The sequence below is a fragment of the Pseudaminobacter soli (ex Li et al. 2025) genome, from assembly GCF_003012705.1.
GTDB lineage: Bacteria > Pseudomonadota > Alphaproteobacteria > Rhizobiales > Rhizobiaceae > Pseudaminobacter > Pseudaminobacter soli.
The window spans coordinates 1-54,931 of sequence record NZ_PXYL01000020.1; the positions used below are offsets into that span (position 1 = coordinate 1).

Consider the following 54,931-nt stretch of genomic DNA (forward strand, 5'->3'; position numbering starts at 1 on the left):
TCGCCTCGATGAGGCTGCGGATCTGCTTCTCCACCTGCACCAGGTCCACCGTCCAGGTCGCGGCATTGGCGCGGCGCTCGCGGTTGAGCCGGTTGCTCTCCTCGGCATAGGCGCGCATCGCCGCCGCCGCTGCCTCCGGCGCCTGTTCCAGTTCGCTACGCGCAATCGTACGCCGGTTTGCACAGGCGCCATTGCTAATGTGGCTGGAGCAGGCGAAGCGGTCGACGCTGCGCAAGGAGTAGGGGTCGCCGCAGCAGCCGCAGCCCCGACAACAGCGACTTCGGCCGCCGCGCGCCGGCCAGACGGTTGCGCTTGTGGTGGGCGCGGACCGCCTCGGTCAGCTTGACGTGCTTTAGGTCAGACACTTTTCCCATTGGGAATGAATGGGTCACCGGTCCGCTGCGGTCTGTGCGAGAATCCACTTCTTGAACGCGAGCAGCGGCGGATGGGAGGTACGGTCGGACGGCCAGACCAGATAATACTCCTCGGCACTCTTCATCTGGACGTCGAGCGCGCACACGAGCTTGCCGAGGGCAAGTTCTTCCTCGATCAGGAACTTCGGCAGCAACGCCACGCCGACGCCGGCTATGGCCGCCTGCGCGGCGGTTGCGAACTGGTCGAAGAGCATGCCGTGGACCGCGTCCGGCATGACGCCGTTCGTCACCATCCATCTTTCCCAGGCGTCAGGCCGGCTTGCCAGATGCAACAGCGGCGCCTGGCGCAGGTCCGACGGATCCACGAAATCGAACTGCTTGCGGAGCGCCGGACTGCAGGCCGGCACGACGATTTCGTGGCGAAGCAATGTCAGTTCGCCGCCCGGCCATTCCGGCCGACCGAAGTGGATAGCTGCGTCAACGGGTTCGAGACGGAAATCGAACGCGGTGATCTTCGTGACCAGGTTGACTGTTATGCCTGGGTTCTGGGCAAGGAAATCCGACAGCCGCGGCGCAAGCCAGCGCGTCCCGAAGGTCGGCAGGATCGCAAGGTTCAGCGTTCCTCCAAACGGATTCGCGCGCAGGTTAAGGGACGCGCTGCTGATCTTGCGAAGTGCATCGCGGATCTCGCGGGCGTAACCCTCGCCGCCGACCGTCAGCTTTATCGTCTGTTTCTCCCGGTGGAACAGCTCAACGTCAAGTTGCTCCTCGAGCGCGCGGATCTGACGGCTCACCGCGCTCTGGGTGAGATTGAGCTCCTTGGCCGCGGCCGTGACACTGCCGGTTCGTGCCGCCGACTCAAACGCCGCAAGCAATGGAAGCGAGGGCAAAAAGCGACGCGGTACCTGCAATCAACCCTCCTAAAACCTGGCCCCGGCCATATGCGCAACCTGGGCGCCGACCTCGTAATAGGCCTCTTTCACCGTTCGTAGCGACTGCGCTTTCGCTTCCGTGACGGGGAGTGGTAGGTCTTCCTCGTCGATTTGGCCAGCAACATACGAGGCAAGCAGTTTCCCGAAGGCGGTCCCTGGTGCAATACCCCGACCATTGTAGCCGCTGAAACCCACCACGTGTTCGTCTAATCTGTGGAAGCGCGGCGCAGCATCAGTGGTCATTCCGATCTTTCCATACCACTCGGCCTCGAATTCGACATCACCAAGCTGAGGAAACAGTTGTTTCAGCGATCTCTTTGCCCATGCCCTGTGAACCGAGCGGCCCGTGTTACGGAGGGCACCAACACTCCCGAAAACCAAGCGACCCTGTTGGTCCATCCGGAAGGAGGAAAGAATGTCCTTGGTATCCCAGCAGCCTTCGCGTCCGGGAAGGATCGTCCTCTGTAGATTGTCGGAAAGTGGTGCCGTCGCAAAGTTGAAATATGGGAGATGAACCTGCTCGTCGCGAACGATTTCCCAGGGGCCAACCGAGTACGCGTCTGTTGCCACGACGACCCATTTTGCTGCAACCGATCCCGCACGAGTTCTGACCAGCCAGCCTGCGCCGGACCGCTCTGCTGCAATGACGGGGCTCTGTGTATAGGCCTTGATGCCCTTCTTGATCGCCGCTTTTGCAAGGCCTCGCACATAGGCGAGCGGCTGAATTGTCCCGGCGCGCGGGTCGAACAGAGCCCCACAGTACGCGGAAGACCCGGTCCGACGTTCTGCTTCTCCACCATCAAGCAATTCGACCGATACACCCCGGGCACTCCACTGGGCATACCGATCTTTGAGTTCGGAGAGGCCGTTGCTGTTAGCCGCGAGATGGAGTGTTCCGTTCCTCACAAGCTCACAAGGAATTTCCTCCTCGTCCACAACATCACGAACGAGCTTCGGAGCATCCGACAAGGCCTTCAGGCACCTCTCGCCGTGCTTCTGTCCGAGGATTCCTAACACGTCGTCGGGCATGATCCACAGACCGGCGTTGACAAGACCGACGTTTCGGCCCGAGCCTCCAAAGCCAATCTCAACGGCTTCCAGCACGATCGACGTGACATTCAATTTCGCGAGATGAAGAGCCGTCGAGAAACCCGTAAAGCCGCCGCCGACGATGACGACGTCTGCAGAAACACTTTCGTTCAAAATCGAAGTCAAAGGTGCCTTAGGTGCGGTCTTTTCCCAAAGACCGTGGGATCTAGGGTCGATCTGCATTCGCTCAACTCTGTTTCGGAGATTTAAATACAAAGCAGGATATCGGTTAGCCACAGATTGCATATGAAGACATTTGAAAGAGGTCATTCCGGCACGGAATAGGCCTGTTACCTGATCGAGAGCCGACCCAATTGCATGAGGTCACGCTCCGTACGGAAGCCATCAATTACATGACGATCTTCGCTATCAGTCTGGTCTGATCGTTCAGCGCCGGCGCAGTAATCCAGAGGTTTGGCTGGGAGACAATGAACGCCGCCTTGATGCCTCAACAGGCTGGGCGGCTATGCAGCCGCTGACAATGAGATTGATCGTTGCGTGCCCGAAATCCGCCTCTCAGATTGACGACTTCGATAGTTCATTCTGAAGAAATTCGATGAAATGATCGATAATGCCGGATTTCACTGCCATTCTCGGCCGTATGAGCCAGATATTGAACGTGATTACCGGTTCGAACTGCCGGACAACCAAACTGTCGCCGCCACATCCCGCCGCGCTGATCGGATCCACCACCGAAACACCGGCACCCAGGGATACAAAGGTACAGGCGGTCTCTGACTGTCCGGTTTCGATTTGCATTTTGCGCGGAAGCTGCAGGTCGTCGAATATCTTGTCGATCAGCATGCGTGACTGGTCCTGAGGCCCGAGCGAGATAAAGGGCTCCCCTGCAATATCCCGTGCATTGATGATCTCCTTTTCCGCAAGCGGATGGCCGACGGGCAAGATGCATACAGCTCGCAAATTCTTTAGTGGAATGCTCTCGATCTCATCCCGGTCCCCCGGAATGAAGCTGATGCCGAAATCCAGCTGACGGCTTGCGACGGCGTCGATCAGACTTCTTGAAATCATGCTCTGCAAGTGAAAGACCACATTTGGCCGCTGCTGCGCATAGTCGGCGACGATTTTTGGGAGATCACGGCGCGCGATGGCGGGGAATGCCCCGATCGTCAACGCTCCCCATTTCTGATCTCTGAGGGCCGTAGCGACCCGGGCAACTCGGTTGACGCTGGCAAACATGGCTTCAACCTCGACCAGAAGGGCTTCTGCTTCCCGCGTGTGATGCAATCTCTTGCCCTTGCGCTCAAAAAGCGGAAAGCCGCAATAGAGCTCCAGCTGATTGATCAATTGGCTGACAGCTGGCTGGGAAACGCAGAGCAGCTCGGCAGCGCGACTGACGCTCCCCATCGCCATCACAGCCTTGAAAGCTTCGAGCTGCCTGATGTACACCGCTTCCTCCTTATAAGGCAAACTTATGTTAATCTAAGAAATAAGTATTATGAATTATATTCTGTTTGTCTATAGAGTCCTGTCGAATGAAAAAACGGGGAATTTCAATGATCATGAGTTCACTCATCAAGCTTTCGCTTGCAGCGGCGATTTCGGGAATTGCGGTTGGCGCCACTGCCCGAGCGGATCAGCTCGACGATATCAAGGCACGAGGCAAGCTGATTGTCGGTATCAAGAATGACTACGTGCCCTTTGGCTTTCTAACCAAGGACGACCAACTGAAAGGATTCGAAATCGATCTGGCGAAATTTGTTGCCGGAGCGCTTGTCGGCTCGGAGGGCGATATCGAGTTGGTCCCAGTGGTGGCCTCGAACCGTATCGAGTTATTGAATGCCGGAAGAATCGATTTGATCCTGGCGACGCTTGGCAAGAATGCGGAGCGCGCCAAAGTCCTCGACTTCACTGAAGAATACTACAACATGGCCGGCGTGGTCCTGATGGCGCCGAAAGAGACGACCATTTCCAAGTGGGAAGACGTGCGCGGCCTGAAATTGTGCGGCATGCAGGGCAATCTTTATAATCGCGCACTGACGGGGACCTATGGCGCCCAGACGGTGCTGTTTACCGGAACCGCCGACATGTTCAAAGCTTTCCAGGACGGCCGTTGCGCCGGCTTGGCCTTTGACGGGCCCATATTGCAGCAAAAGCTCTCCGACCCGGAATGGGGCAAGAAGTATAAGATCGCGCTCGATACGTTCAACTACATCCCGATCGCAGGCGGTGTGCGCAAGAATGAGCCGCGCTTTCTGGAGGCTGTGAACAAGGCCATTCTTGCCGCTGAAGCGGCGGGGATTCTGGTCGAGGCCGAAAAGGCTTATAACATGGGCGAAACGGAATATGTCGCCAAGCGCGCTGCGGACGCCAAGGCGGCCGGATATTGATTGACAGATATCGGGGACAAAGTGACCGGTTGTGGTAGGCGGGCAAGAGCGTCCGCCGCCGTCAACCAGCAACCCGGTTGCGATGTGGTCCGACTTGCAGCCGCAGAATCCGAGCAAACACCGGAACTAAATAATGCTATTCAGTCTTGATTTTGAATGGCTGGCAGACCCGCTTTATCAAGACTGGCTGCTGGAAGGGCTTGGCACGACCCTTGCCATAACTGGCGTCGGCACCATCCTGATGCTGATCATCGGTGTTGTTGGCGCGGCAATTATTCATTTCAACATTCCGGTCGCCAAGCCGTTGACGATCATCATGATCGATCTGTTCAGAAATACGCCGCCGCTTGTGCAACTGCTCTTCCTGTATTTCATGCTGTCCGATCTCGGCATGTCTTACACCGATGCCACGACTGGCGAACGGATACCTCTCTTGTCCGGGTTTGCCTGCGTCGTGATATCTCTGGCGCTATATAATGGCTCCATCGCCATCGAAGTTATCCGCTCAGGAATAAATTCGGTACCGCGCCAGACGGTCGAGGGCGGCATAAGCCTCGGCTATAGCCGTGCACAGATTTTCCGCTGGATCGAACTGCCGATTGCTCTGCGGCTGACCATTCCGAATATGACCAGCAATGTCGTCAGCTTAATCAAGACCTCGGCCCAGGCCGCGCTCGTCGCAGTAACCGACGTCATGTTCTACGCAACCCAGATCACGCTGGAGACCTTCCTCAATCTCGAAGTGATGATCGTGCTCTGGCTGATCTATCTCGTCATAACCACACTGGTCGTCCTGCTCGCAAAACAGCTCGCAAAGGCTTTGACTATTCCTGGATTTGGCGCGGGAGCAATGAAATGAGCAAAGAAACCACTTCTGCTACATTCGGCTTCTTTGGTGTTGTCGCCGCCCTGCTGGCCGTCCTCCTCACCCTTTACGGACAGGGAACAGGCGAGGCATTGCGGGTTCTTTTTGACCGCTCTTCTCTCCTCCTCACCGGCAGCTCCAACTTCTCCGGCTTCGGCGGCGGCTTTTCCGCCAATGTGATCATTAGCGTCCTTTCCATGGCGATAGCGCTCGTTTGCGGCTTCTTTCTAGGGGGCGCGATGGTTTCCCCGAATGCGATGGTCAGAAGCGTCGCCGTCGTGTTCATGAATCTGCTGCGCAGTTCTCCATGGCTGGTGGTGCTCTATGCGATGCTCTACCTGCTGCCATTCAATGTGAGCATCTTCGGCCATCACATTTTCGTCTCGCCGTTTCTCAAGGCTGTCATCGGCCTGTCATTCCCTGTGACCGCCTATATCGCGGAAGCCTTTCGCAACGGCATACATGCCGTGCCGGACGGCCAGTGGGAGTCCGCGCGCGCACTCGGTTATCGCCGCGGCCAGATTCTGCGCCTCATCATTCTGCCTCAGGCATTCCCGCTGATGCTCCCGAACCTGATGACCACCTATGCGATGCTCTTCATCGGCACTAGCCTTGTCGTGGTCACCGGGACATCCGATGTGCTTTCGATCGGCAAGACGGTCATTGCCAGCGACGGCGACGACTATGCCGCGGCCGTCTATCTCTACATCCTCCTGCTGTTTTTTCTTTTCGCCTATCCCTTGGCGACCTGGACGCGCGCCCTTGAGCGCAGCCTGAGCAAAGGCAAGTGACATGAATACACCACCTTGCAAGCCCTTCATCGAAGTTGCGAACATCTACAAGAGCTACGGGTCAATCGCCGTGCTCAAGGGAATTTCGATGACCATTCAGGCTGGTGACGTCGCCTGTATTATCGGCCCGTCCGGCTCGGGCAAATCGACACTGTTACGTTGCCTCAACGGTTTGGTATCCGTCGATCGTGGCACGATCCGGGTGGACGATTTCTCCGTTGAGCTCCTGCAATCCGAAAAGGAGCTGGTTCCATTGCGCCACAAAGTGTCGATGGTGTTCCAGCAATACAACCTGTTTCCGCACAAGACGGTCCTGCAGAATATCATGATGGCGCCGATCCAGGTGCTGGGCCACAACAAACAGGACGTGCACGAACGCGCGGTGAAGCTCCTCGCCAAGGTTCAGTTGTCCGGTAAGGAAAACGCCTATCCGGGCGAACTGTCAGGCGGTCAGCAGCAACGGGTTGCTATCGCCCGCGCTCTGGCCATGCAGCCGGAAATCATTCTTTTCGACGAGGTCACTGCCGCGCTCGATCCAGAGATGGTCCAGGAAGTGCTCAACGTTATCCGCGATCTGGCCTCAGAGGGCATGACCTGCGTGCTGGTGACTCATGAAATGCGCTTTGCGCAGCAAGTCGCCGATCAGGTGTTTTTTACCGATGGCGGCGTGATGGTCGAACACGGTGCGCCGGACCGGTTCTTTAACAATCCGTCCGATCCGCGCCTGAAATCATTCTTGGCGAAAGTCTTGTGATCGTCGTTGGAGGAAGACTTAATGCGGACCTACAAAATCCTGGTGCCGGATGCTCATTTACGGGACCTTTCCATCGAAAGCGCGATTTCCGGGGAACATTTTGAGTACCTGATCTATGATGAGACCGATCCGAGGGCGATTCCCGAACAACACTGGCGAGAGTGCGACGGAATTCTTGTCTGGCATCGCATGCGGATTGCACCCGACACGGTCGCTTTGCTCGATAAGTGCAAACTGATCGTCCGGGTCGGCGTCGGCTTCGACAATGTTGATGTCGATGCGTGCCGCAAGGCAGGTATCGCGGTCTCCAATGTGCCGAATTACGGGACCACGGAAGTCGCGGATCATGCCATCGCCATGCTGCTCTATCTGACCCGTGGCCTCGGCACATATGAAAGGCGTCTCAAGGCTGATCTGGTCCGGGGGTTCGTGGCTGAAAATGCGCCGGTCGTGCGGCGCATTCGCGGACTGACATTCGGCGCCATCGGTCTCGGTCGTATCGGTACGTCCATCGCGCGCCGAGCGGCGGCACTGGATATGGACGTTATCTACTACGACCCCTATCTGCCCGAAGGGCACGAACTTGGCTTGGGCATTGCACGCAAGCAATCGCTCGAGGAACTGGTCGCTCAGTCCGACATCGTCAGCCTGCATGTACCGCTGAGCACTGCGACGCGGGCGATGATCAACGACGCATTGCTGGCCCAATTTCGCGACGACAGCATCCTGATCAATATTGCCCGCGGCGGTCTCCTCGATATCGACGCGCTCTACCGGTCGCTGAAGAGCGGCAAGCTCGCCGCAGCGGGGCTGGATGTGCTGCCTGTCGAGCCGCCATCGCCGTCGCCGGCCTTGCTCGAAGCTTGGCGCAATGACGAAGACTGGCTTGCTGGACGGTTGATCGTCTCCCCGCATGCCGCGTTCTATTCCGCCGCCGGCTATGTCGATATGCGCACGTTCTCTGCGGAAATCCTGATGGATTTCCTTCTGTGCAACAAGGTTCGAAACAACGTCAATCCCGGATGGGAAAACCACCGTCACTGAGTTCAGTGCGTCAAGGAGTGTGCCAACATGGCATTTCAAAGAGTAAACGCCCCGTTCAGAAAACTGTCGGACGCTGAACTGGATGCGTGGCGCGCTATTCCTCCGGCGGTCGCTTCCGATTGCCTCAATCGCACCCAGGCGATGAGTGCGGTAATCAAGCCGGTTTCGAGCGGCATCACGCTCTGCGGTCAAGCGCGTACGGTGACGGCCATGGCGGGCGATTGCGGCAGCATTTGCGAACTGATCGGCATTGCTGAACAGGGCGAGGTGATTGTTGTCGACGCCGGCGGCGTGGAGGACACCGCCGTGTGGGGTGGCATCATGACGGCTGAGGCCGCCCACAGGCAACTGGGGGGCGCTGTGGTCTTCGGCGCGATCCGTGATGTTGAAGAGGTGCGTCAGCTCAGTTTCAACATTTTCTGCAAGTCTGTGGTTCCGCGCGGACCGCATCACGGTTTCGGCGGCATTATCGATGCCGCGATCTCGGTGGCCGGCGCGGTGGTGCGCCCGGGCGACATCGTACTCGGCAATGATGATGGCGTGGTGATCGTCCCGCTTGAGCGGGCCGAGGACATACTGGCAGCGGCTGAGGCTCATCTCATTAAGGAAAAGGCGTGGCTGGAAGGCATTCGCAACGGCCGTACCATCCAGCAGATTTTCAACATGCCGACCTCTGCGCAGTAACGGGCATAGAGGCGGTTGGAATCACCCGAATGAAGATAATCGATGCCAGACAGGCCGCGGACGCACTGGCTTATGGGGCGTTGATCGACGAGCTTGCCAAAGGCTTTGCCGTCGGTTGCGAATCCCCGGAGCGACATCACCATACGATCGAAAGTCGGGTCCTACCGGATTCGACTTTGCTGCTGATGCCCGCCTGGGACTACGAACAGATGGATCGCCGCTATCTCGGGATCAAGATCGTCAGCGTGTGCCCCGGCAACAGTTCGCGAAATCTGCCGGGTCTGACGTCGACCTACATTCTGTGCGATGCCGATACCGGCCAACAGCTCGCCTTCATCGATGGCAACACGATTACCGCACGCCGCACGGCTGCCACAGCCGCGCTGGGTGCCCACTATCTGTCACGGGAAGATTCCAGTCGCTTATTGCTGATCGGTTCCGGCAAGGTGGCCAGTCTCGTGCCCGACGCCTTACGGGCAATCCGCCCGATCACGGAAGTTGCCGTGTGGGACATCAATGCAAGCGCAGCCAAAGATCTTGTGCATCGGCTAAACGATGGCGGCTTCAAGGCGCGTCTCGTGGAGGATCTTGAGCGAGAAGTCGGAGCAGCGGACATAGTCAGCGCTGCGACGTTGGCGATCGATCCGATCATCCGCGGCGAGTGGTTGTCGGAAGGCACGCATGTCGACCTGATCGGCAGCTTCACGCCAAACATGCGCGAAGCGGACGATGCAGTCATGCAACGGGCGACGATCTATGTGGATCGCCCCGAGGCGCTCAAGGAAGCCGGCGACCTGATACAACCCCTGCAATGCGGCGCGATCACGGAAGACCAAATTGTCGGCGCGTTGCAGGATCTATGCCGTAATCAATGCGTAGCGCGAACATCGGCCCGGCAGATCACTCTTTTCAAAGCGGTCGGATCGTCGCTCGCAGATCTTGTTGCGGCGCGTATGGTCTATGCCTCGGTTCAGGGTTAGTCGTGAAAGTAGCCTCCGTCGCATGCCACTTCAAGGGCCGAGGCAGAGTATCCCGAAACTACTGAGAACCAGTGCGAACCTAGAGCAACTCAACCGGGGCGATCCCGGCACAGTGCGGGTGTCTACAGACTCGCTGCGATCGCGTTCATCATATCTCGGGCATTGATGCGCAAGACCGGATCGATGGCAACTGGCCAGCTAGAAAGCTTTACGCCCACGAAGTCCCGCTCGTGGTCGATATAAATCAACTGGCCGAAGACACCGCGTGCCATGATGACAGAGCCTTCGACATCATCGATCCAGAACTGGTTGCGATAGGCTCCCCGCGCCCAATCGGTCTTGTAAACTTCGGCAAAGCGTGTCGTATCGCCAATGCGTGTTTGACGAACCCATTCCTCCGGGACGATTTGTCTGCCGTTGAGGTAGCCATTCCTGGCGTAGATCATGCCGAAACGGCCAAGGTCGCGCAGCGAAGCCGACAGGCCTCCTTCGGCGATTGCATAACTTCCGCCTCTTTCACGTTCCTGACGTTCATATCCCACACGGCACTCATCGTTCTGGGCCTTGAGCAGCAGCTGCCACTTTCCAGTTTCCCCGGTATAGGAGAAAGAGAACAGGAAAGAGCAGGAGGGGAGCCATAGCTCCCTTCCCAAGTGTTGCCCCGCGTCAGTAGTCGGGGTCTTCGTCCTCCTCTTCGGGATCGAAGCTGGCTTCCTCGGTGATCCGTCCGGTGGCGATGATGCGATGGATGCGCTTGGACATGGCCGCCTCGGTGATGCCCAAGACCGCCGCAAGCTCTTCTGCGTCGTGTAGCGCAAACTCTGGATGGCGTTGAGCGTGGCGGTCAGTTCATCTTAGGGGTCCTTTTCGACGGTCCATCCGGTTTCGGTACACATGACTCGGCGATGAACCACAATTCACCCTGCTGAAAGTAGCTTCAGCATAAGGTCAGATTATTACGACAGTAAAATTGATGATTTGAGGAAGTCGTATTCTTAGAATATACCTTAATTTTTAACGTGCTTACTTTTACGTGGCAGGGGCTTGTGTAATGATCAAGGGTGTCAAGCGGCTCGCGACAGACGAAGAGAAATCCCGATTGGACCGCGACACGCAACTCCTCGCCGCCATCGTCGAAAGTTCTCACGACTCCATAGTGACCCAGAATCTCGACGGGACCATCACAAGCTGGAACACCGGCGCTGAGCTACTCTTTGGTTATCGCGCCGATGAAGCCATCGGCAAGTCAGTGACGATGTTTATTCCCGCGGCGCTGCGTGACAAGGAGTCCTGCATCCAGGCGCGTATCCGAAACGGAGAGCGCGTCGACCATTATGAAACCGTGCGCCTGCGCAAGGACGGCACCGCAATCCATGTGTCCCTGACGGTCTCGCCATTGAAAGACGGCAACGGCGAGATAGTGGGCGCCTCACGGATCGGCAGGGACATCACGGAGCGGAAACAGGCCGAGGATCAACGGCGGCTCCTCCTTAAAGAAATGGAACACCGCATCAAGAATGTCTTTTCACTTGCGAGCAGCTTGATCACCTTGTCCGCTAACCGCGCTAGAACCCCGGCCCAACTGGCCGAGATGGCCAGCGGGCGCCTAGAGGCTCTCGCCCGAGCTCATGCACTCACGGTTCCGAGCGCAGATGGAGCCGACAGCACCGCCCAGACGACACTGCATGAGCTGATCCGTACCATCCTGTCGCCGTGTCTGGATGCTGCCGACGATGAAAGACTTCGAGTGACCGGCAGAGATTTCACCCTTTCCTCGCAGGCAGTGACGCCTCTCGCGCTAGTCCTGAACGAACTGATGACAAACGCCGCCAAACACGGAGCCCTTCGGGAGCCGTCGGGCAGCATATCCTTTGACTGCGCCGAACAGCACGGGCACATCGTCCTGGTCTGGACCGAGCGCGGAGCCAGCACACTTGAAGGGGCTCCCGATCATGAAGGCTTCGGAACTCGGCTCAGTCAGATCACCGTCGAAAAGCAACTTGGCGGAAGCATAAAGCGCGAATGGACAGCGCAGGGGTTGAGAGTCACGATGACGATTGATCCAGCCTATCTGACGCCCAGGTGACGCTTGAGCCGAGGGGGCTTCTCTGCGATGGCCCTCTGGGGCGCCAGCGTCGCCGAGGGTCTGCTCGTCGGACTACCGCCTTCCTTACCGAGCGTCTCCTGACCGGCGATGCAACCGCCGTTCTTACGGATGGACGGGAGGCGTCGGTCACCCACTGGGGGAACTCCTAGACCTGAGGCTTCCGCGACCGCAGAACGAGAGCGAAGACGCCGCCGCTGTCGCGCATCCGGCAGAATCTTTCTCCGCGCCAGCGGCCTCCTCTATGGCGCTGGATGTTCCATTGAATTCGGTTCTTACATTCGATGATACGGGTCGCGGGACCGTCGCCGTCATCCCAACTCAGGCTAACGTGCCGGTATAGGTCGCTGTGTTCTTGGTGCGCCGCTGCCGGTTTGTGGTCGGCAAGGCTGGTGGGGGCTTGGTTCATGAGTTTGGCTTGGGTGATGTGCTGGGTCCATGGCGGTCCATCGAAATGATGAACCGGCCACGTGACTTGAGAGATTGAAGGGGGAGCTGCGGCGAGCGAGCAGTAACGCGCTTGCGGGTCGGGGCCAAAACCTGGGCGGCCTCTAAACAAGGAGAGAAGCTCACCCCAATTGCCGAGGCCTCAAGGAGCCAGCGAGGACGGGCTTCGTTCTCTGTATGGGCAGCTAATTTGGCAGGTCGCTGGGTGCTCTCAGGATGGCAACCAAAACGAGACCGGTGCATCGGGCCCGCCTCCTGCTTACGAGAAGGAACCGTTGAGATTCTATGTGCGATATGAAGCTATTACGCCAAGCCATTGAAATTTCTTGAACATCATTCATAGGGCATGATCGCAAAAAAGGACCCGCCGGAGCAGGGCCAAAAGACGGACCGGCCCAAAGAGCCACCGCCCGTCTTGCTCCCATGGGGCCTTAGTAGCGCACACACTTTGGCAGAATGCCTTCGGAAGGCAAGGTCTAGATGCTCAGCCAGAGCGGAAGGCGGAAGTCGGCGACCAGAGGAGCGAGCCCATAAGCTGCGGTATCGTCTTCGCTCGCTCGGATTGTCTTGACATCTAAATTTCAATTACCAGTCGCTTAACTGATTCGGAACAAGGTAGTACTTTTATCTTGTTAGCGGCTCAATCACAAAAACACATGCAGTTGTTGACTGCAGTGATGGGAGTGCTGTCGCGGGTAGTTCAGCACTGGTTTCGGGGAGGTCGCATGTCTTCCGACGGTCACCACGAGTATTTCGCCCCTAGCGACATGGCGATGATTGAGCGTGTTCTCGCCCGATTCGATCTCCGAGAGCCGTTGTGTAGTCCCGCAATGCAGCGTGGTGCGGCCAAGTTCCTGATCCGCAAGTTTCAGGAGGGAATGACCGAAGAAGTCGATATGGCTATAGCACTCGTTCGCTATCTGGGGTTATGGCGAGTTTGGTGGTCAAGGCCCCAGCCCAGCGCCGAACCTCTGCCCAATGGTGTTAGACGGGCTTAGCCTGCTGAACGCCACCAATCGGGATGAGCACGGGCGGGTGCTGTATCTGGCGAGGACCGCGATCGTCTGGTGGCACCTTGCGCTCTTCAGCCTTGTTTGTGGGTGGCTTCACCGCCGTCGGCTTCCCATGGATCACCAGCGGCAGGATCGCTTTCCAGGCACGCGACACAGACATAGACAAGCGGCCCCACCAGAACCTTCACCGTCGCTGGCTTCCGGCAACGGGCGCAGCAATTCGGACCCAAAATGACAGGAGGCTGACTAAGTGGCGGTCGGTAGCGCGGTCCTTCCACTTTCATCTGCATCTCCCCAACAAGAGCATAGCGAGCGTAACCCTGATTTAGGTGATGGGCTTTCTGAATCGCGTCAATCCTATAGCCAATATTGCCGATTTGTTGACTGGTTCAAGGCCGCTCTACACTGAATATCCCAAGTTCACACAGAGATTTATATTTCGTCCAGCGTAATCCGCAGTGCCCTGATAACCACGACGGCCTTGAGCATTGCCTCGGACACCGCAGCGGGACCGAACAACTCGATGTTGTAGGCCATCCGGTATAGGGCAAAGACGACATCACCCGATCCCAGATTATTCGTCGGCGTGAAGTTGAGCACTTGGCGGTATTCGGCAATGGTTTCGGCGGCGTGGGTCAGCACCTCCCGCCGTTCGAAGCAGGTCAGGTCATCGACCAATGTTCGCGGCGCGGATAAGATCGGAGACGATGTCGGTGGTTGCCATGACCGTTCTCCATCCGACAAAGTTGTTTCATGGGTAGCGGTCAACGCGGAATCTATGCCGGGGCGAGCGGGGGGCAATCGCATGCGCGTCCGAGCCGCACAGCAGGGCGATATGCAGCGATAGGATTGTGATCGTGATGCCAGTGCGCCAAAAAAATACCCGCCGAAGCGGGTAAAAAGTTTCGGGTTTTGCTGTGAAGCAGCGAGGTAACGCTCCCATGAGGGGTTGGCCGCGTCAAGCTTCAGGCGGTTGAGTGTCGAGGCTAGCACAGTGACATCGGCGGTCGAGCGCTGCTTTGGGCCAGTCGGTTAAGGCAAACGGTGCGCCCGTCTCATCTGAATGCGCAGTGTTCTGATGTCCGTAACAGCCCTGAGCATGACCTCCGATGCCGCTTGATGGCTTGGCGGATTGCCAGCATAGGCCATGGAGTAAAGGTCGAAGACGATGTCACCGGAGCCGAGATTATTCGTCGGCACGGAATTGAGCGCCTCACGGTAATCGCTGATGGTTTCCGCCGCCCGTTCCAGGAGTTTGTCGCGTTCGAAGTTGCACAGATCGTCAGGTCTGTTGGCTGCGCGGATCAGATCCGAGAGAACATCTACGCCTGACATTGCCGGTCTCTCCGACTGCCAGCAGTGAGCTTTGAGTTCCATGAGGATGTAAGCCGAGACAAATGCTCGTCAATGCCCGGGAACCGCGCATTTTGATGCCTCGCTGTTCAACACCAGACCTTCTCAAAGCCTCGCGTGTGTGCTGCCGAGAGAGCTGCACAGGCCGCCATTCCGGGCATCACCTCACGGACGGATAGCACGCTCTCGATGCCTTCGCCCGCCGCCAGCACCTCACCGGATGATCCGAAGCGGACTGCGAGCCCAAGAAGGTCGCCATATGCCGGCATCCGCGCCGAGCTGGACGCCACGGGCAAGCCCATCGGCCCCAACGACCTATTCATCGCCGCGCACGCCTACGCGCTGGGCACGACGCTGGTCACCGCCAACGTGAGCGAGTTCGCCCGGATCAGGGGCCTGAAGGTCGAAAGCTGGCTGGAGGAGAGCGCATGACAAGGACGGTTTCGATTACCGAGGTCCGCGAAGACGCGGAGGGAGTCATCGGGCGTGCGGCAGGCGAGGCTGTCGCGGTGACGAGAGGCGACAAGGTCGAGTTCTACTCGGTGCCGGCGGCCACTTTCGAGGCGATGGTCGACGGCGTCCGCGCCGCGTCGCCTGGTCGAGCAGGCCGCCCGGATTGAGGCGCAAGTCGAGCACGCATGAACGGCGTTCCCACGCCGGTCGGTGCCAGCAATGCGTCGAGGATCGACCACGCACCATAGGCCGCGCCGGGCGTCTGCAGCACTTCTCGAATGCTGGCATCCTCGATGTCTGAGACTTCCAGATCGACGGTGGCGCCGGTGATGGGACTCGCGGCCGCTGGCTCAAAGCTGTGAAGGGATGTTCTCGTCATAGCGCCAGCGCTCGCTTGAGGTCGTCGTGCTCGAAGGCGCTGGCCATGCGATTAATCTCAGTCGAGCGGGCGCTGACTGCCCTGGCGGTATTGCGCCAAGTCGCGGTCACGGTCGCGACTTCTTTGATAATCGCGCGCGCTTGCGGCAGCGTGAGCGCGAAGAACTCAGACGCGGCCTCCAGTAGATCGAGCGAGCAGGTGCCCTCGTCGAGATTGATGTTCGTCGTCAGTACCCGTGCCTTGAGATCGGTTGGAACGGGATTGAGGTCGTATGCCGGTGAGAGAGACCAACCGGCCTTTCCCAGCCACAGGAAACCGTGGTTACGGAGGTGGTCGTCGACATTGGAGATCAGCACGTTGAAGACGACACGCCGATAGAGGGCATGGGCGTCCGTCTTCCCCTGGGCGCCGTGTTGAGCAAGGGCATCGACGATCTCCGGATAGCTGCCGCGCTCCCCGTCCTTGGCGCCCATCATCGCCATCGCCGACAGGAATGGGATGCGGATTGCACCGTCGCGGTCGAAGCGTCGTGACAGCATGACCGCTTTGCCAGCGACGTCGATCAGCTCGTGTTGAGGAGTGGCAATACCTGCCTTGCCGGCCAGCCGCAGGGCGATCTCTTCCCACGTCTCCATGCTGTAGTCGTCGGTCTCCTTCGGGAATTTGGCAATGGAGAGGCAACCACGTTGGTCGATGACCGACGCCTTTGGACGCGCGCCGCCGAGGGAGGAGCCGGGGGCAAAGATGAGTTGGAGGTCCTCATCCGTTTCCTCGTCCCGGAGAATCCGTTCGGTGATTTGGAGCAACCGGCTAAGCTCAATCAGAGCAGGAACGCCAGCACGGATCGGTGCCTGGAAAACCTCGTTCCCAACCCAGCGGAAGCGGAGTGCGCCCAGCCTTGTCTCGTCGGCGACGCCGAGCAGGTAGTCGCTTTCCACAAGGGTGCGAACGGCACGGCCTTCGCGATCGGCGAGGCGACGCTCGGCGCGCTGCATGAGGCGGCGTCCCCAGGTATCTGGCGCCGAGTCGCCGATGGAGCCGAACGTCGCCAGTCCGGCAGGAGGAGCGAATGCGCCACGCGTCAGTGCAAGTGCGGGCTCCAGCGAGAAGCGGTCCGGGTCCTCAAACCATGCACCGTCGTACTCGAAGAGGACGGTCTCCACGCCTCGGACGCGATTGCTCCTCGCCAGTCCGATCGGGCGCGTGCGACCGTCCAGATCTATATGCACCTCAAAGTCAGCCATCACGGGACGATCCGGTCGGCCGCTTGAGATGGACGTGCTTGGGCAGATTGGCGCTGGCGAGCGCCTGGCCGATGCTGTCTTTGCTGATGTCGGCGACCTGGCTTAGGCCGTCGAGCAGGCCGAGCGCCTGCAGGACGCCGGCATAGATGCCGATGCTGACGTTGGTGTCCCCGGCTTCGACCCTCTGCAACGTTGACCGGGACGTGAAGGCGCGCTCTGCTACGACCGCCATCGGCAGCCGTCGACGTCGACGGGCATCATGGATATCCGCCCCAAGCTTGCGCAGCGCGCGCCGCACCGCAGCGGGAGGGTTGTGTGGAGTAGGCATTTCGACACCTTCGCACTACAAATTGCACGAATATGTAGCACGAAGATTACAGTTTCTCTAGCCCTCCTAGTCACAAGAGGCATGCGCCCTCTTCTATGTGGGTGCTGTCGACCAAGACGCTAAATGAAGTCCAGCGAATAACGGGCAATTGCCGCCTTCGCGACCCGCTCCCTCCATGTGCTGAGAGCATGGCAAGCCTCGGAACGGGGTGCAACACCGCGGCTTGACGACCTACGTGCTCAGAGGCAGTGGGCACATCTTGCGCTACTTGCGCTCCCCGACAAGTCGTTTAGGAAGGTTTCGCGCCTATCTCTTGGTTTTCGGGCTGCAATGGCCTTGCCGATTCGCTGAGACAGGAATGACCCGTAATCTTCGATATCTTTGTTCCATAGCACTCGCTGGCCTTGCCTGGGGCACTCCCGCCTTGGCCGAACCGCAATCGCACGCAACGCCGCGCGCCGATGGCAGCGCTATTCACTGGACACTTGATCGACCGGAGGGGAAAGGGGAAACCGCGCTTGTGGTGATCGCGCAGGGGTCTGGTTGTGCGCCGGCCATGGCGAGCCTCAGCATGCAGGCGGCGCGCGCAGCCTTTGCAGACCTCGCAGCACTGACGGTGGAGAAGTACGGCGTCGATCCGAAAGACAGTCCGGCAAACGATCATCTCGATTGCTCGCAGACCTTTCGCGAGCATCACACGGTGTCCCAGCGCATCGCGGACTATCGCCAGATTGTCGAGAGCCTGCGCGGCGCGGCATGGTGGGACGGCAGGATGGTCCTGTTCGGAGGATCTGAAGGTGGCATGACCATGGCCGCACTGGCCGCCGATGTCAGGGCGGACCTCAGCATTCTGATTTCCACCGGCGGTGGCGTGACCTTCGGTGAGGAGGTTCGCCAATCGATCCCCGAGGACGGGCGGCTGACAGCCGATGCGGCGTTCGCGAAGGCCCGGCAGAATCCGGACAGCGCGGAATTGTGGGCCGGGCATAGCCTGAAATACTGGGCGGATGGGATCGACCGCCGTCCCGTTGATGATATGCTGCGCGCCGACACCGAATTCCTGCTGATACAGGGGGCAAGAGATGCCGCCACCTCGGTCAATACGGCCCGCATGGTCAGCGATCTTTTCGCCAAGGACGGGCGCTGCAACCTGACCTATTGGGAGTTTCCGGCCTTCGATCACGGCATGGTCGACGCTACGGGAAAATCGCATATGGCCGACGTGCTGTCGCAGGCCGCCCTGTGGCTGAAAGCCCGCATGGACATGCCGGTGACATGCCCGGCGAAGTAGTGGAGGCCTGATGGGCCCGGGCATCTCTCTGCGTTCAGCCGAAGCCTGCGACCTCGACAGGCTGGGCGCGCTCAAGCTGGAATCCTCGCTGGCATGGGGAGATCATGCCGAGGCGCTGAAGGCGCTGCCGGAAGCGCGCATCGTGCAGCCAGGGCATCTGCCCTTCATCACGCTTGCTGAGCAGGCCGGGGAGATCGCCGGCTTCGTAACTGTCATTGCCGATGGGGCGGAGGGCAGGGCCGTTCTCGAAGACCTGTTCGTCGCGCCGGCCGCATGGCGCAAGGGCATCGGCGCGCAATTGCTGACCGAGGCCGAGCGGCGCGCACGGGCCTGGGGGGCGACGCATCTCTGGCTTGTCGCAAATGAACGGGCGCAGCCATTCTACGAAGCGCATGGCTTTCGCTTTGTCGAAAGAGTGGAAACCGAACTCGGCAGTGCCGCCGTGCTGCAAAAGCCATTATCGCCGCTCCCCGGTGGCAGGCTGGACATCGTGATCGACAACGACGGCTGCTAAACGCGCGATCATAGGTGCCGGCGTTCCAGCAGGAATGGTGTATCGCCGCTGCCCGTTCGGGGCCTCTTCCGGGTTAACTCGGCAGGTCGCCGTCGATACCGCGCACGAACCAGTTCATGGCGTGGATGTCCTCGTCGGCCAGCGCCTTCCCGGTCGCCACCCCTTCCTGGCCGTTGCGCTTGATGATCGGCCCGGCGAAGGGATGCAGGTCGCCCGAGATGATGCTCTTGTGTATCGCTTCGGCGTCATTCACGACATCGGCCGATATGACCGGGTTGTAGGGCGCTATCTCCACCAGCGCCTCGGCCATGACGCCCCAGCTCGAGGCGCTCTGCCAGCGCCCTTCCATCAGCTCGCGGACGCGGCGGATCTAGTTGGCCCCCCCAGTTGTCGACGATGGCACAGGTGCTTGGTTGGCGCGAATGTCGACATGTCGGAATATTGGCCGAAGCAGTAGACGCCACGTTCCTCGGCAACCTGGCATGGTGCGGTGCTGTTGGTGTGCTGGAGGATGACGTCGGCGCCGTTGTCGACCAGCACGCGTTCCGCGTCGGGCCCGTCCGGCACGTTCTCGATGAAGCTGGTCTCAATGCCGTCCGACCTCATGGCGGTAGGACCATCCGAAGTCGCCGACTGGGCTCGAATAGACGAAGCCGACCTTCAGGGGGCTGTGCGCCAATCGAATAGCGCGAGCCGGAAGCAAGCGCGCCCGCTGCCAAGGCGGAAGTGATGAATGTTCTCCTACTGAATTCCAAGGGTTTGCCCTCCTGCCAGATAATCCCGGTATTTCCCCAAAGCGGGAGTTGCTTCAAATTCCGTCGACGTGCCGCGCAAGCCTCCCTTCGCACATCAACGGTTCTCGGCATCGCAGGTGCATTCAGGCACAGCCATGTCATACCAAGCCCTCGACATCGGGCAAGCGGCGGCTGCCGTGACGCTGCAGGCAGCAGAGTAATGACGAGCGCGCCAAATGCAGGATTGTCGGCTGCAAGGCATGGCCGGGGCATGCCTTTTCGGCCGCGCCGCGGTGACAGGTACATGACAGGTTCTACCCGTAGCCTGTCTCAGATCGGTCGGTGAGGAGACACGCGGCCGACAGGAGGAACAATCAATGCAAGACTTCGCGCCTGTCGTCGGCAGCGGGCACCTTGCCCATTGCCCGCGATGAGGGGCCCCGGCCGGTCCTTTCTGACGCTTTACCTGGAGCCTGTCGGGCGTCCGGGCCCGCTGGGTCTGGGACGGTCCGCGCGCCTGAACATCTCAGCATCGGTCGGTGGATGCCTCTGAGGCGGCAGCGATGGCTTTGTCGTGCATTTCATTCCCGACGGACAATCACCTAGGAGGAGAATATGACTTTGACTCTCAAGATCGCCGCGATCGCGGCTACCGCCGCCTTCAGTGCGACGAGCCTTGCCGTGGCGGCAAGCGAAGAGATGGTGGCTGAGGCCAACAAGGAAGGCGCAATCGCCATCTATGCCGCGACCGACCTGTCGCAGGCGCAAGCCCTGCTCGACGCCTTCACCGCGAAATATCCGGGCATCAAGATCGACTACAACGATGTCGGCACCAACGGCGTCTACAATCGCGTCATCTCCGAGGCCGCCGCGAAGCAGGTCGGCGGCGATCTGATCTGGACCTCGGGCGTGGATCAGGCGGTGAAGCTTGGGGCCGACGGCTATCTCACCCAGTATGAATCGCCGGAAGTGGCGTCGCTGCCGTCCTGGGCCGTTTATGACAAGACGGTCTATGCCACCACGCTGGAGCCGATCGGCATCATCTACAACAAGACCGTTCTGCCAGAGGACCAGGTTCCGCAGACGCGCGCCGAACTCGCCGCCCTGTTCGCCAAGCCGGAGTTTTCGGGCAAGATCGGGACTTTCGATCCGGAAAAGTCCGGGGTGGGTTTCATGATCCAGACCAACGATTCCAAGCAGCGCGACGATTACTGGACGCTCGCGGAAGCCTTCGGCGCGGCCAAGGGCAAGACCTATGCCGCGACCGGCGCGATGCGTGAAACTGTCGTTTCGGGCGAGAATGCGATCGCCTTCAACCTCATCGGCTCCTACGCGCTCGACTGGGTGAAAACCACACCCAATCTCGGGGTCGCTTTCACCAAGGATTACACGGCGGCCTTCTCGCGCACCGCGGCGATAGTCAAGGACGGCCCGCATCCCAATGCCGCAAAGCTCTTCCTCGACTTCATGCTGTCGAAAGAAGGACAGGACGCCATCGCGTCCAAAGGCATGCCGTCGCTGCGCGAGGACGTCGACGCGGGCCTGAACATCAAGACGCTCAATGAACTGGTCGGCGGCAACCTCAAGCCCATGGCGCTCGATGCCTCGCGGCTCGAGTTCATGGAGCCGGCCAAGCGCCTCGAATTCCTGAAGCAGTGGCACGCGGCCGTGAAGGGCTGACGGCTCTTCCAGCGCTGGCACTAAGTGACATGAAACGGTTCCGGCCTTGATCCGGAGCCGTTTCAGACACTGCCCCAACACTAATCGATCAAACTGGAGGAGGCCCGCCGATGCCGGCAGAGACAGCTTCCGTATCCGCCAATGCGGTATCAAGTCACCCGACACAGGGAGTGGCCACCCGGCCGGCGACGACCATGCCGCTGCCGGGCAATGCCAGAGCCTTCCGCGTCACCGTCATCAGCCTCCTAGGGCTTTGCGTCCTCGCCCCCATTCTGCTGATCTTCTATCAGAGCTTCCTCGATGGCCCGTTCTTCACTCCGGCGAGCAAGCTGTCCCTCGAAGCCTATCGCTATATCCTGACCGACGCGATGTTCTATGACGCGCTCTGGAACACGGTCATCATGGCGGCGGGCATGGTTATCATCGCGGTTCCGCTCGGCGCCGGGCTCGCCTTCCTCCTGACGCGCACCGATGTGCGCTTCCGAAAGACGCTCGAAGTTGTTGTGCTGGTGCCGATGTTCATCTCGGCCATCGTTCTCGCCTTCGGCTATACGGTTTCGGTCGGCCCGTCCGGATTCATCACCATGCTGTCGCGCCACATCTTCGGCGCCGCTCCATGGACGCTTTACTCATTGACGGGCATCGTCATTGTCACCGGCCTTGCCCATGTACCGCATGTCTATCTCTATGTCGCGGCGGCGATGCGCAACCTGCCCTCGGACCTCGAGGAGGCCGCGCGTTCTGTCGGCGCGCCGATCTGGCGGGTCTTCCTCGACGTCACCATGCCGATGGTGCTGCCGGCGCTCATCTTTGCGACGGCGCTCAACCTCCTCGTCGGCTTCGAGATGTTCGGCGTCCCTTACGTGCTGGGCGATCCGAGCGGCATCGTAGTTCTGACCACCTATGTCTACAAACTGACGACGCTGTTCGGCGTGCCGACTTATCAGCTCATGGCGGTGGTGGTCGTGCTGCTGGTGCTGCTCACGTTGCCGCTTGTCTGGTATCAGCGCCGCCTGCTGCGCCATGGCCGCCGTTACGCCGCGCTCGGTGGCAAGGGACCACGCACCCAGGTCATGCGGCTTGGGCGGACCGGCCAGATCATCGCGCTTTCCTTCGTCGGGCTCTGGCTGTTGGTTTCGGTGATGTTGCCCATTGGCGGTATCGTTCTGCGCGCCTTCGTTGATGCGTGGGGCCAGGGCGTCAATCCGCTGGAGCATCTCACCGTCAAACACTTCGGCAATCTGATAGAGGTGCCAAGCCTGTTCCGCGGCATCGTCAACACCGTCATCCTTTCGGTCGTCGGCGGCGCGGCTGCGGTCGCCATCTATCTGGTGATCGGTCTGGCCGGGCACAGAAACCAGGGCTTCTCGAACACGCTGCTCGACTATATGGTGCTTTTGCCACGCGCCATGCCGAGCCTGATCGTCGGTCTTGCGTTCTTCTGGCTGTTTCTGTTCGTGCCCTTGCTTGTGCCGCTACGGGCGACGCTCATCAGCCTGTTCGCGGCCTACGTGATCGTCGGCCTGTCTTACGGCCTGCGCCTGCTGCAAGGCACGCTGATCCAGATCGGTCCCGATCTCGAGGAAGCCGCCCGCACCACTGGTGCGAGCATCGGCCAGACCTGGCGTGACGTGGTTATTCCGATCGTCCGGCCTGGCCTCGTCGGCGCCTGGGCGCTGATCATGATCGTCTTCCTGCGCGACTACGCCACCGGCATCTATCTGATGAGCGCCGGCACCGAGGTGATCGGTTCGCTTATGGTCGCGCAGCTTCAGTCGGGCGCTATGGACACCATCGCAGCTCTTGCCTTCGTCAGCATTCTTCTCACCGGAGTGGGCCTCGGCCTCGCCTTCCGCCTTGGAGCCAAAATCCATGACTGAGCTCATCGTACAGAACGTCCATAAATATCTCGGCGGCCTGCATATTCTGAAGGGCGCGTCGTTCACCGCAAGTCGTGGCTCCATCGTCTCGTTGCTGGGCGCTTCCGGCAGCGGAAAGACGACGCTTTTGCGCTGCGTCGCCGGGCTCGAACAGCCGGAAAACGGCGTGATCAAGATCGGCGGCAAGGCGGTGCTGGACGGCGAAAAGCGGATGACCGTCGCGCCTGAAAACCGCAATATCGGCCTGGTCTTCCAGTCCTATGCGCTGTGGCCGCACCGCACCGTGGCCGAGAATGTCGCCTACGGCTTGAGATTGCGCGGCGTGAACAAGGCCGACACCGAAAAACGCGTGCTCGATACGCTGGGCAATATCGGCCTCGGCCATCTCGCCGAGCGCTATCCCGATCAGCTTTCCGGCGGTCAGCAGCAGCGCGTCGCCATCTGCCGCGCGCTGGTCTATCAGCCGAAAGTGCTGCTGATGGACGAGCCTTTGTCCAATCTCGACGCGAAGCTGCGCGAGGAGGCTCGCTACTGGATCCGCAAGCTGGTGTTGGATCTCGAAATCTGCGCCGTGCTCGTCACCCACGACCAGGCCGAAGCGCTCGCGGCGTCCGACAACATCCTGCTTCTGCGCGATGGTGCCGTGGCGCAGGAAGGCGCGCCGCAGGAGATCTATGACAGGCCGAAGAGCTTTTTCGCAGCGGATTTCCTCGGCGCCAACAATGTCGCGAGCGGGCGCATCTCGCGCAACGCGTCGGGCACCCGCATTCAGGGCGACGGCTGGTCGCTCGACGGCGTGGTTCTCGGCGAGGGTGAGGACGGCGACGGCAAGGCGGTCATCCGAGTCGAACAGGTCGCGGTGCATGGCCAGCCGGGCCCTGGACGGATCGAGATGCGGCTTGAAGCCTGCCTTTTCCTCGGCGACCGCTGGGAGTACCGCCTCGCCTGGGGTGCGTTCCGGGCCAAAGCGTTCGGCACGAGGCCGTTGGCGTCGGGCCAGGTCTGGGCCGAAATCCCGCGCCAGAGCGTGTGGCTGTTTCCGGAAGCTGCTTGAGATATTATTGAAGCGGCGGCTGCCGATTTCCCTGGAAGGCCGTCGGATCCAGCAAGGTTCTGGCCATGAGGATTCTTCTCGTCGAGGATACGCGCGACGTGGGTGAAGCGATAAGCCATCGCTTTACCGCCACGGGGCATACCGTCGACTGGGAGACGGACGGGCGGGCCGCAGCCGAGATCCTCGAATTCACGTCCTACGACCTTATCATCCTTGACGTGATGCTGCCGGGCCTGAATGGCTTCGATATCCTGAGGCAGGTGCGCCAGAAGAGAACCACGACGCCGGTTCTGATGCTGACCGCCCGCTCTGAAATCGAGGACAGGGTCGGCGCGCTCGACATCGGCGCCGATGACTATCTCGTCAAGCCTTTCGACTTCCGCGAGTTGGAGGCGCGGGCGCGCGTGCTGATGCGCCGCCGCTCCGGCGAGGCCACCAACATCATCTCCTGCGGCGACCTTACAATCGACCGCGCCAGCCGCGCGGTTAAGATCGGCAAGCGCGAGGTGCAGCTCAAGCGGCGTGAGATGATCCTTTTGGAGATACTCGCCTCCCGGCCCGGCCGCCTCTTCAGCAAGGACGAGCTTCTCGACCAGCTCTTCGGCTTCGAGGATGCGGCCAACCCCAACGCCATTGAGCTTTACATCGGCCGCTTGCGCAAGAAGCTCGACGGTGCGAAAGCCCATATCGTGACTGTGCGGAACCTGGGCTACCAGCTATTACCGGATGAGACGTGAGACATCGCTTTTCGCTCGCCTGGCGCTACGCATTTCGCTGGTGCTGGGCATCGGGGCGGGCCTTCTGGTAACCGCCGCTTGGTACTATGCGCGCGCAGCAGCGGACGATGCGTATGACCGGCTGCTGCTGGGAGCGGCGCTGCAGATGGCCGACGGACTGACCGTCGAAGGCGGCCAGTTGATCGTGAACCTGCCGACATCGGCCTTCGAACTTCTGGGGCTGGCCGGGCGCGATCGTGTCTTTTATCGCATCACCGATCCGAGTGGCCGCACCCTGACCGGCTATGGCGACCTCGAGGCCAACATAGATCCGACGACCGTGCGGCGGGAACCTGTTCTGGAAAGCGGGCGCTACAAGGGCGAGGCAGTCAGGATTGCCGTCGTGTCGCGCGCTCTCGCAGATTCCTCCGCTCCCGGCTGGGCACATGTGGTCGTCGCGCAGACCACGGAGGCGCGCCGCACGCTCGCGGGCGAACTGACGCTGCGCGCATCGGTTCTGGTGGCGGTCATGAGCCTGCTGGCGCTGGCCGGCGCGATGCTCGCCATCCGCTACGCGCTGAAACCTATCGAACGTCTGGGCGCGGCCCTGCGCCGGCGCGACCCACAGGACCAGCAGCCGGTAACGGTGGAGGTGCCGCGAGAGCTAGGGCCCTTCATTGCCTCCATCAATCATTTCATGGGACGGTTCAACGAGCGCGCAGTGCTCTTGCGGCACTTCGTTTCCGATGCCGCGCACCAGATCCGCACACCGTTGACTGCCCTGTCGGCGCAGCTCGACCTTCTCGACGGAGACAGGCTGGACGAGACGGCGCGCCAGCATCTCTATCGCGTGCAGGTGCGCGCCAAGGAACTTGCTCGGCTGACGAACCAGCTTCTGAGCCACGCCATGGTCATCCATCGCACCGAAACGGCGCAGCTCCAGCCTGTCGATCTCGTCGACGTTGCGCGTCGCGCCTTCCGCGCCGCCATTCCGATAACCGTCGATCCCGACATCGTGATTTCCTTCGAAGCGCCGGACGAGCATCCGATCGTCTCGGCCGACGCCATCAGTCTGCGCGAAGCGATTGTCAACGTCATCGACAATGCCCTGCGTCATGGCACCACCTCCCGGCTGGACGTACGGGTGTGCATCGACGATGGTTCGGCGCGCGTCGAGGTGGAGGACGACGGGCCGGGCATTCCGCCGCAGGAATGGGGGCGCATCACCCGACGTTTCGAAACGTCGAAGTCGAGCGGAGGCAGTACCGGCCTTGGCTTCGCCATCGCGTCGGAAGTCGTAGCGGCCTTCGGCGGCGGCCTGAGCTTCCGCGAGAAGCAGCCTGGCGCGGGCTTCACTGTGGTGTTGACGCTGCAGCGCACGATAGAGAAGAACGTATGAAGCGGTTGCAGGCATTGTTTTTTGGCGAGTCCGGACGGAAAACCGCTTCACCCTTCTCCGGGTATTGTTTCAGCGGCTGCGCATTGCTTGCAGGCATGTGCCTCCAACTCTGCTCTGCACTCGCCCTGGAAGGCACCACCAAGTCGTTCCCCGCGGTCGGACCGGAATCGGTTCGTCTTGCAATTCATGGCGCGACTGATCTTTCGGCCATGGAGCCCTTGATTCGCGATTTCCAGCTTACTGCGCCGGGCATTGCAATCGACTATTCGGATTTCGTCACCAACGATCTTCAGAAGAGCGCCAGCGAAGCCTGCAGCGCTGGGGCCGGACAAGGCGACATTCTGTTGTCTTCCTCGCTCGACCAACTCGTCAAACTGTCCAATGACGGCTGCGCCGTTCCCCACTTATCGGCAGAGACGGCGCGCGTGGGGGATTGGGCGAAATGGCGCGACGAGGTGTTCGGCTTCACCTATGAACCCACGGTCTTCGTCTACAATGCCCGCTTCGTTCCGCCGGCGGATGTGCCGCGCACGCATGTCGAGCTCGCTGACCTCTTGCGGCGCCGGCTCGACTACTATCGTGGCCGCATCGGCACATTCGACATCCGCCTTTCCGGCGTCGGATACCTGCTGGCCTTCAGCGATGCGGCGCAGCCGACGACGGTTTACGGCCGGCTTCTGGAAAGCATGAGCCGTGCCGAAGTGGTGGTGCACTGCTGCACTGGTGCCTCACTGCAGGAGATCGCAAGCGGGCGGCTCTATATCGGCTACAACATGATCGGCTCCTACGCTTATGCGGCCGCCCGATCAAATCCTGACCTGAGGGTCGTGGTGCCGCGCGACTACACGCTGATCTTGAGCCGTGGCGCGCTCATCCCCAAGACCTCGGCGCACCCGGATCTGGCGGGCCGCTTCCTGGATTATCTCTTGTCCGAGCGCGGACGCGAGATCGCGGGCGAGCACGCTTTCTTCTTCTCCGAGGACGGGCCGCTGCCGCCCGATGTCGATGGCCCAACGGTGCTCAACGAATCCAGCGGCGCACAACCGATCCACATCGGTCCCGCCCTTCTGGCGGCTCAAGACGAGGCGCAGCGCAACCGCTTTATCCAGGACTGGAGCCGGTCCATGATCTACGTCGCGCCGCGCAAATAGCAGGAGAGCGACTCTCGCAACCGCTCGCGCAGGCGGTGCGACAGCGCGCCAACTGACGGTGCTAGGCATCTACGATCAATGCGGGAGAGTCACCGGCGAGATAAAGGCAGGGTACAGCGTTTGGGCGGCCCGGCGTTGCTCGTTCCCAGCCATTGCCGAACGCTCCAACAAGTTTTGCGCAATCGTTGCGGTGGCGCGTAAGTTCGCGGAGGCACGCAGGTCGCGCAGCATGGCGGCCATGGCGCTTCCGCTCGGATGGCGAAGGTGCGCCTTGCCGACGGCGCCCTGCGTTCCGGCCGGCGGTTCGTTGCCGCCGCGCCCCCTGCAGCGGAGAGCCCACAACGCCCTCTCAGAGCTGGGATATAAGTGGGTTTGCCGTGACGGTTTGATGGCTGGAGGAGAGGCTTTTGGGCACCTGCCCGCGGAGACCACGAAGTTCTAATACAATCGCAACCCTTGCTCGGCGTCCAGTTAGTCAATCCCGGTAGGTCCAATCGGTCTCGGCGGTGGGCATGACATCCATTGATCGCAGCGCCGCCAGGAAATCGCGCACGGCAGCGAGTTCGTGCTCCCGGAAGCGACGCCAGCCACTAGGCGGAAGAAGAACCTGGCAGCCATTCCTAATAGCCCTCGTGCTTCCGGAAGCGGGCTTTGATCTAAAGGACGCCGGAGCCGAGGCCGAGCTTCGGCCCCAGCGGTCTTATTTCGGCTTACTTGTGAGCGGTCACGACGATCTCGATCAGCGTGTCGCCGCCGAGGTCGGCGACGCCCACGGTCGCACGGATCGGAAAGTTCTCAGGCGCGACCCACTCCTTCCAGACTGCGTCCATCTGAGGTTTGAGGCTCATGTCGGTGATGAAGATCGTGGCCGACAGGAGCCTGGTCTTGTCGGTGCCCGCTTCGGCGAGATAGCCGTCGATCTTGGCGAGGATCTCGCGGGTCTGCCCCGCCATCTCCAGGCTCTCGTCGTCGCACGTCGTGCCGCCGACGAAGACCATGCCGTTGTGCTCGACGACCCGATGCATGATCGGGGTGCGGATATAGCGGTTGGTCATGGAGTGGTTCCTTTCTCTTCGGGTGAATAGTCGGTGGCCTCTCGGCCCGTAACAGCAAAAATTGCGTCCTGCGTCTGCGGCAGCGCCGCCAGCTCGGCGAGGCGGAGAGGCTTGACGGGCGCCCTCAGGCGGTAGGTTCCGATTTCCGCGGGGCTGAGACCGTGCTCTGTCGCCATGATTTCGGTGACCGTCGAAGCGCACATGCGGCCCTGACAGGGGCCCATGCCGCAGCGCAAGAATGTCTTGAGCTGGTTGGGGCCTAGTGCCCCAAGCGCGATCGCCTCGCGCAATCTGCCGGCCCGCACCTCCTCGCACCGGCACACGATGGTTTCGGGTTGCGTTGGGGCGCGAAACTGCTGCGCTGGCAGGTAGAGGGTGTCGAGGAAAGCGCGGCCGCGCAGGTAGTTCCGCCGAGCGCGAACGACCGCAATAAGCCGCGAAGCCGCGGCCTCATTCGACAGGATGCCGATGTCCTCAAGTGTTGCGGCCGCGGAAATGCGTCCGGCCGCTGCGGCATGCTGGGCTCCGGCGATCTCCGCACCGTCGCCGGCGACGAGAATACCTGGGGCCGTGGTGCGGCCGAACGGGTCCGTCCGCGGTTGAAAGGCCCGTTGGCGATCGTTCCACTCTATCACGCAGCCGGCTGCACTGGCCAGATTGATGCCAGGGATCACACCCTGATGCAGCAGCACGCAATCGGCCGGAATTTTCTGTCGACGGTGACCGGCCTCGAACGTCACGGATTCGGCCTTCCGGTCGCCGTCGATCGAAAGCGCCGTGACGCCCGTCACCACCTTCGTGCGGAAGAGCACCTTGAGAAGCAAAGCCAGACCCTTCAGCCAATAGGGCGAGCGAAGGAAATCCGGCAGGTGGCGTAGCGCGGCAAGGCGTTGTCCCTTGTCAGCCGTGTCGAGCAGGGCCTCGATATCGGCCCCGGCCTCGATAAGCTGTGCCGCCAGCAGGTAGAGGAGGGGCCCGCAGCCGGCGAGAACAATCCTGCCCTTCGGGATTGCCGAAACGGTTTTCAGCGCGATCTGGGCCGCACCCGCACTCATCACGCCGGGAAGCGTCCAGCCCGGAACCGGCATGGGCCGCTCCATGGCCCCGGTTGCGAGGATCACCGCGCGCGCCTCCACCGTGCGTGCCACACCGCTTAAGGTCACGCCGAGCACAGGACCGGCGCTAGCATCTTCTGTTGTTGCGGGATTGAGGCTCCAGACGGTGGTTGCAGGTGCGTAGTCGGCTGGAGATTGCAGGAAGCTTTCGGCAATTTCGCGTCCCTTCCAATAATCCACGCCCAGGAAAGGTTGCCTTTCAGGAGCGTTCCGCGTGATCGCCCTATAGATCTGCCCGCCGGGCGCGGCATTCTCATCGACGACGAGCACGGAGGCACCCGATGCGGAAGCCTCGATTGCCGCGGAAAGGCCTGCCGGCCCGGCACCGACAACGACAAGGTCGTATTTCGGGGCAAACTGGGCTGCCTCGTTGATCAGGCGCACGCTCATAGGCCGTCATCCCTCCCGATCGTCCGGGCACCGTTCTGGCTTGTCACCACCATGCCCTCCTGAACTTCGACGAGGCAGCTCTGGCGGTTCTGGATGTCGTCGATGGTCACGAGGCATTCGAAGCACACACCCATCAGGCAATAGGGAGCCCTTGGCTCACGACCGACGATGCTTATTCGAAACGTGTCGATGCCGGCGGCAAGCAAGGCTGCGGCAAGGGTGTCACCTCGCGCGGCCTGCACCGCCGCGCCATCGAAGGTAAAGGTCACCTTGTCGACGGCATCACGAATTCTGAGGAGCATGGAACCTCCACGAATGGAATGGCGATAGCTCTGCTGCGAGCCGACCTGCGGCGATCTGCGGAGCCACTACCAGCGCGTGGTTGGCCGCTAGAGTGACGCCGGAATGGCAGACCGCAATGAAGGCGGCGGGATGAGTGGCCGACTGTTCGTAGATCGGCAGACCGTCCATCGTTTTTACGCGGAACCCGGTCCAGCTCCTAACCACATTGACGTCGGCAAGTGCGGGGAAGACCCGGATGGCGCGGTGTGCCAGCACGGCGCTGATGTCCTGGTTTGTGGCGATGGCCGAGCTGTGCGTTTCCTCGCTGTCGCCGATCATCACGCCACCTTCGTCCGCCTGCCTAATCGTGGTGGATGCGTAATCGAAGAAGGGCGCGCATTTTTCGGTGACGAGGATTTGTCCCTTGCTGCGCTTGAGCGGCGCGGAAAGCCCGACCATCGGGGCCAGACGTTCGTTGTCGAGGCCGGCCGCAAGCACGATGCGGCGCGCATGGACTTCGCCCCACGAACCGATCAGCCGGAACCCGTCTTTGATCGGCTCGATGTTTTTGACGCCATGGTGCGCACGATAGTTGACGCCCCGCGCCTTCATGCCGACATGCAGTGCCCTGAAAAGCCGCAGCGAATTCACGTGACCGTCCGTTGGCGAATAGATCGAGCCGACCACATCGCGCCCAAGCCCCGGGACCCTTTCGCGCGTTTCATCGGCGCCAAGCACCTCGTAGGGCGCAGCCGCCCCGCGGGTCTGTTCGGCGATCGTCTCGAGTTCGATGCGCCACGCGTCCAGTTCACATCGCGAGAGGGCAAAGGAGAAAGCTCCCCGCTGGCTCAACGAGACGTCGATGCCGGTATCGCCGGCAAGGGCAGCTGCCAGCTCAGGCCAACGTTCAGCGGAAGCCTTGGACCAGAGTGCATAGTGAGGCGCCCCGAGTCCCTTCCCCTGCACCCAGACGAGCGCAAAGTTGGCGCGCGACGCCCTAAGGTCGAGGTCCTCGCCGTCCAGCACCATGGTCTGGATGCCGGATCGGGCCAACCCCCAGGCCAAAGCAGCGCCGACCAGGCCGCCGCCGACGACGGCCATCTCGCATTCGTCAACAAATGCCATGAAAGATTTCCGGAAGATTCTGGCCGATGCGGTGGGGCCGCATCGGCCGCGCCCGCTGCACTCAGGCAATTAGCCGCGTGGACTGACGTCGACCTTGAACCACTTCAGCGACAGCTCCTTCACGGTGCCGTCGGCAATCGCGCTCTTGATCGCCTCGTCGAACTGGGCCTTGAGGGCCGTGTCCTCCTTGCGCAGGCCGACGGCGATCACGCCGAACACGCCGCCGGAGAAGAGCGGACCCGACATCTTTACGCCCTGCATGTCGGGCTTGGTCAGGGCTTCGGCGAGCACGGTAGCGTTGGCCAGCACAGCGTCGACACGGCCGCTGACGAGGTCGAGATTGTGCTCTTCGGTCGACTTGTATTGGCGGATGTCGGCTGCGTCCTTGAAATAGGCTTCCATGAAGGCCGAAGCGGTGGTCGAACCCTGGACGCCGACCGCCTTGCCTTTGAGCAGGGCAGCAATTTCGTCGATGCGCTTCTTGGCTTCATCCGCCTGGCTGTCGAGCGAATAGCTCTCGCCGGTGCCGGGCATATCGGCGAGCGGGCCATCGGCCGGCGCGGCAAAGGTGTTGATGCCTGCCGCATAGGGAGTCGAGAAGGCGATGACTTCCTCGCGCTTGGGCGTCACGCTCATGCCGGCCATGATCGCGTCGTACTTCTTGGCCGTCAGCGACGGAATGATGCCGTCCCAGTTCTGCGCCATGATCTCGCACTTCACCTTCATCCGCTCGCAGAGGACCTTGGCAAGGTCGATCTCGAAGCCTTCGAGGGTGCCGTTCGGTCCCGAGAAGTTCCACGGCGCGTAGGCGCCTTCGGTTGCGATCGTCACCACCTTTTCGTCGGCCAACGTGGTGCCCGCTGAAGCCAGGACAAAGGCAGCGGCAAGGATGGATTTCAGTCTCATAAGTTCACCTCAAAGCGGTCTTGTTGTTGAGATTGGGTATGCGCATGCGCGGGCGGCCGACTTGGCCGTCAGCGCAATCCTGTTTCCTCCCGCGAGATGAACTGCCTGAAGCGTTCCGATCGCGGGTTGGAGAATACTTCCTTGGGCGGGCCGTCCTCTTCGATGATGCCCTTGTGGATGAATACGGTTCGGCTCGAGACGTCTCGTGCGAACGCCATTTCGTGGGTGACGATCAGCATGGTGCGGCCTTCGGCGGCGAGATCGCGCATCACCTTCAGCACCTCGCCGACCAGTTCGGGGTCGAGCGCTGAGGTCGGCTCGTCGAACAGCATCACACTGGGCCGCATCGCGAGCGCCCGTGCAATCGCCGCGCGCTGCTGCTGGCCGCCGGAAAGATGCGCCGGATAATGGTGCCGCTTGTCGGCTATGCCCACGCGTTCAAGCAGGGCTTCGGCCTCGGCGATGCATGCCTTGCGGTCGCGCTTCTGGACATGGACAGGCGCTTCGACAAGATTTTCGAGGATCGTCAGGTGGGACCAGAGGTTGAAGGACTGGAACACCATGGCTGCCTTGGACCGCAGCCGGTTGACCTGGGCACTGTCCGCGGGGCACAGAGCCTGCCCCGGCTTCTGGCGGATCTTGATCGTTTCACCATGAATGGCGACCGTCCCCTCATTTGGCACCTCGAGCATGTTGATGCAGCGAAGAAGGGTGGACTTGCCGGATCCAGACGAACCGAGGATCGAAATCACCTCGCCTTCCTGGGCGGCAAGTGAAATGCCGTGCAGCACTTCAAGAGATCCGTAGCTCTTGCGGATGCCTAACAGTTCGACCGCTAGTGCAGTGGCACATTCAGACATGACATTCCTCCTGCTTTTCGGATGTGGAGGCGGGCAGGTTTCGTCGCTCCGGCGACATCAGGGTCTCGATGCCTGCGAACAGCCGGGCGACGAAGAAATTGATTGCGAGGTAGGTTGCGCCGGCACAGACGAACACCTCCACCGGCCGATAGCTCTCCGAGATCAGCTTGGCGGCAATGCCGGTGATCTCCATGAGCGTGATGGTCGAGGCGAGCGCCGTCGATTTGACCATCAGTATGATCTCGTTGCTGTAGGCGGGCAGCATCTGGCGCAGCGCTAGTGGCAGGACGATCCGCCGGAAAAGCAGAAGCTTGGACATGCCGCAGGCCCGTGCCGCTTCGACCTGACCGGCAGGTACCGAGAGCAGGCCGCCGCGAATGATCTCGGCACTATAGGCTGCGGTGTTAAGCGCCAGCGCGATGATGGCGCACCAATAGGCCTCACGCAGGAAGGGCCAGAGGACGCTGTGGCGAAGCGATGGAAACTGGCTGAGGCCGTAATAGATGATGTAGACCTGCACCAGCAGCGGCGTGCCACGAAAGACGAATATGTAGAACTGTGCCGGGCAGTCGAGCCACCAATTGCCGGATACGCGCATCAGGGCGAGCCCGAAGGCAAGGAAAGTACCAGCGACCATCGACAACAGAGCAAGCTGGAGTGTGAGCGGAATTCCACCCAGCAGCGTCGTGAGTGTCTCGTAGAGGAAGGGAAAGTCGAGCGGCATCACACGGCCCTCCTGATCCCGCGCATCGCCCGCCGTTCGGCCAGGCGAAAACCACGGCCCGAAACAAAGGTGATCAACAGATAGAGAGCAGCTGCGGTGAGGTAGAAGCTGAAAGGCTGGCGGGTCGAACCCGAACCGATCTGGGCCTGCCGCATCAGTTCGACGAGGCCAATCACGGAGATTAGGGCGGACTCCTTCAGCACCAACTGCCAGACATTGCCGATGCCGGGGATCGCGTAGCGCGCGGCCTGCGGCAGGACAATACGCCGGAACAGAAGCAGCGGCGGCATGCCATAGGCGCGGCCGGCCTCGATCTCGCCCCGAGGAAGCGCAAGTACCGCCCCACGGAAGACCTCGGTCTGGTAGGCGCCGGAGACCACGCCGATTGCCAGCGCACCGGTGATGAAAGCCGGCGCACCGATGAAGCCGTCCGCGCCGAACAGGGCGGCGACGGCAGAAATGACGGAGCTTGAGCCGAAGTAGAAAAGGTAGATGACCAGCAGGTCTGGGATGCCGCGCAAAATGGTGGTGTAGGCTTTGGCGGACGCACGCAGCGCAACGTACCGTGAGAAACTGGCCGCAGCCGCAAGGCATCCAAGAACTGCACCGGTGAAGAAGCCGCATGTCGCGACTGCAACCGTCGTCCCGGTCGCCGCGAGCATGTCATATCCCCACCCCTCGGGCCCCAAGCCCATGAGTTGCAAGTAGTTCACCACTCAGCCTCTACGTTCCCTGCGCGCGTGTGCACGCGTCGTCGATCCGGCGCTTGTGACCGCGTCGGTTGTTGGCCTTATATTTTCTGAGGTGAGACGGCTCGGTCGCCCATTCGGGCTTCAAGTCCGTCAAACGTCCCTTCGATTGACAGGATGAATTACATGGGCAAAGCATTCGGTCAAATTCGAAATCAAGGCATAAGAATAACTGAATGTTATGGAGGGTGGCATGAATCTGAGACAGGTCGAGGCATTCCGGGCCGTCATGCTGACTGGCCAGATGACCACTGCCGCCGAGCTGATGTCGATCACCCAGCCGGCCGTGAGCAGGCTCATCCGCGATTTCGAACATGCGACGCGTCTCAGGCTATTCGAGCGGCGGGGAAATCAGATCACCCCGACGCAGGAAGCTGTGACGCTGTGGAGCGAGGTCAATCGGGCGTTTGTCGGGCTCAAGCGCATCGCCGCGGTGGCCGACGAGATCACCAGACAGGCAGCAGGAACCTTGCGGATCGCGGCAATGCCCGCACTCGGCAATGGCGTCCTGCCGCGTTTCCTTGCCCGTTTCCTACGCGACAAGCCCAATCTGCACGCTTCGCTGAGTGGTCTGCCGTCATCGATGGTGATGGAGGCCGTCGGCGCAGGCCAGGCCGACATCGGCTATGCCGACGGCCCGCTCGATCGACCTGGCTTCGTCATCGAAACGCGATCGATGGCGGCTGTCGTGGCCATCCCCGAGGGCCATCCGCTTTGCGCACGTGACGTCATTTGCCCCCAGGACCTGCAGGGGCAGCGCATGATCAGCCTGGAGCCGGGGACTATCTTTGCCATGCGCGTGGAAGTGGCTCTTGCCGGCATCGCCCGGCTTTCGCCATTGGAAACCCGCCTGTCCCACACGGCGCTGTCGCTTGTCAGCGAGAAGGCCGGCATATCCATCATCGACCCGACATCGGCGAGCGAATTCACCGAACGAGGGGTCGTCATTCGACCATTCAGCATCTTCATCGACGCCGGGTTCCTGGTCATCAGGCCGGCTAGCCAGAGCCACTCTGGCATCGTTGAGAGGTTTGCGCGGGAATTCCAGGCGTTTCATGACGAGTTGCTGTGCCCGGCGTCAGTTCAGCAACGGGCAACCGCCGCCGTCTGACCATGGGGTTCAGTCCGTGAAACTTCAGTGGCAGTCAATATAGGAGCCATGCAGTTGTGCTTCGACGTCGATGATCTGGATGAGATCCATAGGCGAATGCTTACTTTCCAAGCCGACGACCAACTCGCCAACGGCATCGGCACTAAAGTGGCGTATTTCGACGACCCGGACGGTATCCACCTGGAGATCATCGAGCCGCAGGGCCCTTTCAAGCGCGAGACTCAAAAGGTCTGTATTTTGGCAGGGAGCTGGCGGGTTGGAAGGCGCAATTCTTCCAGTTGATCGCGGTCATAGCCCGTCCACCTTTCCCTCCCTGTTCAGGTGGAGACGCTGCGCGATCGAGGTGATGAGAGACGCCAAGCCGACTATGCCACGGGCAAAGTTGATGCCTCAACACTGACACGGATTGAATACAGGAAACTCAAGACAGGGGCTTAGGTGCGCCCTCTAAGAACCGTTGCAGGCGCGGACAGACGAAATCGAGGAAAGCTCTCACGCGCTGTGGCACGCGCCCTCCTCCAAGAAAGAGGGCGTGAATCTCCTCTTCATCCTCTGCCACGACATCGTGGAGCACTTCGACAAGACGACCCTCGGCAATATCCGCGCGAGTATGATAGTCACCAAGTCGGGCCAGTCCTACACCAGCCACTGCCATTCGTCGGACAGTTTCGCCGTTGTTTGCAAGCAGCGCCCCCTGGACGGCGCGATCAACGATACGACCGCTTTCCTTGAGCGGCCAAACCGGCGCCGATCTCCGGAAATTGAAGCTAAGACAATTATGTCGAGACAGATCGTCGACCGAGGTTGGAGTTCCGTTCCGACGTAAGTAGGCCGGTGAAGCGACTATCTTGCGTCGTGCCGTTCCGATCTTGCGGGCCATCATCGAAGAGCTCGGTAACGGTCCGACACGGAAGGCAACATCAGTTCGGTCCAGATATAGGTCGACGATTTCGTCGGAAAGCGAGAGATCTACAACGATGTTCGGATAGGCCTGCCAGAACTCGGGCAGAATCGGCTCGAGCGCAAGCACGCCAAAGGCGACCGAGACATTCACTCGAACCGTTCCGCCTGTACTTGCCGCTCCTTGCGAGAGCTCACGTTCCACGTCGTCAAATTCTCTGAGCAACGACTGGCCGCGCTCATAATACATCTGCCCTTCGGCCGTCAGGGAAAGGCGACGGGTCGATCGCTCCAACAAGCGCACGCCGACGCGCGTCTCCAGCCGTGCGATCAACTTACTGATTGTCGAGGGCGTCATGCGCAGGAGACGTGCTGCTTCGGAAAAGCTGCCGGCATCAACGACGCGCAGAAAAACCTGCATTTCCCACGAGCGGTTGTCCATCGACGGCCTCCAGTTGTGAAAAGCGTTCACAGATAAAGTGGACTGGCAACGGCTTATCATGCGGACAGAGGTCGCATACCTCTTTGGCATGTCAAAGATCTCAGCATTGAACCTAATCCGCAAGCCGGACGTCATGACGCTCGGCATTGAATTGCCGCTCGACAATGACTGGTCGCCCGAGGGACAGGCGCGCGGGGCGGCCAGCGGTCGTCCGCATGGCGTCCTGACCTCTCCTTGCAGACGGAGCTTGTTCGTCGCGCCGACGCGCTTGGGTTCTCCGCTGTCTGGATGCGCGATGTGCCCGTCTTCGACCAGGTCAACATGGGCGATGCCGGTTCGGTGTATGACGTCTTCACCTTGCTTGGCTTTCTTGCCGGCGTGACCGAGCACATGGCTTTGGGAACCGCAGCGGTTGTGCTTCCGATCCGTCATCCGCTGATGACAGCGAAGGCGGCAGCCTCGGTAGATGTTTTGTCGGGAGGACGTCTCCTTCTCGGCGTCGCATCAGGTGATCGCCCGGTCGAATACCCTCTGCTTGGTCTTGATTTCGATAGCCGCGGCGAGCGCTTTCGAGAAGCCGTTCACTACATCAGGCAGACGTGGCAACCGGGCGGTCTGCCGGTGAATGGCAAGCGCGTTCCCACACTCGACGTTCTGCCCCGTCCGGTGCAGCCAACCATTCCGCTCATTGTGGCTGGCCAGGCCCGCCAGGACGATGGATGGCTTGCCGCAAACATGGACGGTCGCTTCGTCTATCCGGGCAGCCTGGAAAAACTCGCTGCACAGACTGCGGCCTGGTCCGGCGCAACCGCCGGCAAGGGTGCCTTCATCAGCGCTTTCCATCTCGACCTGCTCGACGATGCCAATTCGCCTCCTCAGCTGATCCGCTTCGGCGCTCGCCTCGGTCGCAAGGCATTGATCGGTCATTTCCGGCGACTGGCGGAGATCGGAGTCGATCACATAGCCGTCAATCTTCGGCAATCGACCCGCCCGCTGGCAGAGGTCATCGAAGAACTCGCGGCGGACGTCATGCCGCAACTGGGCAAAAAAGCCACCACCCTTGCCGCCTGAACCAAATGGAGAAATACATGAAATTCGTCAATTCACACGATGCCGCCATTCCGGCACTCGGCTTCGGCGTCTTCCGCATGTCGGTTGCCGAAGTGGAAAGCGTCATTCCAGCGGCGCTGGAAGCTGGCTTCCGCCATTTCGATACGGCGCAGATCTACCAGAACGAGGCCGCGCTCGGCCGCGCCTTGCAAAAGGCAGGCGCGCGGCGTGAAGACTTATTTCTCACCACCAAGGTCTGGGTCGACAACTACAGCCCGGAAAAATTCGCCGCATCCGTCGATGAAAGCCTCGACAAGCTCCAGGTGAATCAGGTCGATCTGCTGCTCCTGCACTGGCCTGCCGACAAGGTGGCGATTGCCGACCAGATCGATATGCTGAACGCGGTGCAAGCTGCAGGCAAAACGCGTTTCATCGGCGTCAGCAACCAGAATGTCGTGCAGATGAAGGAATCCATTGCACGCAGCGCAGCGCCCATCGTGACCAACCAGATCGAGCTTCACCCCTATCTCGACCAGAATGCCATCGCGGAAGCCGCCAAGGCGGCCGGTGTTGCCATCACCGCCTACTACGGCATGGCCGACGGCGCGGTGCCGCGCGATCCCGTTCTTCAGGCCATCGGCAAGAAGTACGGCAAGTCGGCGGCGCAAGTCGGGCTTCGCTGGCTGATCGAGCGCGGCTTCATCGCCCTTTCGAAGACGGCGAAGCCGGAACGCGTTGCGGAAAATTTCGATGTGTTCGACTTCGAACTCAGCGCAGACGACATGACCGCGATTTCCAGGCTCGCCCGTTCCGACGGCCGACTGGTCAGCCCTCCCGGACTGGCCCCCGTGTGGGACAAATAACGGAGATCTCACGATGAGTGCTGTAGACGCTCAAAACAGCGCCTCGCAGGCGGCCGGGTTCAACTGGCCGCTTCTCGCGCTGGCAATCGGTGCCTTCGGTATCGGCACCACCGAGTTCTCACCGATGGGCCTGTTGCCCGTCATCGCCGACGGCGTCGACGTGTCGATCCCCACGGCGGGCCTTCTGGTCAGCGCCTATGCCATCGGTGTGATGGTGGGCGCACCGATCATGACCCTGGCCTTCGGCCGCTTCGGCAAGCGCACCGCACTGATGCTGCTCATGGGCATCTTTACCCTCGGCAACATCCTGTCGGCTCTGGCGCCAGATTATTGGACGCTACTCGCGGCCCGGCTTGTGACCAGCCTCAATCATGGCGCTTTCTTTGGCCTCGGCTCCGTCGTCGCGGCCAGCGTCGTGCCACCAGAAAAGCGCGCGAGCGCGGTCGCAACCATGTTCATGGGCCTCACCATCGCCAATATCGGCGGCGTTCCGGCTGCCACATGGATCGGCCAGCAGATCGGCTGGCGCATGTCCTTCGCCGGAACGGCTATTCTCGGCCTGCTTGCCATCACAGCCTTGTGGCTCTCCCTGCCAAGGGGCGAAGCGGGTAAGATGCCCAACATTGCCCAAGAGCTGAAGGTATTAACGCGGCCGGTAGTCCTGCTTGCGATGGCGACAACCGTCATGGGCGCGGGTGCCATGTTCACACTCTACACCTATGTCGCCCCCGTCCTGGCAGAACTGACCGGCGCGTCTGCAGGCTTCGTGACCTTGGCGCTCGTTCTGATCGGCGTTGGCTTCACCATCGGCAACGCTCTCGGCGGCCGTCTGGCCGACTGGTCGCTCAACGGCGCGACGCAAGTTTTCCTTGCAGCGCTGGCCATCATAAGTCTCGCGCTGCCGCTGGCTCTCAACAGCCATGTCGGCGCGGCAATCGGGCTTCTCGCATGGGGTGCAGCCGCATTCGCCATCGTGCCGCCGGTACAGACCCGCGTGATGCAGGCGGCAGCCGAAGCACCAGGGCTCGCATCTTCGGTCAATGTCGGCGCCTTCAACCTCGGCAATGCCGTCGGCGCAGCGCTGGGCGGCGGCGTCATCAGCCTCGGCTACGGCTATGCCGCGATACCCGTCGCAGGAGGTGTACTTGCTGCGGCAGGTCTCGCGCTGGTGTGGCTGGGTCGCACTCAAACCGCCGGTACCTGCGAAGCTTAGGTCGACGGACACGAAGGAGACGCACGAATGAATTCCATTCTATTTCCCATGGCCGGGGGGCGGTTCGAGGTTGATTACGGCGACCTCGTCGCCACCAATGACTACGCGCGGGATGGTCAGGCGCTCACCTATGAAATCACCAAGGGCGAGCTGACCGGCAATACGGCGACGGTCGGCTTCGAATGGCGCCACCTGTCCGGACAATCCTACGCCATCTCTTGGCAGGAGGCGGACGGCTCGACGGTCGTTCACATCGATGACTTCGAGGTCGGCCGTTCGCTCGCCTTCTTCACAACACCGGATGGGACGTTCTTTCGACTGGAAGGCAGCCTGCGACCGTTCGCCGGGGCCGGCCAGCACTAGCCAACCGCCTGGGAACCGTTCGATGTAGTCGGACGCATCGCCTTGGCGTCGGCGCGGGTTCGGCCATCAGCCTCTGGAACTGCTCGTTGGTATGTTGGCTGCCCTGGTCGGAATGACCTGGCTTGCCCAAGCATCAGCAAGGCGGCTCATGGCTGAGACATTCATGCTGTGCTTCGGCGGGTGATCGCCGTGATGTCTGGCGCTGCAAGGATGACATGTGACAAAACCTCGGATAATATCGAGTTTGATCAGAGGATTTGTCACGTGCCCTCGACGCAAGATTCCCAAAAGGCGAAGCTCAGAAGCCTGCTCGATGCGCGCAGCATGATGCATGCGCATGAACTGCGTGAGGCGGGCATCAGTGCGCAAGCGATCGCACGCGCCGTCGAGAACGGCGAAATCGAGCGTATCTCATGTGGGGTTTATCAAAGGAGTGGTGCGGAGGTCGAAGAGAACCAAATCCTTGCTGAAGCCATCATGCGCGTCCCAAAAGGGGTGATCGCTCTTGTGTCGGCGCTGGCCTTCCATGAACTGACCGACCAAATGCCACCGCGCGTTTGGATTGCGATTGGAACAAGCGATTGGGCGCCTGTGCAGTCCTATCCCCCGCTGCGTATGGTTCGCTTCACGAAACCCTATCTGCGACAGGGCATCGAGCATCATGCGATCGCTGGGGTCGACGTCCCGGTCTATTCGATCCCGAAGACCCTCGCCGACCTGTTCCGAAACCCCAGGCTGGTCGACCGATCGGTCGCCGTAGAAGGCCTGCGCGCCGCCCTCCAGCAACGCAAGGCAACTCCGAGCGCAATTGCCCAGGCCGCGAAGGCCGGCGGCGCTTGGAAGATAATGCGGCCCTATCTCGAGGCACTCACCTCCAATGGCTAAACCACCGGCGAATATGGCGAAGTCGGTCAAGGACCGGCTGCTCACTATCGCCCGCGAGGAAGGCCGTGTGTTCGATATCCTGCTGGTGCGGTTCGCGCTCGAAAGGCTGCTCTACCGCCTGTCGATCTCGGCGCATCGAGACCGGTTCGTCCTGAAAGGCGGCATGCTGGTCACGGTCTGGGTTGCCGATGACAATCGGGTGACGCGGGATGCAGACTTTCTCGGACATGGGGACGCCGATGCTGACCGCCTAATTGCGGACTTCGGGGAGATCATGGCGATCAAGAGCGACGATGGACTCGCCTTCGATATCGACGCGCTCGCGGCGACCGTCATTCGAGAGGAGATGGAATATGGCGGCATTCGCCTCAAGACCGCAGCCTACCTCGAACGGACGCGCATTCCTGTTACAATCGACATTGGCTTCGGAGACGTTATGGCCGATGCGACGCAGCGGCTCAACTATCCGACCCTTCTGGATCTTCCCGCTCCGTGGGTTCGTTCCTATCCGCCCGCCACGGTGGTCGCCGAGAAATTCCAGGCGATGGTGGCGCTTGGCGTCCTCAACGGGCGCATGAAGGACTACTACGACCTCTGGGCGATATCGCTGCGATCGACATTTCCGCTGACGATCTAGACGCGGCCATCCGTGCGACGTTCGAGCGCCGCCGGACGCCGGTCCCGAACGAACGCCCACCGGGCCTCTCGGTCGAAATGTTTGGCGACGAAGCGAAGCAGCGGCAATGGCGCGCTTACGCCGCATCGCTCGAACTCGACACTGTTTCGCTGGAATCGATCATCAAAGGGGTTTGGGAGTTGGTCGGCCCGTCATGTGCGCGGATCCTAGCAAGAAATGGGAATGAGGCATGACACCCGCCAATCCACCCGGTGACGAACTACATCCACTAGAGGAGGGACTCTGGGGGTGCAAAGTCCGTGATGTTGCTGACAGGTACCGTATCAAATTCAACTTTACGTCCTTCTTCGTCGGGACGGGTCAGATAGCTGCCCGCCAGGGGAGAGCGTCGGAGCGCAACCAAAAAGCCGCCCTTCTTTGGCGGCTCGCCGGCGATAGTCTGGCTGCGAGGCGCGCAGAGAGGCACGCTGGACCACTTCTACGGTTCGGCTTACGCATTGGTGGTTTTGGCGGACGGGTGGAAGCCCAGCTCTCGCGCGTATGGCGTCGATCTCAAGATAACGAACCGCTGTGGCCGTACGGCCCTCCTAAGAGAAGCGCCGATCCTGCAGACGATGCCAGGAATGCATGCGGTTTGCTACTTGAACCGCGATCGGATGGAACGGGACCGGCTTCATGCGCGTAACGGGCAGCGGCATATGGTGAGGCACGACATGCGGACTCAAGAGTTGGAGCCTTCGCGGGTCCTTGTTGGATGCCCGGCATTCCGTCCGCCATCGAAGTTTGCTTCGAATTCGCGCCTGAGCTCTCCCTCGCGCTCCAGGTAACGCGAGGAAAAATGCATCGGCAAGGCACGGGCCACGCCTGCCGCACGGGCGATACTTCCCGCCTCCGCGGCGGTCAAATGGCGCCTTGAGGCAGCCAGCTCTCGATCCTCGTCGAGATAGCCGGCCTCGATGAATAACTGCCTGGCACCTCGTGCCAACGCGACGACGCGTGCCACGTTCTCCGAGCTGTAAATCAGATCGGTCGCATAGGCGACCCGCTGTCCGGGACCGATCGTCAGTGCCTGGGTAGCTAACAGCTCAGCCAGTGATATGTCTCGACGGCCGGCCGCTATTTTCGTGTCAGGAGCATCGCCGCGCCGAACTGACCGCTTGGCCTCGGTCAACCACGGTCCAATGGGCAGGCCGAGATGGTCCAGCCGCGATTTGCGCGCATCGACCCGGACTTTCTCCTGCAACGCGAAGGCGAGGCTGGGGATTCCGTGATCCAGCATCGCCCCTTCGACACGAAACTCGTCATCCTCGAGAAGCACGCCGGACGGCACCCGCGGCGGCTCGCCTTCCTCGCGTGCGAAGCCCGCCTTAGCCCTGAAATGACTGCATCGAACGAACCCGGCCGGGGTCCAATCTGCGACGGAGATCACCAGATCGGCCGAATGCTGGCCGAGCAGATTCCAGGTATATGCCCTGAGCTTGGCTTCGACCGCATCTCCGAGCCCCGGTGGGCCGATCAGATAGAGCCTGGTTGGCTGGTAGAGCTGCGACCGAAGCAATCGATCGAAGCCCACGAAATGATCCATGTGCATGTGGGAGACGAATACATGGCTCACGCGCACGATCTCGCGGGCGGAAAGCGGCGTAAGATATCCCAGGTCGAACAAAAGCGCGCGGCGTCGGAACCGGAAATCGAGAAACAGGACAGGATCGGAGAACGGCTCGTTTACGAGTTTCGGTTGAATGAGGTCGGCCATGCCCCAGGTCCAGGACCGTTTCGGCTGATCACGGGCCAGCCAACTCGCTGATCTTGCTTGCCATGATGAAGTCGTTCTCGTGCAGCCCCTTGATCTTGTGGGTCTGTAGCGAGACGGTGGCGTAACCCCAGCCGAAACAGATGTCGGGATGGTGGCCCTGTTCCTCAGCAAGTCGGCCGACCTTGTCGATGAAGCTCTGCGATTCCCGAAAATCAGCGAACTTGAATTTGCGGCGCAGCCAGCGTCCCTCGTTCTCCAGCCCCCATCCCGGTGTCTGGGACAGGTAGACTGCTGCTTCCTTTTGCGTCAGCGGTGAAATGCCGCCCCGGCACGGCGTGCAGACCTTTTGGGCTAGACTTTCAGCCATCCCGTCCTCCCGGCGATCTCACAGGCTCAGGAATTTGTTCATGTAGTGGGTACGGAGGAACTTGCGCCGCTGTTCGGCAAAATACCTGTTGCCGGCTGGCGCCGTCCCTTTGGCGGCTCTTTTCTGTAGCCCCCGTTCGGCATCCGGCTTCTGTTTCGTATGTTTGCGCATGTTATCTAAGATGTGTAGCGAAGCCATCTCCGTTCAAGGGACCAGTTCGACCGCGCTGCCGATTGCGAGACCCAGTTCGCGATCCGCCGCCCTTGATTTAAGGCATCCGACCGGCCTCTCGCCTCGGGCATTGATGCCGTTCTCTCCTCGTGACGGCGGCTCCCTCGCGCTCAGTCCGTCTCGTCTCCAACAATGTCACAGCCGCCAAAATGGAATGAAAGATAATAACAGAAACGCCTGGCAGATAGCCAAACCACAGTCAGCAAGCGACCCGTCGTCGGGAAGGTGCCAAGTCTAGCTTACGATCATCCGCCTAGAATGGCCTGTCTAAAGGCGGTTGATGGCAGACGGAATCCGGTGAACCATTTATCGAATGGGGCGTAGATGCTAGCCAAATTCAATTTTCGAAAAGCTAGACGTTCGATAAGTCATTCCGAATAGTGTCTATATTTAACAGTTAAACATTGGATTTTGTAAAGTAATATTTTATTTCATAAAATAACACTTATGTATCTATTTTCATCTTAGACAACGGAGTTTGAATAATTACTTAAAGGAAAATTAATTATTCATTTTCAAGCCGCTTGATGGGGAAATGAAAAGCTGCTTATTGCGACCTCATCTTTGTGGCAAAGGACTCTTATGAGCGCGCGGATTCTCGGTATTTTCATTTTCTTGCTATCGAGTAGCGCTAGCCAGGCGGCTGACTTAGCCATGCGAGCGGCGGTCGACTGGAGTGCTCCTTATTTTGGCATTTCGGGTGGCTATGGCTGGCTTGGGGATGTCGACCGCTCGTTTGCGCCACCGCTCCGTTCATCGGGAGATGACGTCGTCTTCGGCGCGCATGCCGGCTATCTCCACCAATTCGATGCCTTCGTTCTGGGAGGCGAAGTCGAATACATGCGGCTCGGTATCAATTTTGAAGGTTTTCCGATCGACGTCGAAAACGCCGCCTCGGCGAAGGCCCGTGTCGGCTTCGCCTTCGACCGCCTGCTGCTTACCGGTCATGCCGGAGCCAGCCACATCACCACCAACATCGGACTGAAAGATTGGGGCTGGGTGGCAGGTGCCGGCGCCGACTATCTCCTGAGCGAAAATATCGGCGCCGGCGTGAGCTGGGATCACATGCAGTTCAATCGCTTCGGCGGGACGCTCATTGATGGCCAGATCAATCTCGTCAAGGCGCGGGTGGATTTCAGATTTTAGGGATTCGGCCAAGGCGCTCGCCCGGCGATCCTCACACAGAACAAGAGAGACCCACCGCCAATGAAAGCAATACCCAAGGCTGCACTGTCGGGCAGTCTGAAGGACTATCGCGTGTCGAAGAATAGCGGCCTCATGTCGCGTGCCGACAGCTTCTTCAGCTGGCAGGATCTTCGCCGTCAGCATGACCTTTGGCCCTATGCCCGTTCGACGTCGTCTGCGCCCCAGCCACGATCGGAGATCAGGTCCGACGCCGGAAAAGCCAGTTCAGGCGTCAATTTCGCCTCGCAGGACTATCTGAGCCTGGCCTCTCACCCAAGGATCAAGGCTGCGGCAATGGAGGCGATCGACAAATATGGCGTTCATAGTGCCGGTTCGGCCGCCCTTCTCGGCAACACCGCCTATTCGCTGCAGTTGTCGGCGGCTTTTTCGGAATTCCTCGGGGGCCGTGAGGTCGTGCTTTATCCGACGGGCTGGGCCGCGGGATATGGCGCCATCCAGGGCTTTGTCCGTTCGGATGACCACGTCGTGATGGACATATTGGCGCATTCCTGCCTCCAGGCGGGAGCAGCGGCCGCAACACAAAAAGTGCATTACTTCCGGCATCTCGACGTCGAAGCGGCGGCCCGCAGGCTGGCGAACATTCGCTCGGCGGACACGAAGAACGACATTCTCGTCGTGACGGAAAGCGTTTTTTCAATGCACTCCGACACCCCTGATCTCAGGGCGCTTCGAAGTGTCTGTGACACCTATGGGGCCAGTCTGCTGGTCGACTGCGCTCATGACTTCGGCTGCATGGGCGAGGACGGTCTTGGCCACATTGGCCAGCAGGAAATGCTCGACGAGATCGACATCATCATCGGGAGCTTCTCAAAAACTTTCGCCTCCAATGGCGGCTTTGTGGCCGTCAAGACGCGGGCTGCCGCAGAATATCTGCGATATTACAGCGCGCCGCACACATTCTCGAATGCTCTGTCGCCAGTCCAGGCCGCAACGGTTCTGGAGGCGCTTTCGATCATCCGGGCAGGCGAAGGGAAAGAGCTGCGGCACAAGCTGCGCGATAACGTCACTCATCTGCGCGAGTCCATGGCGCGCTCTGGCCGCGAAGTGCTGGGCGAGCCTTCCCCTATCGTGCCGGTTCGCGTCGGCGGCGAAGCCCTGGGACGGCTGGCGTCGAAATATCTTTCGATATTCGCGGGCCTTGCCAATCTGGTGGAATTTCCGGCCGTCCCATTGGGACAATCCCGGTTTCGCTTCCAGGTCATGGCCGGCCATTCAGCCGAGGATGTCGATACCATGGTTGCCGCGTTCAATGGTGCGATGGACAGCGCCTCGGCGGAGTTGGGTCAAATACAGGCTGGGGCAGGCGCCCGAGAAACTGCGGTGTCAGAGGCTGACTAGCACCTGATATTCCGCCAGCAGCTCGCACTCTCGATGCGGCCTACGGCCACGGGCTCAACCCGCGCTCAACCAGTGGCCCAAGGCAAAAGGCCGTGGGCCACTGTCATCACTCTCAAGCCACGGCCCGCCGCGCCGACGAAAGGGCTTCCAACTCGATCCCAATGTAAGGGGCAAGGTCGGCGCGCGCGTTTGCCATATGCAGGTTGGCAGACACGAAGCCGGCTGGCGAACCGCAATCGAAGGTCCGGCCGCAGAACTCGAAGGGTCGGATCTCCTGGGTTTCAATCAATGTGATCATGGCGTCGGTGAGTTGGATTTCGCCGCCCGCTCCCGGCGCCTGCCTCTCGAGTATGTCGAAGATTTCAGGCTGCAGGATGTACCGCCCGGAAATGAAGAGATTGCTGGGGGCAGTGCCGGGGGCAGGTTTTTCAACAAGGCCGGTTACCACCGGGCCATCGGCCGTTGGCTTGAGCGAGACGATGCCGAACTTGTGGGTGTCTTCGGGCGCGCATCGCTCTACTGCGATCACGTTGCCGCCATGGCAACTATGGAGATTAACCATGGACTTCAGGCAAGGCCTGTCGGAGATCATGAGCATGTCGGGCAAAAGCACTGCGAAGGGCTCGTCCCCGACGATGTGCCGCGCCGTCCACACTGCGTGGCCGAGACCCCGTGCCTGTTGCTGCCGCACGAAGGAAATCGTCCCTGCACCTGGTGTGTCGTGCTCGATCCGGTCGGCCAAAGGCTGCTTCCCGGCATTGCGCAGGCAGACATCGAGTTCGAAGGCGTGGTCGAAATGGTCTTCGATCGCACCCTTCATGCGCCCGGTGACGATGATCACATGTTCGATGCCCGAAGCGAAGGCCTCGGCGACGATGTAGTCCAGCACGGGCCGGTCGACGATCGTCAGAAGTTCCTTCGGGATGCTCTTGGTCGCCGGAAGCATGCGCGTCCCGAAACCGGCGGCGGGAATGATGGCCTTGCGAATCTTCTGGTGCATGATTGTTGCCCTTCGGTTCATGCGATTTTGCGGATTGAAGTGCCTTGGGTGTTGCCGGTGTCGATCATCCTGTGAGCGACTCCGTTTTCGGTGAGGAACTGGTGCATCTCGCCATAGATGAATCGCCAGTTGCGGTTATACTTATCAAATAGGGACTGGTCCAAGTATTCATCTAGCTGAAACTCTTTTTTACCAAAGACATCGAAGCTTGGAATCCGGAATGTTTCCGAAAATTCGGCGGTTCTACTGTCGTATGTGAAATAGACGGAGGGAACCCCGTTGGCGAGCGCCATCAGGTTGCCGTGCAGGCGATAGCCTAGGACAAGGTCCAACGAGCGCACGAGTTCTTCGTAGTCGGCAACGACATCGGAATAGAACAGTCGTTCGCAATAGAGCCGCACCATTTCCTCGTCGAGATACCAGGAGGCGGCCCATGGGTGCGCCCTCAAAGCATCCATTGCATCATCCCGCTGCGCCTCCGTTCCCAGGACAAGCTTCTTTTCCTCGACTTCCCCTTGTGCCATCAGCACCGCATCAAAGCGGCGGGCCATGGTTTTCACCAGGTCGCGGTGGAAGGTCAGGTACCGTTTTATGTCCTTGGCGTAGTCGGGAGAGACTTCGCGGCGGATGGTGATGCCGACCTTCCGGACGCTATCCAGCGGAGGGAGCTTGATGCGCAATTCGGGGTCATTGCGGCGAAAGGCCGTTGGGCAACCGATGATGCGGGTGTTGTGAACACCGATGTCCTCTAGCACCTGAGCCGTGTAGGCGCCGCGCACCCCAATGGACGTGGTTGAGTCGGCCATGAGACGGAGCAGTTCCTGCGTCTGGTCCGAGAGTTGGATCTTGCCCATCGCCGGAGCCTGGGCGCCTATACCAAAGCCGATGATGGGCAGGCCAAGCCGCTTCAAGATCGGAACGGCCTGCTCCCAGTTCATCGAGTTGTGGATGTAGTTGGACCCACGCAAGAAAACATAGTCATATTCGTCGCGTAATCTATCAACGAGGTCGGGTTTGAACTCCGAGATCTCAAGTACGCCGAGCTTGTCGTAGCTCAGAAGCTTCAGCGAAGAATCGAAGACAAATGCATCTCCGATATTGTGATAGCTGTTGATGCTCCTTTGAATGTCGTGGTGCTGGTACCAGCGGACATTGTCGCGCCGGTATACCTCGCCCGAGGGTATCATCACGAGTACGCGTGCCATAAGCTGTCTAACCCGCTTTTGGAAGAAGGGTGGTTCGGTTGGCAGCCGCGTCGCCATAATTCTGACGCAGCAACCGGCGGTAGAGCTCGACGTGTTCGCGGGCGCAATCGATGTGGCTCGTCGGCCGCCTCATCGAGGCCTGTAGCCGGTCCCAGGCCTCGGGATCGCTCAACACCTCGGCCAGGCGATCGGCGAGATCCTGCGCGCTGCCTGCGCGGAAATGCAGTCCGTCCTTTCCGTCCCGTACCTTTTCCGCCATGCCGCCAATGTCGGAGCAGATGACGGGCCTGCGGTGGTGCAGCGCTTCCTGGATCACCAGCGGCGAGTTTTCCCACCAGGTGGACGGCATCACGACCCAATCCACAGAGCGGATCAGGCGCGGCATGTCGGCATTCTGGTAGGCGCCGTAGAAACGCACGCGGCGGCCCGCGTCGTCGATGAGCTTCTTCAGGCGCTCTTGGAAATCGGCCGGCTGGCGCTCGAGATTGCCGCCGAAGATCATCAGGCAGGCGTCGTCACCCCAGACGTCCTGCGGCACCCGCGAGACCGCTTCGATCAGCACGTCTACACCCTTGAACGGCGTCAATTGTCCGAAATAGGCGAAGCGGTTGCGGCGGGGATTATGGGGCGGTAACTCGCGTGCGGAGGCGGATTCCCCCATTGCGATCCCGTTCTCAATGACCGACAGCTTATCCGCGTCGATCCCCCATTGCGCATAACGTTCGGCCAGAAACATGCTCGGGGAAACGAAGGCGTCGGCCAATTCGAGCATTCCTCGCACAAACCGCTCGCGCTTCAGGAAATTTGATACGGGTATTTCGGGAAAACACCCGTGGCAGGCGATGGGGGACGCCTCCCTGCAGAGCTGGCCCGTCGACCGCTTAACCATCTGGCCATGGTTCTGGCAAATCGACAGGTATTCGTGGAACGTGAGAAGGACGACCGATCGCGGCAGGGCCTCGCGCACCGCATAGAGCGCTTCCATCCCCAGGCCCAGCACATGATGAAAGTGGATGACATGGGGCCGTGCGTCGCGAACGAAGCGCACGAGGTCGTGCTGGAGAGCCTCGGTATCGCGGTTGGAGAGGAAGAAGTGGTTGTAGTCATCGGCGTGAAACAGCAGTTCATCCTCGGTTGGCCAAAGACTCATCAGTGCCGAAGCACCATGCCGAGGATAGGGTTGGCCGACGCAGGCCAGATAGACCGATTCCACATCAGGCAGTGATTTCAGGCCCCGGTGCAAGTTGTGGGAAGCGATTTCGGCACCGCCAAGCGCGAGCGCTGGGTGCCCATGCGAGACGACGAGGACCCGAAGCTGCTCGGTCATGTGCGCGGCCCCTCCTTTGGGTTTTCTTTGCCGGCAAACTCGGCCGAGCCGCGGGCATCGAGAATCTTGCGATCGATACTCTCAATGAGAGCGCCCATAGCCGATGTGCCTGTGATCGAGGTCCCGTCAGGACCAAGCATCTGCACGGATGGCAGCCAGTAGGAGGCGACGCCGTCGCGGCCGAGGCGAAGGCCGAGGTCCAATCCCTTTTCCCGAGAGCCGAGATATCCCCCTGCGAAGCCACCGGCCTTAACGAGGGCGTCGCGTGGCATCACGCAGCATTCGAGCGATGCGGCGGAAACAGGCGTCAGTTCGAACCCGGTCACCGCGCTGATGGGATAGCCTTCGTAGCGACGCGTTGGCCAGCTCCCCGCCCAGCGGACAGAATAGTCCTCATAGGCGAGGGTAGGGGAAACGATGCAATCCTTGAGCGCTGCCTGAGTGGCGACAAGCTTGCCATACCAGCCGGCCGTGTGCGGCACCAACGATCCCGAAAGCAAAACTACCGTGTCCGACGAGAGCGCCCGTGCCCCGGCCTCGAGAAGGTCACAGGCATCGCCCGCCTTTCCGGCCGAGACCAGCCTGAGCGAGAGCCCGTAGAACGCGGCGAGCTTCCCCATGCGGGCCGCCTCCCGATGAAAGCGCTCCGAGGGCACGACAAGGGCAATCGGAGCGCGCTTCGTTTCGGGGTCGATAGCCAGCAAGGCAAGAAGGGGGACGATGCCGTCCTCGTCGTCTTCCCCGACGCTGATGACGATCGGCGGGCCGGCAGTCGCCTCGAACGGACCCGGATCGACAACGGCCTCGACCGTTGGCGACGCCCTTTCCGAGGTGCAGAGAAGTGGGACAATCTGGCGGTCTATGATCTCCTGCAGTGCCCAATCGGAGGGGTCAATGGCTTGCATCTGGCGCATCGCCGCGAGGCGGGCCGAGGTGCGCAAGGGCGAGAGCGGCAGGAAGGCGCGGCGGGTGTCGCGCAATGTGAGTTCCAGGTAGAGGGCCGAAGAAGGATCGCCATCCGGTAGCCGCGCATGGGCGACGAAGCCATGCCTGTAGCCGCCAAGGTCGAATGCGCGCGAGAAGGCGGGGTGGTCCAAGAAGGCATCGGTCACATCGGTCCGTTCGAGCCGGCTCCAGCTGTCGTCGAGCCGTGCCTCGCCGTGGCGACGCCGCAACTTCACGCTTTGGACGTGATCGTCGGGGTCAAGCAGCCAGCCGGAAACAAGAAAGCATGCGCCATCGACCTGGAATATGCTGTCTACGCCCATGCGGACCGAAAGGGGCAGGGTCGACACCGTCTCGGTGCCGTCAAAGCTGTTGGCCGCCGTGCGCAGACGCAGCAGAGCTTGCGGGGTGCTGTTTACCCGCGGCAGCACCGAGCGGACGTGGCCAGGCGTTTCCAGCGGTCCGGCAATCACCTTGCGCTCGTGGACGGCCACATGGCGCCAGCCGTGGCGGCCGCGCCAGACGATGCCCTCGATGCTGCCGGGACTGATCGGCCCGTCCGGGTCGAGAAGTCCGGCGAAGGCCGAGGCTCCCTGGGGAATGTCCTGCCGTGCGTAGACGGCAATTGCGGTATCAGCGACGGAAGGCATGTCGCCGTCGGTCACCGCCCGGGCCATGCCAGGCATGACGTCGTGGGCCCAGCCTTGCAGGAAGATCTCTCCGTCCTGGCCGTCGCCAAGCAACTCGATGAAGCCGTTACTCCCATGAGCAGCCTTGACCAGGGCGACGATGGCCGAAAGCCTGTGAGGGTCGGACGGCGCAGCGATGAGCAAATCCGCCAGGGCGTCGATGGTAGCGGCCAGCTGGCTGCCGCAAAGCTCGGCCAGCAGCGCGGCTGCTTCGTTCACCGAGACCGTTCGGGGTGTGAAGACGTAGCGCTTGGGCGCACCTTCCTGCTCGAACTCCACGGTCGCGAATGCGCTCTCCGGGCTGTTCTTGAGCAGAAGTGCCGCGAAGCCGTGCGTGGCGGTCGGCAACGGCGTCCCCAATCGCCAACTGATGACGGCGGCACACGAGATCTTTGTGGGATCGTCATTGAGTTTTGTCGGTGCCGCGTTCGGCATCGGGCCGCCCGTGCCGATCACTAGTAGGGTGGAATGGCCGATCGGGCAGCCGGTGACCCTTCCGGCCCTGGGGATCCTGCCGGTACGTCGCGGCGTGGCGGTCAGGGACGAGGGAGGTGCATTTCCAACGGCCAGCATGTCAGATCCTGGCAAAGAGCGTCATGGCAGCACCCGCCGCAAAACCCACCAGGACGAAAAGCAACAGCAACAACGGCTTCAAATCGCCGTTGGAGCGCTTCTGCAGTCCGCTCAAGGTCTTTTCCATCCCCGCAACCACGCCGTCGAGCCGCATTAGATGGACGTCGAGATCGCTTAGCCGCTGCGTGATTTCGATGCGGAGGCTGGCAACGTCGGTACTGATGTCGATGAGGCCAACCGTCTCGGCCTCGCCGGTGTCGTCGATCTGCTGCGTGCGCATGACGGAGCGCTGAGAGATCTGCAGCTGCCGCTGGGCTGCCATCAGAACATCCAGCCTGTCGAGGACCTTGGCGAGCGGCGCGGCGATCAAGGCTTCAGCGGCCTGCTCATTGGGGAGGGGGACGCGTAGCGCCTGCTCATTGTCCGGCCCGTTCACCGCCATCACGACGAGATCGGAAGCGCGCGAGGCCGCTGGTTCTGGCAGCGCGATCTCGAAGGCGTGCTTGCCATCGCCGATGCCGTTGCGCCGCAGATCGGGACGATCGCGGTCGGCAGTCGCCTCGGCTATCGTCTTGCCGTCCAAGATTACACGGATCGCCACCCGCCTTTGCGGCTCTGCGGGGTCGAAGGCCCAGCCGAAGACGCGGCCCTGGTCAATGGCATCAACGCGGCCATTTACCGGCTTGGCGTTGTTCTGATCGGCCATTGCGCTTGGTTTCTCCGCACCAACAGGCATTCAGCTGTTCCTCATGCTGCTTTGACACGTTCGGGCTCGATCGCCTCGATCAGTTCGAGGTAGCGCCGAGCGGTCGTGTCGATGTCGTCGGGCCGGCGTGCGTTCCTGGAAAGCCGACGTTGCAGTTCCGGCTCCTCAGCGATGCGGCGCATCGCCGAGGCGAGTGCGCGCGGATCGTTGGGCGAAATCCCCAGCCCATTGACCTCGTCCTCGACCAATTCGGCCATGCCGCCGATGTTGCTGGCGATGACGGGTCGCCCTTGTGCCTGGGCCTCCTGGATGACAAGCGGTGCATTCTCCCACCAGATCGACGGCACAATCGTGCAGTCGACGTCGGCAACGAGCTCGGCGACGTCCTCGCGCCGATACGGTCCGCGCCTCTGCACAGTCGGCGCGGTGTCGCTGAAAAGGCGGTCGATTTCCGCGACAAAGGCTTCGCTTTGAAATGGGGTGCCGCCGTGGACGCGCAGTTCGAACTCGAACCCCTCGGTGATGAGCTGCCGCGCGGCCTCGAGTAGTATCGTCGCCCCCTTCCAGGGATTGAGATTTCCGAAATACCCAAACACCGTCGGACGTCCGGCGCCGCTTGACTTGGCCGCGGGCGTGGGCCGTAGTGGAAGGCCATTGGGGATCACGCTTATGGCATCCTCGGCGAGCTCCCACTCGACAAAGCGCTGCCGCAGGAAACGGCTCGGCGCGACGAAGTGGTCGACCGTGTTCAGCAGGGCCTTCAGGTGGCGCTCGCGCAGCGCAAAGCGGTCAAGGGGGATATCCTTGAAGCAGGCGTGGCAGCGGTCTGGGCTTGCAGCGTGGCAGAGCTCCTTGCCGCTAGTGCGGACCATCAGGCCGTCATGGTGGCAGATCGGATAGTAATCATGGAGCGTCATGACGATGCGGCAATCCGGCAGCGTTCGCCGGACGATATGGGGGAACTCCGCACCGATAAGGAGCAGGTGATGAATATGCACAACGTCCGGCCGGAAATCGGACAGCAACTCCACCAGATCCGGAACGACCCCGTAGAGGTCGATCTGGCTCATGTAGAAGCGGTCGAAGTGGCCAGACCACAGTAGCACTTCGTCTGCCGCATCGCCGATCCCCTGGAAGCTCGTGCCAGGCCTGACTTCGCGATGGACCTGATTCGTCGCACCAAGGAAGAGCGCCTCGTGGCCGGCGCGCTTGTAGGCGCGGAAAAGGTCATGCGCGAAGATCTCGGTGCCGCCAGGATGGAGGGCCGGATGATTGTGCGCCGCTACAAGGATGCGCATGCTTACAGCTGGGCTCCCC

The 54,931-nt window shown here is 60.8% G+C and carries 56 protein-coding genes and 4 pseudogenes (1 of these 60 cut by a window edge); 27 read left to right on the forward strand and 33 right to left on the reverse strand.

The window, feature by feature from the left end:
• The 4 genes and pseudogenes from C7I85_RS25280 to C7I85_RS25295 form a co-directional block, all read right to left on the reverse strand.
• Nucleotides 1-235: pseudogene (locus C7I85_RS25280) on the reverse strand (recombinase family protein); the annotation flags it as partial.
• Nucleotides 236-388: 153 nt separating this feature from the next.
• Nucleotides 389-1,285, reverse strand: coding sequence for a LysR family transcriptional regulator (locus C7I85_RS25285; protein WP_106726778.1), 897 nt, complete (start codon nt 1,283-1,285; stop codon nt 389-391).
• Nucleotides 1,286-1,294: 9 nt separating this feature from the next.
• The gene (locus tag C7I85_RS25290; RefSeq protein ID WP_106726779.1) at nt 1,295-2,578 is read right to left on the reverse strand and encodes an NAD(P)/FAD-dependent oxidoreductase; all 1,284 of its coding nucleotides are present in this window, start codon (nt 2,576-2,578) and stop codon (nt 1,295-1,297) included.
• Nucleotides 2,579-2,911: 333 nt separating this feature from the next.
• Nucleotides 2,912-3,802: a LysR substrate-binding domain-containing protein gene (locus C7I85_RS25295; protein WP_106726780.1), complete on the reverse strand. Its 891-nt coding sequence runs from the start codon at nt 3,800-3,802 to the stop codon at nt 2,912-2,914.
• 86 nt (nt 3,803-3,888) lie between these two features.
• Between C7I85_RS25295 and C7I85_RS25300 the strand changes: the two genes are divergently transcribed.
• The 7 genes from C7I85_RS25300 (at nt 3,889) to C7I85_RS25330 (ending at nt 9,861) form a co-directional block, all read left to right on the forward strand.
• On the forward strand, nt 3,889-4,743 hold the full coding sequence (locus tag C7I85_RS25300; RefSeq protein WP_245445103.1) for a transporter substrate-binding domain-containing protein: 855 nt from the start codon (nt 3,889-3,891) through the stop codon (nt 4,741-4,743).
• Between the two features lie 133 nt (nt 4,744-4,876).
• Nucleotides 4,877-5,602: an amino acid ABC transporter permease gene (locus C7I85_RS25305; protein ID WP_106726782.1), complete on the forward strand. Its 726-nt coding sequence runs from the start codon at nt 4,877-4,879 to the stop codon at nt 5,600-5,602.
• Complete coding sequence (locus tag C7I85_RS25310) at nt 5,599-6,399, forward strand: amino acid ABC transporter permease (protein WP_106726783.1); 801 nt, start codon at nt 5,599-5,601, stop codon at nt 6,397-6,399. Before C7I85_RS25305 ends, C7I85_RS25310 begins: the two co-directional genes overlap by 4 nt.
• 1 nt (nt 6,400) lies before the next feature.
• Nucleotides 6,401-7,153: an amino acid ABC transporter ATP-binding protein gene (locus C7I85_RS25315; protein ID WP_106726784.1), complete on the forward strand. Its 753-nt coding sequence runs from the start codon at nt 6,401-6,403 to the stop codon at nt 7,151-7,153.
• 21 nt (nt 7,154-7,174) lie between these two features.
• Entirely contained in the window at nt 7,175-8,197 is a 1,023-nt protein-coding gene (locus tag C7I85_RS25320) for a C-terminal binding protein (RefSeq protein ID WP_106726785.1), read from the forward strand.
• Nucleotides 8,198-8,224: 27 nt separating this feature from the next.
• Entirely contained in the window at nt 8,225-8,881 is a 657-nt protein-coding gene (locus C7I85_RS25325) for an RraA family protein (RefSeq protein WP_106726786.1), read from the forward strand.
• Between the two features lie 29 nt (nt 8,882-8,910).
• The gene (locus tag C7I85_RS25330; RefSeq protein WP_106726787.1) at nt 8,911-9,861 is read left to right on the forward strand and encodes an ornithine cyclodeaminase family protein; all 951 of its coding nucleotides are present in this window, start codon (nt 8,911-8,913) and stop codon (nt 9,859-9,861) included.
• Nucleotides 9,862-9,983: 122 nt separating this feature from the next.
• Here C7I85_RS25330 and C7I85_RS25335 read toward each other — a convergent pair whose 3' ends face one another.
• Entirely contained in the window at nt 9,984-10,514 is a 531-nt protein-coding gene (locus C7I85_RS25335) for a serine hydrolase (RefSeq protein ID WP_106726788.1), read from the reverse strand.
• Nucleotides 10,515-10,912: 398 nt separating this feature from the next.
• On the opposite strand from C7I85_RS25335, the gene C7I85_RS25340 reads away from it, so the two are divergent.
• Complete coding sequence (locus tag C7I85_RS25340) at nt 10,913-11,947, forward strand: PAS domain S-box protein (protein WP_106726789.1); 1,035 nt, start codon at nt 10,913-10,915, stop codon at nt 11,945-11,947.
• Between the two features lie 1,910 nt (nt 11,948-13,857).
• On the opposite strand, the gene C7I85_RS25350 is transcribed toward C7I85_RS25340, so the two are convergent.
• Complete coding sequence (locus tag C7I85_RS25350; RefSeq protein WP_106726791.1) at nt 13,858-14,103, reverse strand: hypothetical protein; 246 nt, start codon at nt 14,101-14,103, stop codon at nt 13,858-13,860.
• Nucleotides 14,104-14,457: 354 nt separating this feature from the next.
• Nucleotides 14,458-14,760 (reverse strand): hypothetical protein, encoded by a 303-nt coding sequence (locus C7I85_RS25355; RefSeq protein WP_106726792.1) that lies wholly within the window; start codon nt 14,758-14,760, stop codon nt 14,458-14,460.
• 276 nt (nt 14,761-15,036) lie between these two features.
• Here C7I85_RS25355 and C7I85_RS25365 point away from each other — a divergent pair.
• Nucleotides 15,037-15,210: pseudogene (locus tag C7I85_RS25365) on the forward strand (PIN domain-containing protein); the annotation flags it as partial.
• Nucleotides 15,211-15,313: 103 nt separating this feature from the next.
• On the opposite strand, the gene C7I85_RS25370 reads toward C7I85_RS25365, so the two are convergent.
• Genes C7I85_RS25370 through C7I85_RS25380 form a run of 3 tightly spaced genes read right to left on the reverse strand, consistent with a single transcriptional unit; the run spans nt 15,314 to nt 17,182 of the window.
• A complete protein-coding gene (locus C7I85_RS25370) occupies nt 15,314-15,610 on the reverse strand; it encodes a hypothetical protein (protein ID WP_245445104.1) in 297 nt (98 codons plus the stop codon).
• A complete protein-coding gene (locus C7I85_RS25375) occupies nt 15,607-16,854 on the reverse strand; it encodes a type II toxin-antitoxin system HipA family toxin (RefSeq protein WP_106726793.1) in 1,248 nt (415 codons plus the stop codon). The genes C7I85_RS25370 and C7I85_RS25375 overlap by 4 nt, the downstream gene beginning before the upstream one ends.
• The gene (locus C7I85_RS25380) at nt 16,847-17,182 is read right to left on the reverse strand and encodes a helix-turn-helix domain-containing protein (protein ID WP_106726794.1); all 336 of its coding nucleotides are present in this window, start codon (nt 17,180-17,182) and stop codon (nt 16,847-16,849) included. The genes C7I85_RS25375 and C7I85_RS25380 overlap by 8 nt, the downstream gene beginning before the upstream one ends.
• A gap of 358 nt (nt 17,183-17,540) precedes the next feature.
• Here C7I85_RS25380 and C7I85_RS25385 point away from each other — a divergent pair, with 358 nt between their 5' ends.
• Both C7I85_RS25385 and C7I85_RS25390 read left to right on the forward strand, forming a co-directional pair.
• Nucleotides 17,541-18,473 carry an alpha/beta hydrolase family protein gene (locus C7I85_RS25385; protein ID WP_245445105.1) on the forward strand — a complete coding sequence of 311 codons (933 nt, stop codon included), beginning with the start codon at nt 17,541-17,543 and terminating at the stop codon, nt 18,471-18,473.
• Between the two features lie 10 nt (nt 18,474-18,483).
• On the forward strand, nt 18,484-18,987 hold the full coding sequence (locus tag C7I85_RS25390; RefSeq protein ID WP_106726796.1) for a GNAT family N-acetyltransferase: 504 nt from the start codon (nt 18,484-18,486) through the stop codon (nt 18,985-18,987).
• 73 nt (nt 18,988-19,060) lie between these two features.
• Here the strand turns inward: C7I85_RS25390 and C7I85_RS31820 are convergent, their stop codons facing one another.
• From C7I85_RS31820 to C7I85_RS25400, 3 genes and pseudogenes are all read right to left on the reverse strand, one after another.
• Nucleotides 19,061-19,336: a hypothetical protein gene (locus C7I85_RS31820; protein ID WP_181257381.1), complete on the reverse strand. Its 276-nt coding sequence runs from the start codon at nt 19,334-19,336 to the stop codon at nt 19,061-19,063.
• Nucleotides 19,336-19,593: a hypothetical protein gene (locus tag C7I85_RS31825; protein ID WP_181257383.1), complete on the reverse strand. Its 258-nt coding sequence runs from the start codon at nt 19,591-19,593 to the stop codon at nt 19,336-19,338. Before C7I85_RS31825 ends, C7I85_RS31820 begins: the two co-directional genes overlap by 1 nt.
• 295 nt (nt 19,594-19,888) lie before the next feature.
• Nucleotides 19,889-19,984, reverse strand: a pseudogene (locus tag C7I85_RS25400) (IS481 family transposase); the annotation flags it as partial.
• Between the two features lie 352 nt (nt 19,985-20,336).
• Between C7I85_RS25400 and C7I85_RS25405 the strand changes: the two are divergent.
• The 6 genes from C7I85_RS25405 (at nt 20,337) to C7I85_RS25430 (ending at nt 27,601) form a co-directional block, all read left to right on the forward strand.
• Nucleotides 20,337-21,401 carry an ABC transporter substrate-binding protein gene (locus C7I85_RS25405; RefSeq protein ID WP_106726797.1) on the forward strand — a complete coding sequence of 355 codons (1,065 nt, stop codon included), beginning with the start codon at nt 20,337-20,339 and terminating at the stop codon, nt 21,399-21,401.
• Nucleotides 21,402-21,511: 110 nt separating this feature from the next.
• The gene (locus C7I85_RS25410; protein ID WP_428832901.1) at nt 21,512-23,281 is read left to right on the forward strand and encodes an ABC transporter permease; all 1,770 of its coding nucleotides are present in this window, start codon (nt 21,512-21,514) and stop codon (nt 23,279-23,281) included.
• Entirely contained in the window at nt 23,274-24,335 is a 1,062-nt protein-coding gene (locus C7I85_RS25415; protein WP_106726799.1) for an ABC transporter ATP-binding protein, read from the forward strand. Before C7I85_RS25410 ends, C7I85_RS25415 begins: the two co-directional genes overlap by 8 nt.
• A 65-nt stretch (nt 24,336-24,400) precedes the next feature.
• Nucleotides 24,401-25,072, forward strand: coding sequence for a response regulator transcription factor (locus C7I85_RS25420; RefSeq protein WP_106726800.1), 672 nt, complete (start codon nt 24,401-24,403; stop codon nt 25,070-25,072).
• Nucleotides 25,062-26,450, forward strand: coding sequence for a sensor histidine kinase (locus C7I85_RS25425; protein ID WP_106726801.1), 1,389 nt, complete (start codon nt 25,062-25,064; stop codon nt 26,448-26,450). The genes C7I85_RS25420 and C7I85_RS25425 overlap by 11 nt, the downstream gene beginning before the upstream one ends.
• A 209-nt stretch (nt 26,451-26,659) precedes the next feature.
• A complete protein-coding gene (locus C7I85_RS25430; RefSeq protein WP_245445106.1) occupies nt 26,660-27,601 on the forward strand; it encodes an ABC transporter substrate-binding protein in 942 nt (313 codons plus the stop codon).
• Between the two features lie 75 nt (nt 27,602-27,676).
• Here C7I85_RS25430 and C7I85_RS31185 read toward each other — a convergent pair whose 3' ends face one another.
• From C7I85_RS31185 to C7I85_RS25470, 9 genes are all read right to left on the reverse strand, one after another.
• The gene (locus C7I85_RS31185) at nt 27,677-27,841 is read right to left on the reverse strand and encodes a hypothetical protein (protein WP_181257385.1); all 165 of its coding nucleotides are present in this window, start codon (nt 27,839-27,841) and stop codon (nt 27,677-27,679) included.
• A gap of 470 nt (nt 27,842-28,311) precedes the next feature.
• On the reverse strand, nt 28,312-28,656 hold the full coding sequence (locus tag C7I85_RS25435; protein ID WP_106726803.1) for a RidA family protein: 345 nt from the start codon (nt 28,654-28,656) through the stop codon (nt 28,312-28,314).
• Nucleotides 28,653-30,161 (reverse strand): FAD-dependent oxidoreductase, encoded by a 1,509-nt coding sequence (locus tag C7I85_RS25440; protein WP_106726804.1) that lies wholly within the window; start codon nt 30,159-30,161, stop codon nt 28,653-28,655. Before C7I85_RS25440 ends, C7I85_RS25435 begins: the two co-directional genes overlap by 4 nt.
• Nucleotides 30,158-30,463 carry a (2Fe-2S)-binding protein gene (locus C7I85_RS25445; RefSeq protein WP_106726805.1) on the reverse strand — a complete coding sequence of 102 codons (306 nt, stop codon included), beginning with the start codon at nt 30,461-30,463 and terminating at the stop codon, nt 30,158-30,160. Before C7I85_RS25445 ends, C7I85_RS25440 begins: the two co-directional genes overlap by 4 nt.
• Nucleotides 30,444-31,568 (reverse strand): NAD(P)/FAD-dependent oxidoreductase, encoded by a 1,125-nt coding sequence (locus C7I85_RS25450; RefSeq protein ID WP_106726806.1) that lies wholly within the window; start codon nt 31,566-31,568, stop codon nt 30,444-30,446. The genes C7I85_RS25445 and C7I85_RS25450 overlap by 20 nt, the downstream gene beginning before the upstream one ends.
• Before the next feature lie 69 nt (nt 31,569-31,637).
• Nucleotides 31,638-32,474, reverse strand: a complete 837-nt coding sequence (locus tag C7I85_RS25455) for a lysine/arginine/ornithine ABC transporter substrate-binding protein (protein ID WP_106726807.1) — start codon at nt 32,472-32,474, stop codon at nt 31,638-31,640.
• 68 nt (nt 32,475-32,542) lie between these two features.
• Complete coding sequence (locus C7I85_RS25460; RefSeq protein WP_106726808.1) at nt 32,543-33,334, reverse strand: ABC transporter ATP-binding protein; 792 nt, start codon at nt 33,332-33,334, stop codon at nt 32,543-32,545.
• Complete coding sequence (locus tag C7I85_RS25465; protein WP_106726809.1) at nt 33,327-34,058, reverse strand: ABC transporter permease; 732 nt, start codon at nt 34,056-34,058, stop codon at nt 33,327-33,329. The genes C7I85_RS25460 and C7I85_RS25465 overlap by 8 nt, the downstream gene beginning before the upstream one ends.
• Nucleotides 34,058-34,753 (reverse strand): ABC transporter permease, encoded by a 696-nt coding sequence (locus tag C7I85_RS25470; protein WP_106726810.1) that lies wholly within the window; start codon nt 34,751-34,753, stop codon nt 34,058-34,060. Before C7I85_RS25470 ends, C7I85_RS25465 begins: the two co-directional genes overlap by 1 nt.
• A gap of 247 nt (nt 34,754-35,000) precedes the next feature.
• Between C7I85_RS25470 and C7I85_RS25475 the strand changes: the two genes are divergently transcribed.
• Nucleotides 35,001-35,918: a LysR substrate-binding domain-containing protein gene (locus C7I85_RS25475; RefSeq protein ID WP_106726811.1), complete on the forward strand. Its 918-nt coding sequence runs from the start codon at nt 35,001-35,003 to the stop codon at nt 35,916-35,918.
• Nucleotides 35,919-35,972: 54 nt separating this feature from the next.
• Nucleotides 35,973-36,200 carry a VOC family protein gene (locus tag C7I85_RS25480; protein WP_146148962.1) on the forward strand — a complete coding sequence of 76 codons (228 nt, stop codon included), beginning with the start codon at nt 35,973-35,975 and terminating at the stop codon, nt 36,198-36,200.
• 139 nt (nt 36,201-36,339) lie between these two features.
• Here the strand turns inward: C7I85_RS25480 and C7I85_RS25485 are convergent, their stop codons facing one another.
• Complete coding sequence (locus tag C7I85_RS25485; RefSeq protein WP_106726843.1) at nt 36,340-37,260, reverse strand: LysR family transcriptional regulator; 921 nt, start codon at nt 37,258-37,260, stop codon at nt 36,340-36,342.
• 234 nt (nt 37,261-37,494) lie between these two features.
• Between C7I85_RS25485 and C7I85_RS25490 the strand changes: the two genes are divergently transcribed.
• The 6 genes from C7I85_RS25490 (at nt 37,495) to C7I85_RS25515 (ending at nt 42,271) form a co-directional block, all read left to right on the forward strand.
• On the forward strand, nt 37,495-38,331 hold the full coding sequence (locus C7I85_RS25490; RefSeq protein WP_245445107.1) for a TIGR03571 family LLM class oxidoreductase: 837 nt from the start codon (nt 37,495-37,497) through the stop codon (nt 38,329-38,331).
• A 17-nt stretch (nt 38,332-38,348) separates the two neighbouring features.
• Entirely contained in the window at nt 38,349-39,173 is an 825-nt protein-coding gene (locus C7I85_RS25495) for an aldo/keto reductase (protein WP_106726844.1), read from the forward strand.
• Nucleotides 39,174-39,186: 13 nt separating this feature from the next.
• The gene (locus C7I85_RS25500; protein WP_106726813.1) at nt 39,187-40,386 is read left to right on the forward strand and encodes an MFS transporter; all 1,200 of its coding nucleotides are present in this window, start codon (nt 39,187-39,189) and stop codon (nt 40,384-40,386) included.
• 27 nt (nt 40,387-40,413) lie between these two features.
• The gene (locus C7I85_RS25505; protein ID WP_106726814.1) at nt 40,414-40,749 is read left to right on the forward strand and encodes a MoaF-related domain-containing protein; all 336 of its coding nucleotides are present in this window, start codon (nt 40,414-40,416) and stop codon (nt 40,747-40,749) included.
• A gap of 264 nt (nt 40,750-41,013) precedes the next feature.
• Nucleotides 41,014-41,634: a type IV toxin-antitoxin system AbiEi family antitoxin domain-containing protein gene (locus C7I85_RS25510; protein ID WP_181257393.1), complete on the forward strand. Its 621-nt coding sequence runs from the start codon at nt 41,014-41,016 to the stop codon at nt 41,632-41,634.
• Nucleotides 41,627-42,271, forward strand: coding sequence for a nucleotidyl transferase AbiEii/AbiGii toxin family protein (locus tag C7I85_RS25515; RefSeq protein ID WP_245445108.1), 645 nt, complete (start codon nt 41,627-41,629; stop codon nt 42,269-42,271). The genes C7I85_RS25510 and C7I85_RS25515 overlap by 8 nt, the downstream gene beginning before the upstream one ends.
• 268 nt (nt 42,272-42,539) lie before the next feature.
• Here C7I85_RS25515 and C7I85_RS32370 read toward each other — a convergent pair.
• The 3 genes and pseudogenes from C7I85_RS32370 to C7I85_RS25530 all read right to left on the reverse strand — a co-directional run.
• Nucleotides 42,540-42,731, reverse strand: a pseudogene (locus C7I85_RS32370) (hypothetical protein); the annotation flags it as partial.
• A gap of 261 nt (nt 42,732-42,992) precedes the next feature.
• Nucleotides 42,993-44,027 (reverse strand): ribonuclease Z, encoded by a 1,035-nt coding sequence (locus C7I85_RS25525; protein WP_106726816.1) that lies wholly within the window; start codon nt 44,025-44,027, stop codon nt 42,993-42,995.
• A 28-nt stretch (nt 44,028-44,055) separates the two neighbouring features.
• Entirely contained in the window at nt 44,056-44,394 is a 339-nt protein-coding gene (locus C7I85_RS25530) for a 4a-hydroxytetrahydrobiopterin dehydratase (RefSeq protein ID WP_106726817.1), read from the reverse strand.
• An 813-nt stretch (nt 44,395-45,207) separates the two neighbouring features.
• Between C7I85_RS25530 and C7I85_RS25540 the strand changes: the two genes are divergently transcribed.
• Together C7I85_RS25540 and C7I85_RS25545 are read left to right on the forward strand one after the other, a co-directional pair.
• On the forward strand, nt 45,208-45,771 hold the full coding sequence (locus C7I85_RS25540) for an outer membrane protein (protein ID WP_106726819.1): 564 nt from the start codon (nt 45,208-45,210) through the stop codon (nt 45,769-45,771).
• Nucleotides 45,772-45,831: 60 nt separating this feature from the next.
• Nucleotides 45,832-47,169 carry an aminotransferase class I/II-fold pyridoxal phosphate-dependent enzyme gene (locus C7I85_RS25545; RefSeq protein ID WP_106726820.1) on the forward strand — a complete coding sequence of 446 codons (1,338 nt, stop codon included), beginning with the start codon at nt 45,832-45,834 and terminating at the stop codon, nt 47,167-47,169.
• Nucleotides 47,170-47,281: 112 nt separating this feature from the next.
• On the opposite strand, the gene C7I85_RS25550 is transcribed toward C7I85_RS25545, so the two are convergent.
• The 7 genes in view from C7I85_RS25550 to C7I85_RS25580 are tightly spaced (at most 17 nt apart) and all read right to left on the reverse strand, a layout consistent with a single transcriptional unit that may run on beyond the window.
• Complete coding sequence (locus C7I85_RS25550) at nt 47,282-48,169, reverse strand: UTP--glucose-1-phosphate uridylyltransferase (RefSeq protein ID WP_106726821.1); 888 nt, start codon at nt 48,167-48,169, stop codon at nt 47,282-47,284.
• Nucleotides 48,170-48,186: 17 nt separating this feature from the next.
• Complete coding sequence (locus C7I85_RS25555) at nt 48,187-49,374, reverse strand: polysaccharide pyruvyl transferase family protein (RefSeq protein ID WP_106726822.1); 1,188 nt, start codon at nt 49,372-49,374, stop codon at nt 48,187-48,189.
• Between the two features lie 7 nt (nt 49,375-49,381).
• Nucleotides 49,382-50,701, reverse strand: a complete 1,320-nt coding sequence (locus C7I85_RS25560) for a glycosyltransferase family 4 protein (protein WP_106726823.1) — start codon at nt 50,699-50,701, stop codon at nt 49,382-49,384.
• The gene (locus C7I85_RS25565) at nt 50,698-52,908 is read right to left on the reverse strand and encodes a hypothetical protein (protein WP_181257387.1); all 2,211 of its coding nucleotides are present in this window, start codon (nt 52,906-52,908) and stop codon (nt 50,698-50,700) included. The genes C7I85_RS25560 and C7I85_RS25565 overlap by 4 nt, the downstream gene beginning before the upstream one ends.
• A 1-nt stretch (nt 52,909) precedes the next feature.
• Nucleotides 52,910-53,644, reverse strand: coding sequence for a hypothetical protein (locus C7I85_RS25570; RefSeq protein ID WP_106726824.1), 735 nt, complete (start codon nt 53,642-53,644; stop codon nt 52,910-52,912).
• 11 nt (nt 53,645-53,655) lie between these two features.
• Nucleotides 53,656-54,912: a glycosyltransferase family 4 protein gene (locus C7I85_RS25575; protein ID WP_106726825.1), complete on the reverse strand. Its 1,257-nt coding sequence runs from the start codon at nt 54,910-54,912 to the stop codon at nt 53,656-53,658.
• Between the two features lie 2 nt (nt 54,913-54,914).
• Nucleotides 54,915-54,931: the end of a class I SAM-dependent methyltransferase gene (locus C7I85_RS25580; protein ID WP_106726826.1), read on the reverse strand. 823 nt of this gene lie beyond the right edge of the window; the window shows 17 of its 840 coding nt (coding positions 824-840); its start codon lies off the right edge, out of view; its stop codon occupies nt 54,915-54,917.

Bases quoted from the DNA above. Each gene is read 5' to 3' on its own strand.
- C7I85_RS25505 (WP_106726814.1), top strand. From the start codon at position 40,414: ATGAATTCCATTCTATTTCCCATGGCCGGGGGGCGGTTCGAGGTTGAT.
- C7I85_RS25370 (WP_245445104.1), bottom strand. From the start codon at position 15,610: ATGACGAGAACATCCCTTCACAGCTTTGAGCCAGCGGCCGCGAGTCCC.
- C7I85_RS25555 (WP_106726822.1), bottom strand. From the start codon at position 49,374: ATGGCACGCGTACTCGTGATGATACCCTCGGGCGAGGTATACCGGCGC.
- C7I85_RS25475 (WP_106726811.1), top strand. From the start codon at position 35,001: ATGAATCTGAGACAGGTCGAGGCATTCCGGGCCGTCATGCTGACTGGC.
- C7I85_RS25340 (WP_106726789.1), top strand. From the start codon at position 10,913: ATGATCAAGGGTGTCAAGCGGCTCGCGACAGACGAAGAGAAATCCCGA.
- C7I85_RS25310 (WP_106726783.1), top strand. From the start codon at position 5,599: ATGAGCAAAGAAACCACTTCTGCTACATTCGGCTTCTTTGGTGTTGTC.
- C7I85_RS25390 (WP_106726796.1), top strand. From the start codon at position 18,484: ATGGGCCCGGGCATCTCTCTGCGTTCAGCCGAAGCCTGCGACCTCGAC.
- C7I85_RS25435 (WP_106726803.1), bottom strand. From the start codon at position 28,656: ATGACCAACCGCTATATCCGCACCCCGATCATGCATCGGGTCGTCGAG.
- C7I85_RS31825 (WP_181257383.1), bottom strand. From the start codon at position 19,593: ATGAGGTCGGACGGCATTGAGACCAGCTTCATCGAGAACGTGCCGGAC.
- C7I85_RS25410 (WP_428832901.1), top strand. From the start codon at position 21,512: ATGCCGGCAGAGACAGCTTCCGTATCCGCCAATGCGGTATCAAGTCAC.
- C7I85_RS25450 (WP_106726806.1), bottom strand. From the start codon at position 31,568: ATGGCATTTGTTGACGAATGCGAGATGGCCGTCGTCGGCGGCGGCCTG.
- C7I85_RS25540 (WP_106726819.1), top strand. From the start codon at position 45,208: ATGAGCGCGCGGATTCTCGGTATTTTCATTTTCTTGCTATCGAGTAGC.
- C7I85_RS25575 (WP_106726825.1), bottom strand. From the start codon at position 54,912: ATGCGCATCCTTGTAGCGGCGCACAATCATCCGGCCCTCCATCCTGGC.
- C7I85_RS25320 (WP_106726785.1), top strand. From the start codon at position 7,175: ATGCGGACCTACAAAATCCTGGTGCCGGATGCTCATTTACGGGACCTT.
- C7I85_RS25545 (WP_106726820.1), top strand. From the start codon at position 45,832: ATGAAAGCAATACCCAAGGCTGCACTGTCGGGCAGTCTGAAGGACTAT.
- C7I85_RS25570 (WP_106726824.1), bottom strand. From the start codon at position 53,644: ATGCCTGTTGGTGCGGAGAAACCAAGCGCAATGGCCGATCAGAACAAC.
- C7I85_RS25495 (WP_106726844.1), top strand. From the start codon at position 38,349: ATGAAATTCGTCAATTCACACGATGCCGCCATTCCGGCACTCGGCTTC.
- C7I85_RS25290 (WP_106726779.1), bottom strand. From the start codon at position 2,578: ATGCAGATCGACCCTAGATCCCACGGTCTTTGGGAAAAGACCGCACCT.
- C7I85_RS25440 (WP_106726804.1), bottom strand. From the start codon at position 30,161: ATGAGCGTGCGCCTGATCAACGAGGCAGCCCAGTTTGCCCCGAAATAC.
- C7I85_RS25470 (WP_106726810.1), bottom strand. From the start codon at position 34,753: ATGGGCTTGGGGCCCGAGGGGTGGGGATATGACATGCTCGCGGCGACC.
- C7I85_RS25455 (WP_106726807.1), bottom strand. From the start codon at position 32,474: ATGAGACTGAAATCCATCCTTGCCGCTGCCTTTGTCCTGGCTTCAGCG.
- C7I85_RS25380 (WP_106726794.1), bottom strand. From the start codon at position 17,182: ATGCCTACTCCACACAACCCTCCCGCTGCGGTGCGGCGCGCGCTGCGC.
- C7I85_RS25325 (WP_106726786.1), top strand. From the start codon at position 8,225: ATGGCATTTCAAAGAGTAAACGCCCCGTTCAGAAAACTGTCGGACGCT.
- C7I85_RS31185 (WP_181257385.1), bottom strand. From the start codon at position 27,841: ATGGCCGCCATGCTGCGCGACCTGCGTGCCTCCGCGAACTTACGCGCC.
- C7I85_RS25530 (WP_106726817.1), bottom strand. From the start codon at position 44,394: ATGGCTGAAAGTCTAGCCCAAAAGGTCTGCACGCCGTGCCGGGGCGGC.
- C7I85_RS25375 (WP_106726793.1), bottom strand. From the start codon at position 16,854: ATGGCTGACTTTGAGGTGCATATAGATCTGGACGGTCGCACGCGCCCG.
- C7I85_RS25385 (WP_245445105.1), top strand. From the start codon at position 17,541: ATGACCCGTAATCTTCGATATCTTTGTTCCATAGCACTCGCTGGCCTT.
- C7I85_RS25485 (WP_106726843.1), bottom strand. From the start codon at position 37,260: ATGGACAACCGCTCGTGGGAAATGCAGGTTTTTCTGCGCGTCGTTGAT.
- C7I85_RS25500 (WP_106726813.1), top strand. From the start codon at position 39,187: ATGAGTGCTGTAGACGCTCAAAACAGCGCCTCGCAGGCGGCCGGGTTC.
- C7I85_RS25460 (WP_106726808.1), bottom strand. From the start codon at position 33,334: ATGTCTGAATGTGCCACTGCACTAGCGGTCGAACTGTTAGGCATCCGC.
- C7I85_RS25420 (WP_106726800.1), top strand. From the start codon at position 24,401: ATGAGGATTCTTCTCGTCGAGGATACGCGCGACGTGGGTGAAGCGATA.
- C7I85_RS25405 (WP_106726797.1), top strand. From the start codon at position 20,337: ATGACTTTGACTCTCAAGATCGCCGCGATCGCGGCTACCGCCGCCTTC.
- C7I85_RS25330 (WP_106726787.1), top strand. From the start codon at position 8,911: ATGAAGATAATCGATGCCAGACAGGCCGCGGACGCACTGGCTTATGGG.
- C7I85_RS25445 (WP_106726805.1), bottom strand. From the start codon at position 30,463: ATGCTCCTCAGAATTCGTGATGCCGTCGACAAGGTGACCTTTACCTTC.
- C7I85_RS25525 (WP_106726816.1), bottom strand. From the start codon at position 44,027: ATGGCCGACCTCATTCAACCGAAACTCGTAAACGAGCCGTTCTCCGAT.
- C7I85_RS25550 (WP_106726821.1), bottom strand. From the start codon at position 48,169: ATGCACCAGAAGATTCGCAAGGCCATCATTCCCGCCGCCGGTTTCGGG.
- C7I85_RS25430 (WP_245445106.1), top strand. From the start codon at position 26,660: ATGGAGCCCTTGATTCGCGATTTCCAGCTTACTGCGCCGGGCATTGCA.
- C7I85_RS25465 (WP_106726809.1), bottom strand. From the start codon at position 34,058: ATGCCGCTCGACTTTCCCTTCCTCTACGAGACACTCACGACGCTGCTG.
- C7I85_RS25515 (WP_245445108.1), top strand. From the start codon at position 41,627: ATGGCTAAACCACCGGCGAATATGGCGAAGTCGGTCAAGGACCGGCTG.
- C7I85_RS25315 (WP_106726784.1), top strand. From the start codon at position 6,401: ATGAATACACCACCTTGCAAGCCCTTCATCGAAGTTGCGAACATCTAC.
- C7I85_RS25425 (WP_106726801.1), top strand. From the start codon at position 25,062: ATGAGACGTGAGACATCGCTTTTCGCTCGCCTGGCGCTACGCATTTCG.
- C7I85_RS25415 (WP_106726799.1), top strand. From the start codon at position 23,274: ATGACTGAGCTCATCGTACAGAACGTCCATAAATATCTCGGCGGCCTG.
- C7I85_RS25305 (WP_106726782.1), top strand. From the start codon at position 4,877: ATGCTATTCAGTCTTGATTTTGAATGGCTGGCAGACCCGCTTTATCAA.
- C7I85_RS25300 (WP_245445103.1), top strand. From the start codon at position 3,889: ATGAAAAAACGGGGAATTTCAATGATCATGAGTTCACTCATCAAGCTT.
- C7I85_RS25355 (WP_106726792.1), bottom strand. From the start codon at position 14,760: ATGTCAGGCGTAGATGTTCTCTCGGATCTGATCCGCGCAGCCAACAGA.
- C7I85_RS25565 (WP_181257387.1), bottom strand. From the start codon at position 52,908: ATGCTGGCCGTTGGAAATGCACCTCCCTCGTCCCTGACCGCCACGCCG.
- C7I85_RS25560 (WP_106726823.1), bottom strand. From the start codon at position 50,701: ATGACCGAGCAGCTTCGGGTCCTCGTCGTCTCGCATGGGCACCCAGCG.
- C7I85_RS31820 (WP_181257381.1), bottom strand. From the start codon at position 19,336: ATGGAAGGGCGCTGGCAGAGCGCCTCGAGCTGGGGCGTCATGGCCGAG.